Source organism: Streptomyces sp. NRRL F-5122 (assembly GCF_001507435.1).
GTDB classification, from domain to species: Bacteria; Actinomycetota; Actinomycetes; order Streptomycetales; family Streptomycetaceae; genus Streptomyces; species Streptomyces lannensis.
The window spans coordinates 1-57,531 of sequence record NZ_LMWH01000026.1; the positions used below are offsets into that span (position 1 = coordinate 1).

General features: G+C 69.8%; 47 protein-coding genes and 5 pseudogenes (1 of these 52 only partly in view). 25 read left to right on the forward strand and 27 right to left on the reverse strand.

The genetic code is table 11. From position 1 onward, the window contains the following. From ADL25_RS47920 to ADL25_RS05000, 5 genes and pseudogenes are all read right to left on the reverse strand, one after another. Positions 1–106: pseudogene (locus ADL25_RS47920) on the reverse strand (aldo/keto reductase); the annotation flags it as partial. 136 nt (positions 107–242) lie between these two features. Then, positions 243–2,171: a glycogen debranching N-terminal domain-containing protein gene (locus tag ADL25_RS04985; RefSeq protein ID WP_059126392.1), complete on the reverse strand. Its 1,929-nt coding sequence runs from the start codon at positions 2,169–2,171 to the stop codon at positions 243–245. Continuing rightward, entirely contained in the window at positions 2,168–3,523 is a 1,356-nt protein-coding gene (locus ADL25_RS04990) for an MGH1-like glycoside hydrolase domain-containing protein (RefSeq protein WP_059126393.1), read from the reverse strand. The genes ADL25_RS04985 and ADL25_RS04990 overlap by 4 nt, the downstream gene beginning before the upstream one ends. Beyond that, a complete protein-coding gene (locus tag ADL25_RS04995; RefSeq protein ID WP_059126394.1) occupies positions 3,520–4,320 on the reverse strand; it encodes a sugar phosphate isomerase/epimerase family protein in 801 nt (266 codons plus the stop codon). Before ADL25_RS04995 ends, ADL25_RS04990 begins: the two co-directional genes overlap by 4 nt. Positions 4,321–4,331: 11 nt before the next feature. Next, positions 4,332–5,378, reverse strand: a complete 1,047-nt coding sequence (locus ADL25_RS05000) for a zinc-dependent alcohol dehydrogenase (RefSeq protein ID WP_059126395.1) — start codon at positions 5,376–5,378, stop codon at positions 4,332–4,334. A gap of 126 nt (positions 5,379–5,504) precedes the next feature. Between ADL25_RS05000 and ADL25_RS05005 the strand changes: the two genes are divergently transcribed. The 6 genes from ADL25_RS05005 (at position 5,505) to ADL25_RS05030 (ending at position 12,480) form a co-directional block, all read left to right on the forward strand. Beyond that, on the forward strand, positions 5,505–6,908 hold the full coding sequence (locus ADL25_RS05005) for an ABC transporter substrate-binding protein (protein ID WP_059126396.1): 1,404 nt from the start codon (positions 5,505–5,507) through the stop codon (positions 6,906–6,908). Positions 6,909–6,940: 32 nt separating this feature from the next. Continuing rightward, positions 6,941–7,960, forward strand: coding sequence for a carbohydrate ABC transporter permease (locus ADL25_RS05010; RefSeq protein ID WP_059126397.1), 1,020 nt, complete (start codon positions 6,941–6,943; stop codon positions 7,958–7,960). Between the two features lie 14 nt (positions 7,961–7,974). After that, positions 7,975–8,841 (forward strand): carbohydrate ABC transporter permease, encoded by an 867-nt coding sequence (locus ADL25_RS05015; protein WP_382699745.1) that lies wholly within the window; start codon positions 7,975–7,977, stop codon positions 8,839–8,841. Between the two features lie 3 nt (positions 8,842–8,844). Next, a complete protein-coding gene (locus tag ADL25_RS05020; RefSeq protein ID WP_059126399.1) occupies positions 8,845–10,059 on the forward strand; it encodes an ROK family transcriptional regulator in 1,215 nt (404 codons plus the stop codon). 31 nt (positions 10,060–10,090) lie between these two features. Next, positions 10,091–10,984, forward strand: a complete 894-nt coding sequence (locus ADL25_RS05025) for a Gfo/Idh/MocA family protein (protein ID WP_059126400.1) — start codon at positions 10,091–10,093, stop codon at positions 10,982–10,984. A 146-nt stretch (positions 10,985–11,130) separates the two neighbouring features. Next, entirely contained in the window at positions 11,131–12,480 is a 1,350-nt protein-coding gene (locus ADL25_RS05030; protein ID WP_234380582.1) for an amidohydrolase family protein, read from the forward strand. 79 nt (positions 12,481–12,559) lie between these two features. On the opposite strand, the gene ADL25_RS05035 is transcribed toward ADL25_RS05030, so the two are convergent. Both ADL25_RS05035 and ADL25_RS05040 read right to left on the reverse strand, forming a co-directional pair. Continuing rightward, positions 12,560–13,528: an alpha/beta hydrolase gene (locus ADL25_RS05035; RefSeq protein ID WP_059126401.1), complete on the reverse strand. Its 969-nt coding sequence runs from the start codon at positions 13,526–13,528 to the stop codon at positions 12,560–12,562. A 97-nt stretch (positions 13,529–13,625) separates the two neighbouring features. After that, positions 13,626–13,943 (reverse strand): putative quinol monooxygenase, encoded by a 318-nt coding sequence (locus ADL25_RS05040; RefSeq protein ID WP_059126402.1) that lies wholly within the window; start codon positions 13,941–13,943, stop codon positions 13,626–13,628. A 143-nt stretch (positions 13,944–14,086) separates the two neighbouring features. Between ADL25_RS05040 and ADL25_RS05045 the strand changes: the two genes are divergently transcribed. After that, positions 14,087–14,992 (forward strand): AraC family transcriptional regulator, encoded by a 906-nt coding sequence (locus ADL25_RS05045; protein ID WP_059126403.1) that lies wholly within the window; start codon positions 14,087–14,089, stop codon positions 14,990–14,992. A 148-nt stretch (positions 14,993–15,140) separates the two neighbouring features. Beyond that, entirely contained in the window at positions 15,141–15,890 is a 750-nt protein-coding gene (locus ADL25_RS05050; protein ID WP_059126404.1) for an SDR family oxidoreductase, read from the forward strand. 318 nt (positions 15,891–16,208) lie between these two features. Here the strand turns inward: ADL25_RS05050 and ADL25_RS05055 are convergent, their stop codons facing one another. The 3 genes and pseudogenes from ADL25_RS05055 to ADL25_RS05065 form a co-directional block, all read right to left on the reverse strand. Beyond that, on the reverse strand, positions 16,209–16,403 hold the full coding sequence (locus ADL25_RS05055; protein WP_059126405.1) for a hypothetical protein: 195 nt from the start codon (positions 16,401–16,403) through the stop codon (positions 16,209–16,211). 47 nt (positions 16,404–16,450) lie between these two features. Next, positions 16,451–16,744, reverse strand: coding sequence for a hypothetical protein (locus tag ADL25_RS05060; protein WP_059126406.1), 294 nt, complete (start codon positions 16,742–16,744; stop codon positions 16,451–16,453). Positions 16,745–17,058: 314 nt separating this feature from the next. Then, positions 17,059–17,784: pseudogene (locus ADL25_RS05065) on the reverse strand (iron chelate uptake ABC transporter family permease subunit); the annotation flags it as partial. Positions 17,785–17,919: 135 nt separating this feature from the next. Between ADL25_RS05065 and ADL25_RS05070 the strand changes: the two are divergent. After that, positions 17,920–18,132, forward strand: a complete 213-nt coding sequence (locus tag ADL25_RS05070) for a hypothetical protein (protein ID WP_059126408.1) — start codon at positions 17,920–17,922, stop codon at positions 18,130–18,132. Then, the gene (locus tag ADL25_RS05075) at positions 18,129–18,974 is read left to right on the forward strand and encodes a DMT family transporter (RefSeq protein WP_059126409.1); all 846 of its coding nucleotides are present in this window, start codon (positions 18,129–18,131) and stop codon (positions 18,972–18,974) included. The genes ADL25_RS05070 and ADL25_RS05075 overlap by 4 nt, the downstream gene beginning before the upstream one ends. A gap of 111 nt (positions 18,975–19,085) precedes the next feature. Here the strand turns inward: ADL25_RS05075 and ADL25_RS50285 are convergent, their stop codons facing one another. Both ADL25_RS50285 and ADL25_RS05085 read right to left on the reverse strand, forming a co-directional pair. Then, positions 19,086–19,238, reverse strand: a complete 153-nt coding sequence (locus ADL25_RS50285) for a hypothetical protein (protein WP_234380584.1) — start codon at positions 19,236–19,238, stop codon at positions 19,086–19,088. Between the two features lie 506 nt (positions 19,239–19,744). Then, positions 19,745–20,449 (reverse strand): GntR family transcriptional regulator, encoded by a 705-nt coding sequence (locus ADL25_RS05085; protein ID WP_059126410.1) that lies wholly within the window; start codon positions 20,447–20,449, stop codon positions 19,745–19,747. A gap of 157 nt (positions 20,450–20,606) precedes the next feature. On the opposite strand from ADL25_RS05085, the pseudogene ADL25_RS05090 reads away from it, so the two are divergent. After that, a pseudogene (locus ADL25_RS05090) lies at positions 20,607–21,147 on the forward strand (YbhB/YbcL family Raf kinase inhibitor-like protein). A gap of 395 nt (positions 21,148–21,542) precedes the next feature. Here the strand turns inward: ADL25_RS05090 and ADL25_RS05095 are convergent. The 3 genes from ADL25_RS05095 to ADL25_RS05105 all read right to left on the reverse strand — a co-directional run bounded on the left by ADL25_RS05095 (position 21,543) and on the right by ADL25_RS05105 (position 24,308). Beyond that, on the reverse strand, positions 21,543–22,379 hold the full coding sequence (locus ADL25_RS05095) for a GCN5 family acetyltransferase (protein ID WP_059126411.1): 837 nt from the start codon (positions 22,377–22,379) through the stop codon (positions 21,543–21,545). After that, a complete protein-coding gene (locus tag ADL25_RS05100) occupies positions 22,376–23,299 on the reverse strand; it encodes an alpha/beta fold hydrolase (protein WP_079050181.1) in 924 nt (307 codons plus the stop codon). Before ADL25_RS05100 ends, ADL25_RS05095 begins: the two co-directional genes overlap by 4 nt. A 64-nt stretch (positions 23,300–23,363) precedes the next feature. Further along, entirely contained in the window at positions 23,364–24,308 is a 945-nt protein-coding gene (locus tag ADL25_RS05105; RefSeq protein ID WP_059126412.1) for an RNA polymerase sigma factor, read from the reverse strand. Positions 24,309–24,893: 585 nt separating this feature from the next. Between ADL25_RS05105 and ADL25_RS05110 the strand changes: the two genes are divergently transcribed. Next, complete coding sequence (locus ADL25_RS05110; RefSeq protein WP_267889228.1) at positions 24,894–25,997, forward strand: ferritin-like domain-containing protein; 1,104 nt, start codon at positions 24,894–24,896, stop codon at positions 25,995–25,997. Positions 25,998–26,094: 97 nt separating this feature from the next. Here ADL25_RS05110 and ADL25_RS05115 read toward each other — a convergent pair whose 3' ends face one another. Further along, positions 26,095–27,162 carry a dipeptidase gene (locus ADL25_RS05115; protein ID WP_059126414.1) on the reverse strand — a complete coding sequence of 356 codons (1,068 nt, stop codon included), beginning with the start codon at positions 27,160–27,162 and terminating at the stop codon, positions 26,095–26,097. Continuing rightward, complete coding sequence (locus tag ADL25_RS05120; protein ID WP_234380586.1) at positions 27,159–28,484, reverse strand: amidohydrolase family protein; 1,326 nt, start codon at positions 28,482–28,484, stop codon at positions 27,159–27,161. The genes ADL25_RS05115 and ADL25_RS05120 overlap by 4 nt, the downstream gene beginning before the upstream one ends. A 139-nt stretch (positions 28,485–28,623) precedes the next feature. Here ADL25_RS05120 and ADL25_RS05125 point away from each other — a divergent pair, with 139 nt between their 5' ends. The 5 genes from ADL25_RS05125 (at position 28,624) to ADL25_RS05145 (ending at position 33,355) form a co-directional block, all read left to right on the forward strand. Continuing rightward, entirely contained in the window at positions 28,624–29,388 is a 765-nt protein-coding gene (locus tag ADL25_RS05125) for an IclR family transcriptional regulator (RefSeq protein WP_059126416.1), read from the forward strand. Beyond that, positions 29,385–30,326, forward strand: coding sequence for an ornithine cyclodeaminase family protein (locus ADL25_RS05130; RefSeq protein ID WP_059126417.1), 942 nt, complete (start codon positions 29,385–29,387; stop codon positions 30,324–30,326). Before ADL25_RS05125 ends, ADL25_RS05130 begins: the two co-directional genes overlap by 4 nt. Before the next feature lie 270 nt (positions 30,327–30,596). Further along, complete coding sequence (locus ADL25_RS05135) at positions 30,597–31,001, forward strand: hypothetical protein (RefSeq protein WP_059126418.1); 405 nt, start codon at positions 30,597–30,599, stop codon at positions 30,999–31,001. Between the two features lie 449 nt (positions 31,002–31,450). After that, positions 31,451–32,044 (forward strand): ArsR/SmtB family transcription factor, encoded by a 594-nt coding sequence (locus ADL25_RS05140; RefSeq protein WP_059126419.1) that lies wholly within the window; start codon positions 31,451–31,453, stop codon positions 32,042–32,044. Between the two features lie 33 nt (positions 32,045–32,077). Next, complete coding sequence (locus ADL25_RS05145; protein WP_059126420.1) at positions 32,078–33,355, forward strand: MFS transporter; 1,278 nt, start codon at positions 32,078–32,080, stop codon at positions 33,353–33,355. A gap of 223 nt (positions 33,356–33,578) precedes the next feature. On the opposite strand, the gene ADL25_RS05150 is transcribed toward ADL25_RS05145, so the two are convergent. Next, positions 33,579–34,484, reverse strand: coding sequence for a helix-turn-helix transcriptional regulator (locus ADL25_RS05150; RefSeq protein WP_059126421.1), 906 nt, complete (start codon positions 34,482–34,484; stop codon positions 33,579–33,581). Positions 34,485–34,705: 221 nt separating this feature from the next. On the opposite strand from ADL25_RS05150, the gene ADL25_RS05155 reads away from it, so the two are divergent. Then, complete coding sequence (locus tag ADL25_RS05155) at positions 34,706–35,140, forward strand: nuclear transport factor 2 family protein (RefSeq protein ID WP_059126422.1); 435 nt, start codon at positions 34,706–34,708, stop codon at positions 35,138–35,140. 218 nt (positions 35,141–35,358) lie between these two features. On the opposite strand, the gene ADL25_RS05160 is transcribed toward ADL25_RS05155, so the two are convergent. Beyond that, a complete protein-coding gene (locus ADL25_RS05160) occupies positions 35,359–36,792 on the reverse strand; it encodes an aldehyde dehydrogenase family protein (protein WP_234380588.1) in 1,434 nt (477 codons plus the stop codon). Between the two features lie 240 nt (positions 36,793–37,032). Then, a complete protein-coding gene (locus tag ADL25_RS05165; protein WP_159044886.1) occupies positions 37,033–39,015 on the reverse strand; it encodes a hypothetical protein in 1,983 nt (660 codons plus the stop codon). Between the two features lie 1,207 nt (positions 39,016–40,222). On the opposite strand from ADL25_RS05165, the gene ADL25_RS05170 reads away from it, so the two are divergent. Beyond that, positions 40,223–41,389 (forward strand): alanine--tRNA ligase-related protein, encoded by a 1,167-nt coding sequence (locus ADL25_RS05170; protein ID WP_059126518.1) that lies wholly within the window; start codon positions 40,223–40,225, stop codon positions 41,387–41,389. Positions 41,390–41,646: 257 nt separating this feature from the next. Continuing rightward, positions 41,647–42,374, forward strand: a pseudogene (locus ADL25_RS05175) (MgtC/SapB family protein). A 207-nt stretch (positions 42,375–42,581) separates the two neighbouring features. On the opposite strand, the gene ADL25_RS05180 reads toward ADL25_RS05175, so the two are convergent. Continuing rightward, the gene (locus ADL25_RS05180; RefSeq protein ID WP_059126425.1) at positions 42,582–43,643 is read right to left on the reverse strand and encodes a sensor histidine kinase; all 1,062 of its coding nucleotides are present in this window, start codon (positions 43,641–43,643) and stop codon (positions 42,582–42,584) included. Next, on the reverse strand, positions 43,640–44,314 hold the full coding sequence (locus tag ADL25_RS05185) for a response regulator (protein ID WP_059126426.1): 675 nt from the start codon (positions 44,312–44,314) through the stop codon (positions 43,640–43,642). Before ADL25_RS05185 ends, ADL25_RS05180 begins: the two co-directional genes overlap by 4 nt. Positions 44,315–44,541: 227 nt before the next feature. On the opposite strand from ADL25_RS05185, the gene ADL25_RS05190 reads away from it, so the two are divergent. Continuing rightward, positions 44,542–46,164, forward strand: a complete 1,623-nt coding sequence (locus ADL25_RS05190; RefSeq protein ID WP_159044887.1) for an ATP-binding SpoIIE family protein phosphatase — start codon at positions 44,542–44,544, stop codon at positions 46,162–46,164. Between the two features lie 17 nt (positions 46,165–46,181). Here the strand turns inward: ADL25_RS05190 and ADL25_RS05195 are convergent, their stop codons facing one another. Both ADL25_RS05195 and ADL25_RS05200 read right to left on the reverse strand, forming a co-directional pair. Further along, positions 46,182–47,285 (reverse strand): hypothetical protein, encoded by a 1,104-nt coding sequence (locus ADL25_RS05195; RefSeq protein WP_059126428.1) that lies wholly within the window; start codon positions 47,283–47,285, stop codon positions 46,182–46,184. 163 nt (positions 47,286–47,448) lie between these two features. Next, positions 47,449–48,345 (reverse strand): helix-turn-helix transcriptional regulator, encoded by an 897-nt coding sequence (locus ADL25_RS05200; protein ID WP_079050182.1) that lies wholly within the window; start codon positions 48,343–48,345, stop codon positions 47,449–47,451. A gap of 342 nt (positions 48,346–48,687) precedes the next feature. Between ADL25_RS05200 and ADL25_RS05205 the strand changes: the two genes are divergently transcribed. Further along, on the forward strand, positions 48,688–49,425 hold the full coding sequence (locus ADL25_RS05205; protein ID WP_059126430.1) for an SDR family oxidoreductase: 738 nt from the start codon (positions 48,688–48,690) through the stop codon (positions 49,423–49,425). A gap of 325 nt (positions 49,426–49,750) precedes the next feature. On the opposite strand, the gene ADL25_RS05210 is transcribed toward ADL25_RS05205, so the two are convergent. Beyond that, on the reverse strand, positions 49,751–50,359 hold the full coding sequence (locus ADL25_RS05210; RefSeq protein ID WP_199839111.1) for a YdeI/OmpD-associated family protein: 609 nt from the start codon (positions 50,357–50,359) through the stop codon (positions 49,751–49,753). 291 nt (positions 50,360–50,650) lie between these two features. Between ADL25_RS05210 and ADL25_RS52100 the strand changes: the two are divergent. Next, positions 50,651–50,926 (forward strand): annotated as a pseudogene (locus tag ADL25_RS52100) (transposase); the annotation flags it as partial. Positions 50,927–51,079: 153 nt separating this feature from the next. Here the strand turns inward: ADL25_RS52100 and ADL25_RS05215 are convergent. Then, positions 51,080–52,057 carry a helix-turn-helix domain-containing protein gene (locus ADL25_RS05215; RefSeq protein WP_059126431.1) on the reverse strand — a complete coding sequence of 326 codons (978 nt, stop codon included), beginning with the start codon at positions 52,055–52,057 and terminating at the stop codon, positions 51,080–51,082. A 185-nt stretch (positions 52,058–52,242) separates the two neighbouring features. On the opposite strand from ADL25_RS05215, the gene ADL25_RS05220 reads away from it, so the two are divergent. Both ADL25_RS05220 and ADL25_RS05225 read left to right on the forward strand, forming a co-directional pair. After that, positions 52,243–56,259: a S8 family serine peptidase gene (locus tag ADL25_RS05220; RefSeq protein WP_059126432.1), complete on the forward strand. Its 4,017-nt coding sequence runs from the start codon at positions 52,243–52,245 to the stop codon at positions 56,257–56,259. Positions 56,260–56,404: 145 nt separating this feature from the next. Next, positions 56,405–56,905, forward strand: a complete 501-nt coding sequence (locus ADL25_RS05225) for a GNAT family N-acetyltransferase (protein WP_059126433.1) — start codon at positions 56,405–56,407, stop codon at positions 56,903–56,905. Between the two features lie 133 nt (positions 56,906–57,038). Here ADL25_RS05225 and ADL25_RS05230 read toward each other — a convergent pair whose 3' ends face one another. Continuing rightward, positions 57,039–57,531, reverse strand: the 3' portion of a protein-coding gene (locus ADL25_RS05230; protein ID WP_059126434.1) for a LacI family DNA-binding transcriptional regulator. It continues 539 nt past the right edge of the window; the window shows 493 of its 1,032 coding nt (coding positions 540–1,032); its start codon lies beyond the right edge, outside the window; its stop codon occupies positions 57,039–57,041.

Consider the following 57,531-nt stretch of genomic DNA (forward strand, 5'->3'; position numbering starts at 1 on the left):
ACGCGACAGCCGCCTCGGCCTCCACCTGCGAACCATGGGTGAGCCAGTTCCCGTAAGCGATCTCGCTGATGATCAGGCCACTGCGGCCGAGATGACGGTGGTGCATGGGGGCAGTCCTTTGGTCGATGACTTCGCTGGGCCGGGAGTTGCCGGTGTGGTCAGGGGTCCTGTCCCTGTATCCGGCCTCAGCGTCCGGCCCTTGTGTGTGGTGTCGGCAGCTTTACGGCTCCGGGCGCCGGAGTTCAGGCCCGGTGTTCGTTCCGTACCTGTCGCCGCGCTGTCTGCAGGGCCAGGGGTGTTGCCGCCGCCCAGGCCTGGGGTGAGCAGGAATGGGGGTAAGGAACAGGGCCCTTGGTGGAGGATCGGCCGTAGCCGGCGATGACCTCCGGCAGGCGGTGGCCGTGGTGGGCCGCTGCCGCGATGAGGCCTTCGGTGACGGTGTCGACCTCGTCGGTGAGCCCGTAGCGGGCGAGGCCCAGAGTGATGACGGCGTTGTCGTGGGGCCAGGCGCTGCCGCGGTGGTAGGAGAGGGGGTGGTACGGCTTCTGTCCTGCGGCCAGGGTGCGGATGGCCCAGCCGGAGAAGAAGTCCGGTGCCAGCAGGCGGCGGCCGACCCGGCGGGCGTGCTCGGCCTCGAGGATGCCGGACCACAGCAGGTGGCCCGCATCCGAGGCCAAGGCGTCGACTTGGTGTCCGTCGCCGTCCAGGGCGAGAGCCGGGAAGTCGGCTTCCGGCATCCAGAAGTCGGTGGTGAAGCGGCTGCGCAGTCGGGCGGCCGTGTCGCTCAGGCGGGTGGCGTATGCCTCGTCCTGCCAGATCTCATGGGCGAGTTCGGCGGTGCGCCGGAGTGCGTCGTAGGCGTAGCCCTGGGCTTCCGAGACGGCGATGGGGCCCTTTGCCTGGGTGCCGTCCGTGAAGCAGATGGCGCCTGCGGAGTCTTTCCAGTTCTGATTGACCAGTCCCCCGGGGTCGGGGGTGTAGACGAGGTAGCCGTGTTGTTCCAGGCCGCCGTCGGTGAGCATCCAGTCCACGGCCCGCCGTGCGTGGTCCTCCAGGCGCGTGGCAAGGCTGCTGTCGCCGGTCGTCTCGTAGTGGGCGTGGAGCAGGACGAGGAACAGCGGTGTGGCGTCGACGGCGCCGTAGTACCGGCCGTAGGGGATCTGGCGGAAGTGCGCGAGTTCGCCCTGGCGCGTCTCGTGGACGATGCGTCCGGGTTGTTCGCCGCTGAAGGCGTCGTAGCGCTGCCCCTGTGTGGCGGCGAGGGCGCTGAGTGTGGCGGCGGCCGTGTCCGGCCGGTAGGGAAGCAGGAAGTAGGAGGTGAGCAGGGAGTCGCGGCCGAACAGGGTGAGGAACCACGGGATTCCGGCGGCGGGTACGTGCACCGGGTCACCGTCCACGCCCGTCACCGGGATGGTCAGCAGGTCGATGTCGGCAAGGCCTCGCTCACAGGTACGACTCAGGTCGTCGGTCGCTGTCGGTGTCTGCCGAGGGGGGTGCGGAACGGCAGGCGGCTCGTACGGCAGTCCGTGCGGCTGGGCGCGGACGGTCAGTTGGAGTTCGCTCTCGCCGTGTTCGTCGAGCGGGAGATGCCAGGTGAGGGTCCGCGCGGCGGACGGTGAGGCGCCCTGCCGGGTGTCGACGGCGTCCGGGGCGGGACGGCAGGTGAGCGTGGTGCGGGAGTGCCAGTCGGCCCGGTGGTAGTCGAAGTGCACGCCGTCGGACGTCGTGCGGGTTGTGTACCGGGCGTCGGGCTTGGAGTAGTGGCGATCGTCGGCCCGTAGTTCGAACAGGTCGGCGAAGTCGGCGTCGACAGTGAGATCGATGCGGGCAGAGACCGGGTGGGGAAGGTTGCTGACCAGCCGCAGATGTTCGGTGAGTGTGCCAGCGGTGAGGGTCTGCCTGCGGAAGACGGTGTAGGCGGGGGGATTGTCCCGTGTGCCCTGCGGGGTGAGGACGCACTCGGCCGTGTCGTCCGTCGTCGCCTCGGCCGGCACCAGGGCGACGGGACTCCTGCCGTCGACGGTGAGCTGCCAGCGGCTGAGATGGCGTGCGTCCTTCAGGAACAGTCCGTCGGGTGTGGTCCCGCGGGTGCCGCTGATACCCGCGCCGGCATCGAGGCGGGCAAAGGTGGCCTCGCGCACCAGCTGCACGGCGTGGTCGCCCGCGGTCATGGCTGGGGCTCCTTCGGGTCGGCGCTCAGCAAATCCAGTGCGAGGGCGGCGGTCCAGGAAAAGTGCCGGGCGCCTCGGGCGGCGCCGGTGGTCGGGTCGACGTACTCGGCGAACTCCGAACGTCCGGCTTCGGCGAGGAAGCCCTGCTGGAGCCGTTCGGCGTCGGAGTGGAGGCCGTGGGTGCGCAGTCCGCGGTGGATCAGCCAGGCCGTGTTGAACCAGGCCGGGCCGCGCCAGTAGCGCTGGGCGTCGAAAGCATGACCGGTCAGGTCGTAGCTGGGGATCAGCCGGGTGGCGGGCGCGCTGAAGTGCGGTCCGTCGAGGGTGTCCTGCAGCCGCCGGACGATGTCGTGCGGCAGGCCGGGTACGACGAGGGGGACGAGGCCGGTGACACTGCGTTCGTCGACCAGGGTGTCGGTGGTCAGGTCGCGGGCACGGAACAGGCCGGCCTCGTCGTCCCACAGGCGCGCCACCAAGTGGCCGGTGAGTTCCTCGGCACGCGCGGTGTGGGAGGCGCCGTCGATGCCGAGTTCATGGGCCATGGCGGCGAGGGCGTGCTCGCTGACGATGAGCAGGGCGTTGAAGCAGGGGTCTTCCATGGCGAAGCCGTGCCGCAGCGCGCGGTCGTCGTAGCCGGCCTCGCGGTAGTCGGTCGCCAGCCGGACATAGCGGGCGTAGTCCAGGTCGGTGGGTCGGTCGGCGGGGTGGCCGTGGTTGAGGTCGGCGCGGCGGAAGGCCTCGGGCGCGGCGGGTTGCACGCGGTGCAGGGCCCGGTCCCAGCAGGGGCTGTTGTCCATGCCCGGCTCCCACGGGTGGACGACAGCTGCCAGCCCCGCGCCGCCGAGGTCGCGGCGGGTGAGGAGGTAGTCGTGCCAGGCGGCGAGCCGTGGATAGGCGCGGCTGAGGAACCTGCGACGGCGGGATTCCCGCGGGTCCGCCTGGTGCGTGAGCCAGGCGGCCAGCGCGTGCACGGGAGGCTGGACGATGCCCGAGGTCTCCGGCGTGGCCGGGGCGCCGGCGGTTCGGCCGGAGCGCGAGGACTGCCAGAAATCGGGGCTGGGGAAGTAGGCGTCGTGCGGCAGGGCGGGATTGAAGACGATGTGCGGGATGCGTCCGTCGGCCCACTGGCCGGCCAGCAGGGACTCGAGTTCCTGCTGGGCCCGGCGCGCGGAGAGGTGGCGCAGCCCGATGGCGATGAAGGCGGAGTCCCAGCTCCACTGATGGGGGTAGAGGGTGCGGGAGGGAACGGTGGAGGTACCGGTCCAGTTGTCGATGAGGACCCGTGCCGCACCGCGCCGCAGTGTCAGGGCCACGGACGCGGTGGACACGGGCCGGTCCAGGAGGGAGTTCACGCGCCGGACCTCTGCAGGAAGGCAGGGATGGAGCGGACGGCCTCGAGGGGGTCGCCGGCGAGACGGCATTCGGCGGCGAGGTACCCGTCGTAACCGATGGTGTGCAGGGCGGCGAGCCAGGCGGGCCAATCGAGGTGTCCGGCGCCGGGCTGGAGGCGGTTGGAGTCGGAGACCTGGGCATGGCCGATGAGGTCGGCGTGGGCGAGGATCGCGGCGGCGGGGTCGCTCTCCTCGATGTTCATGTGGTAGCTGTCGATCCCGATCTTGACGGAGTCGAGTCCGGTGCGGCGTATCAGGTCGGCCGCCTGTTCCAGCCGGTTGACCATGTGGTCCTCGTACCGGTTGAGCGGTTCGAGGAAGAGCGTGACGCCCTCCCTGCGCGCGTGCTCCCCCAGTTCGGTCAGGCCGGCAAGAAGGATCTCGCGGTCCTCCTCCTCGCTGCGCGGCGGCTCGAAGGGCGGCAGACGGCGAGAGAACATGCCGTAGGAGGCGGGGGTCTGGGCGCCCAAACCCCCGATCTCGGCGATCACGGTGAGCTGGGACTTCATCTGGGCGATGGCATCGGCGCGCAGAGAGGTGTCGAAGGCGCCGAAGAAGTGCAGCATGTCGACGCAGACGGTGGGCATGACCACCCCGTCCTTCGCCGCCTGCTTCAACTCGTCGAGGCGGGAGGCGAAGTGCAGATCCCCCTTGCCACGCAGTTCGATGGCGTCGTAGCCGGCCGCTTGGGCGAAGTCCCACTTGGCCTGCAGGGTGTCTCCGGGCAGGAGTTGCTCCTGAACGGCGGTCTTGAGCATGGTGGGGCCTTTCAGAATTCCAGGACGACCTGCAGCGCCTCGGCAGGGCGCTCGTCGAGCAGCACGTAGGCGTCGGCCGCGTCGGCGGCCGGGATGACGTGGCTGACCAGGGAGGCGACGTCGACCTGCCCCTCGGCCACCAGCCGGAGGAAGGTCTGCTGAAGACGCTCGACGCTCCAGCGGTGGGACAGCTGTGGCGGCACACCGCCGATCTGGGAGCAGATGAGCTGAACGCGGTTGTGGTGGAACTCGTCCCCCAGCCGCAGTCCGATGCCGTCGCCCTGGTAGAAGCCGGAGGCGACCACCCGGCCACCGACGGCGACCGAGCGAAGGGCGTCGTGCAGGGCCGGGTAGGCGCCGCTGATCTCGATGGCGAGGTCGGCGCCGAGTCCGGCGGTCGCCTCGCGGATGCGTTCGGCAACCGCGTCGGTACGTGCGTTGAGCGTGTGATGTGCGCCATACCGCTTTGCGGTTTCCAGGCGGCCGTCCAGTGCGTCGACGGCCGTCACACGGGCGCCGTTGAGCTGCGCGAGCCGGGTGGTGAGCAGGCCGATGACACCCTGCCCGAACACGGCCACGTCCTCGCCGAGGTGGATGTCGCCGGCCAGGACGGCGTTGTAGGCGATGGCGCCGACCCGGGCGAAGGCGCCCGCCAGGGGCTCGAGCCCGGCCGGCAGGGTGTGGCCGGTCATGCGCTCGGCGGGGACGATGCCCTCGCTGCGGTGTCCCCAGATGCCCCACACCAGGTCGCCGGGGTGCGGCAGCCCTGGGGTGTCGGCCAGGTCAGGGGCGACCTCGACGACCTCGCCGACCTCGGAGTAGCCCCAGCCGGCCACCGGGTACTCGATGCCGGCCGCGCCCTCCCGGAAGAGCCGGGCTTCGGGGTCCCAGGTGCGCGTCAGGTAGGGGTTGGTCCCCCGGTAGGCGGTGAGCTCGGTACCGGCGGAGATGCCCGAGTAGCGGGTGCGGACTCTGAGGTGGCCCGGCGGCAGCTCGGCTCGGACGTGCTCGGCGACCTCCACCTGGCGAGGACCGGTGAATTGAACGACGCGTTCCACGGATGGCTCCGGAAGTGGTGCGATGGTGAGTTGCGTCGACAATAGCTCCAACTTATGTCTTGTCAACACGCAAAACTGATGCTGAGATGCGTTCCCAGTAGACGTAAGCCGGAACAAGGACACGCAATGCGCACCATGACCCTGCGGTCGAGGATGACCGCGGTCGGCGTCACAGCAGCCCTGGGACTCGGGCTGCTCACGGGCTGTTCCAGCAGCACCGGACCCGGCAAACCGGACCGCGAGATAACGGTCTGGTCACAGGAGAACCTCCCCGATCGCATCGCGGCAACGCAGAAGGCGATCGACGGGTTCGAGAAAAAAACGGGGATCAAGGTCCATCTCGTCGGGGTCGACGAGGGCCAGATGCCCCAACTGATCATGTCGGCCGCGGCCGCCGGCAAGCTGCCCGACGTCATCGGCGCGGCCCCGATGGGCCAGGTCTGGCAGATGTACACCAACGGGCTGCTCAACACGGACATCCCGAAGAAAATCATCGGTGAGCTGGGGCGCGGCACCTTCAACGCCAACGCGCTCGACCTGACCTCCGACAAGGACACCAGCCTCGGTGTACCCTCCGACGCGTGGCTCCAGCTGCTGGTCTATCGCAAGGACCAGTTCGACCAGAAGCAGCTGGCGGCGCCCGACACCTACCAACGCGCCCTGACCGCCGCCAAAGCGCTCACCGCCAAGGGCAACGACGGCATATCGGCGGCCACCGACCCCGGTGACGCGTTCACCTCGCAGAGCTTCGAGAGCGTCGCCCTCGCAAACGACTGCCAGCTCGTCGACGACCACCACGAGGTCGCCCTCGAATCCCCGCAGTGCCAGACCGCCTTCCACACCTACGACCAGCTCGCCCGTACCTACGGCGCCCCGGGAACCCAGACCGTGGACTCCACCCGCGCGACCTACTTCGCCGGCCGGTCCTCCATGATCATCTGGTCGTCGTTCCTGCTGGACGAACTCGCGGGCCTGCGCAAGGACGCCCTGCCCAGCTGCCCCCAGTGCAAGAAGGACCCGCAGTACCTGTCCCGCAACAGCGGCATCGTCACGGCGCTGAAGGGCCCCGACGCCGCGCAGGCGGCCCAGTTCGGCGAGATCACCTCATGGGTGACCACCAAGACGGCCGAGACGGCCGCCTCCCGCCAGTTCATCGAGTACATGATGGGCCCGGGCTACGAGACCTGGATCGGCATGGCCCCCGAGGGCAAGATCCCCGTCCGCCACGGCACGGCCGCCCAGCCCGATCTCTACCTCGACGCCTGGCGGCACAGCGACATCGGCGTCGACACCCGAAAGCCCTTCGACCAGGTGTTTCCCGAGGAGCTGCTCAACCAACTCGCCGACGGCGTCAGCAACATGCGGCGCTGGGGCATCACCCAGGGTGAAGGGGCCCTCGTCGGCGCCACCAACGGCGAACTCCCCGTGCCAAAGGCCATCGGCGCGATGACCAGCGGACAGATCTCGCCCTCCGAGGCCGCACACGAGGCCGACGACGAAGTCGCCGCCCTCAAGAAGTCCCTGCAGTAGCCGCCCGCATGCACGCCCGCAAAGGTCCTTCCATGACAACAGCCCCCGTCGGCGCACCGAAGCGCCGGCACACCAGCCCCGGGTCGGCGGACCGGTCCGCCGATCGCCGGCGGCGCCCGATGACCGCCAGCCGACGCGCCAACCGCGCAGGCCTCGCCTTCGTCTCCCCCACCTTCGTCGTGGTCCTCGTGGTGGTCATCCTGCCCATCCTGTGGACCGTGCTCCTCGCCTTCCAGCACGCCAAGCTGGTCGACATCCAAGGTATGGGCCTCGTCGGCAACTGGTCCCTCGACAACTTCACCCAGGTCTTCGACTCCGCCGGATTCTGGTCGAGTCTGGGCACCACCCTGCTGTACACCGCGGGCGCCACCCTGGGATCGGTCGCCCTGGGACTCGTCGCCGCCCTCGCCCTGCGCAAGCCCTTCCGCGGCCGCGGACTGCTGCGCGCGGCCATGCTGCTGCCCTACGTCGCCCCCGTCGTCGCCGTGGCCTTCGTCTGGGAGGTCGCCCTGAGCCCGCAGTACGGCGTGGTCAACGACTGGGGCCACCGGCTGTTCGGCTGGGACAATCCCATCGCCTTCCTGTCCACCCGCGAGTACCAGGTCAACCTGCTCGGCGCGCACTTCGACATACCGCTGGCCCTGCTGACCGTCATCGCCTTCGAGTGCTGGCGCTACTTCCCCTTCGCCTTCCTGTTCATCCTCGCCCGGCTGCAAGCGGTCCCCGCGGGCCTGGAGGAGGCCGCCATGGTGGACGGCGCCACCCTGACCCAGCGCTTCCGCCACATCCTGCTGCCCCAACTCATGCCCGTCATCGCCCTGCTGTGCGTCCTGCGATTCATCATGACCTTCAACAAGTTCGACGACGTCTACCTGTTGACCGGGGGCGGAGCCGGAACGAACGTCGCCGCCGTCCGGGTCTACGACTTCCTCACCGCCCGCTACGACGTCGGGGCAGCAGCCGCCCAGGCCCTGGTCCTGGCCGCCTCCCTGATGATCCTGCTCGGCTTCTACTTCAAGTTCTTCGGCAACAAGGTCCAGGAGGAATCGTGACCCGCAAGGCCACTTTGACCAGGGCCCAGTTCGAGGACAGACTCTTCGGCGTCCTGCGCTGGTTCGTCATCGCCTTCCTCGCAGTGATCACCGTGGCGCCCTTCTACTACATGGTGCTGCTGTCGGTGAAGCCCATCGACGCTCTCCTGCTCGACCCGGGGTCGCTGTGGGTCTCGGCGAAGGACTTCACCCTCTCCACCTACCGCGACGTGCTGAAGTCCACCGACGACGGCGGCCAGGGTTTTGTGAAGTTCCTGCTCAACTCCGCACTGGTCTCACTCGGTACGGTGATCCTCACCCTGCTGGCCGCCGTGCCCGGCGCCTACGCCGTCAGCCGCCTGAAGTTCTTCGGCCACCGCCAGGTCAGCGCGCTCTTCCTCGCCGTCTACCTGTTCCCGGCGACCCTGCTGGCCGTTCCGCTGTTCGTCATCTTCGCCAAGCTGGGCCTGTCCTCCAGCCTGGTCGGCCTCGCCATCGTCTACGTGGCCCAGACCGTGCCCGTGGCGATCTACATGCTGAAGAACTACCTCGTCACCATCCCCGCGTCCATCGAGGAAGCGGCAGCGATCGACGGAGCCGGCCGACTGCAGACAGTCCGAAAGGTCATCCTGCCCCTCGCCCTGCCGTCCCTCATGGCGACCGGTCTGTATGTGTTCATGATCGCCTGGAACGAGTTCCTCTTCGCTCTCCTCTTCCTGGCCGCCGACCCCGAGAAGTGGACCGTCTCACTCGGCCTGGCACAACTCTCGAACGGCGTAGAAGTGCCCAAGACCATTCTCATGGCCGGCTCGGTGGTGCTGACGATTCCCGTGGTACTTCTGTTCTTCGCCGCCGAACGCATGCTCACCGAGGGCCTGACCAGCGGCGCCGACAAGAGCTGAGCCATGGGGGAAGTCATGATGACGCCGAGTCAGGTCAGCGCGGGAGAACTGCTGCAGCTGATCCGCAGCGGCCGCGCCAACACCCGCGCCGACCTGCAGCGCGCCACCGGCCTGTCCCGCTCCACCATCGGAGCGCGACTGGACCTCCTCAACCGCGCCGGATGGCTCCGGCACACCGCCGGCACCTCCACCGGCGGCCGCCCGTCCCACAAGATCGTCTTCGATCCGACGCATGCGTCGGTGATCGCCGTCGATCTCGAGACCCGTCATGCCCGGGCCGCCGTGCTGGATCTGGCGGGCACCATCCTCGCCGAGCACACGGGCCCCCTGCACATCACCGACGGCCCGGACGACGTCCTTGACCGACTCGCCGCGTGGTTCCCGGATCTGATCGGCGCCGCCGGCGTGGACGCCACCCGTGTCTGCGGCATCGGGCTGTCGGTGCCCGGCCCCGTCGACTGGGAGACGGGGCGGATCATCGAGCCGCCCATCATGCCCGGCTGGGACCGCTACCCCGTCCGCGAACGCCTGCAGAAGGCCTACGCCGACCACGTGGGCACCGGCCAGGACGAGGAGCCGATCCCCGTCTTCGTCGACAACGACGCCAACCTCATGGCGCTGGCCGAACACCAGGCGAACCACCGTGACAGCGCGGCCTTCGTCCTCGTCAAGGTGTCCACAGGTATAGGCGCCGGCGTCGTCGTCGGGGGTGACGTCTACCGCGGCATCGACGGCGGAGCCGGCGACATCGGCCACATCCGCCTGCACGACCGCCTCGACGCCCTGTGCATGTGCGGGTCCTACGGCTGCCTGGCCGCAGTGGCCAGCGGCCGGGCCCTCGCCCGCGAACTGTCCGCACTCGGTTTCGACACCGCCTCCGGTTCCGACGTCAAACGCGCTCTCGCCGAAGGCCACCCCGACGCCATCCGCCTCGCCCGGAAGGCGGGGCGCCGGGCGGGCGAAGTCCTGGTGACGGTCGTCACGCTGCTCAACCCGGGCGTGCTGATGCTGGCCGGAGACCTCTCGGGAGTACCGTTCATGACCGGAGTCCGCGAGCTGCTCTATCAACGCGCCATGCCTCGCACGACCGCCAACCTCCAGGTCGTCACCTCACGGCTCGGTGACCACGCCGGTGTCATCGGAGCCGCTTCCATGGTCGTGGAGTTCCTCTACTCCCCCGACCGTGCCGACGCCCGTCTCAACCGCCTCGCACTCTGACGTCGAGGCGCCGCACACCCACAGGAATACCGTGACAGCAGAACCCGCTCCCTGGACACACCGCCCGGTCGAGGTCGGCCTCGTAGGCGCCGGCCCCTGGGCCCGTGCCATGCACGCCCGCATACTCGCCGCAGGCCCGGAAACACGACTCGCCGCGGTCTGGGCCCGCCGTCCCGAAGCGGCCCAGCAGACCGCCGCCCCCTACGCGGCCCATGTCGCAGCCGACTTCGACGAACTCCTCGACCACTGCGAAGCCGTGGCCTTCGCCGTCCCACCCGCCGTCCAGGGCGAACTGGCACCACTGGCGGCCGAACGAGGAAAGGCCCTGCTGCTGGAGAAGCCCCTCGGCCCCGACCTCGCCACGGCCCGGCGCGTGGCGGACGCCATCGCCGAAGCCGGGGTGATCTCCCAACTCGTCCTCACCAAGCGCTATCACCCGACCACCCGCGCCTTTCTCGACGCCGCCCGCAGCCTCGACATCACCGGGGCACGTTCCGCCTATCTCCACGGCGCCTTCCTCGGCGGCGACTTCGCCACCGGCTGGCGCCTCGAACACGGCGCGCTGCTCGATCTGGGACCCCATCTGCTCGACCTCCTGGACGCGGCGATCGCCCCCATCACCGCCATACGCAGCACCGGGGACCCCAGGCGATGGATCGAGCTCACCTGCGAACACGCCAACGGAGCCGTGAGCCAGGCCTCCCTCTCCGGCTCCGTCAACCTGCCGCGCGCCATCACACGCATCGAACTCTTCGGCCCGAATCCACCGACGGCCTACGACACCGCGGAAATCGACCACGAGGAGTGCTGGCCCATCCTGCGCCGCGACTTCGCCACCGCCATACGCACCCACACGCCGACCGAACTCGACGCTCACCGCGGCCTGTACCTGCAAACCCTCATCGAGCAGGCAACACAGCAGTGAGCTGACCGGTCGGGGCGGCGGCGGCGTTCTACACCGAGCACGGCCCATGCACGCCGTCGCCTTCAAGGCGTCAGCCGGGGAGGATCCTCCTTGGCTGCCCTCCGACCCTCCGATGATGCCCCGCCGGGTCCTCCCGCCGGGTGTGCGTGGTGCACGCGGAACCCGGCCAAGGCTCAGTCGTTTCGAACGCCCCTAGGATCAAGGGATCGACAAACGGCGCACGTTCAGGTTCGGGGAGGCTGTCACCGGTGGTGCTGCAGGTGCGAGGCATCGTGTTGCCGGAACGGGAAGAGCGGTCCTTCTGGATCGATGGAGACCGGTTGCGGACGGAGCCGGTTCCGGACGCGGACGTCGTCGTCGAGGGCGGTTGGCTGCTGCCCGGCCTGGTGGACGTGCACACCCATCCGGGCACCGAGGTCCACGACGCCCCGTTCAGCGACGAGATGCTCCGCCTGCACCTGACCGATCACCGCGACGCCGGAGTGCTGCTGGTGCGAACGCCCGGGTCTGCCGCACGCATCCCGGATTGGGTCGACGAGGATCCGCAGCTGCCACGGGTCCGCTCGGCCGGACGCTGGCTGGCCACTCCCGGCCGTTTCTTTCCCGGCCTCGGGCGGGACGTGAGTGAAGAAGATCTGGTGCACGCCGCCGTCGAGGAAGCCAAGGCGTCCTCGGGCTGGTGCAAGGTCATCGCCGACTGGAGGCATGACGAACCGGCACTGCCACGGGACATCCTCAGCGCCGTCGTACAAGCCGTGCACGCGATCGGCGGCCGAGTGGCCGCCCACTGCCAGACCGCCGACGGCAGTCTCAACGCCGTTCGAGCAGGCGTCGACAGCCTGGAACACGGCATGCACCTGGACCCCGGCCTGATCGATCAGATGGCTTCCCAAGACACCGCCTTCGTCCCGACGCTCAGTGCCTTCGGCGCCGGAGCCGACCGACGACGCGCCGAGGAGCCGAGTGCCCGTCGCGACTGGTGGCTGGCCGGATGGGAAGCCATGCTGCCCAACGTCCGGGCCGCTCACGAAGCCGGGGTCACCGTCCTCGCGGGCACCGACAGGTTCCCCTGCGGCACCGTCACATCGGAGGTCGAGTGGCTGGTCCGTGCCGGTCTTTCGGCCGAAGCGGCGCTGGGCGCGGCATCGTGGTCGGCCAGGTCCTGGCTCGGCCTGCCGGGGCTGGTCGACGGAGGGCCCGCGACCTTGTCGCCTATGACACGGACCCGACGCTCGACAGCTCGGCTCTGGCCCACCCGAGCCGCATCATCCTGCGGGGCCGAGTCATCGCCTGATACTCGGCGACGCCTCTCTGCACTCCGTCGGTCCAGGATCGACGTCTGTCGATCCAGGACCGTTGTGAAGCGCGGACATCAGCCGGCGACCACTGCCGCCAGAACCGGGGTTCGGCTCCGGTCGGGCATCCCGGCGCAGGCCGGTCCGACGGCACAGGAACCGGCATCCCGCTGCCCGCGCACTGACCGGCGGCAATCGTGAGGAGGTCGGCGGGACGGCTGTGCTCCTCCTCTCCGTGCCGCCGTCACAGGGCGAGCCCGGCCGACCGCGGTCCGAGGCGTTATGCGCCCTGGCGCCGGTGCAGAAGGCGTGCGAGCCAGTCCGTGCGGGTTCGGCGGGCCGTCGCCGAGATGTGTGCCTGCGGGTACAGCGCGTCGAATCCGTGGAACCCCCCTGCCCAGACGTGGAGTTCGGCCTGGCCACCGGCCGCCCAGATACGGGTGGCGTAGTCGGTGTCCTCGTCACGGAAGACTTCCGCGGAGCCGGTGTCGATGTAGGTGGTCGGCAGACCCGAGAGGTCGTCGGCCAACGCGGGCGAGATGTACGGGGACACGTCCTCGTCGCCGCGGTCACCGAGGACGGCATGCCATCCGAACTCGTTCATCTCGCGGGTCCATACGCCGGGCCCGCCGGAGTACTGACGGCTGGACGTGCTGGTGTTGCGGTGGTCGAGCATGGGGCAGATGAGCATCTGCGCGGCGACCGCGGGGGTGCCGAGGTCGCGGGCGAGCAGAGTGACACCGGCGGCAAGACCGCCGCCCGCGCTGGCGCCGGAGACGATGATCCGAGCCGGATCGATGCCCAGTTCGTCGGCGTGTTCCGCGATCCAGACGAGCCCCTGGTAGCAGTCGTCGACGAGGGCGGTGCCGGTGGCCTCGGGTGCCAGCCGGTAGTCCACGGAGACCACGACCGCGCCGAATTCGTCGAGCCATTCCAGCGGGATGTCGATCTGTGCGAAGCGGTCGCCCATGACCATTCCACCGCCGTGCATCCAGTAGATGCAGGGGGCCGCGGTGGTGCGGTCGCCGGCCGCGGGGCTGATGACCGACATGGGGATCGGAACGCCGTCCGTGGCGGGCACGGTGATCTCACGCCGGTCGACCGGCCGGTGCGCGAGCAGGGACTCGACGGGCGTCGAGGGGTACTGGCGCAGTTGCGCGAGCACTTCGGCGCTGAGCCGGGTCATCTGCGGCATGTCGGCCAGGAGTTCACGCAGTTCGGGGTCCAGGGCGGGTCGTGCCACGGTCATGGTCGTAGGCCTTTCGCGAGTGGTGCCGGGTGGGTGGACGAGCAGCGGGCCGAACGCGGCGGGGATGGCGGCTGCGGCGGCCAGGAACGACGGGGTCCTAGAAGGTGGCCTTGCCGCGAAGGGGCACGTAGTCGGTGTACTCGGGCTCCTTGGCCAGCAGTGCGCCGATCTGCGCCACTATGGCCTGGGCGGCCTCACCGCCGAAGATCCGGTGGTGGTCCTCCTCGCTGGTCCAGCCCTCTGTGACGTGGACGACGTCGGGGTCCGACGCGGAGCGGGAGACCAGGTAGACGACGCAGAACCGGCTCGCGCCGGGGCTGCCTTCATTCAGGCCGGTCAGCAGCAAGTCGACCAGCGCGTCCCCCATGCCGGGCCTGGCGGTCAGGGTGGCGTTGAATCCATAGCTGGCAATCATCGATCCGGTCCTTTCGGTGAAGGAGTGAAGTGATTCCATTCAACCGGCCTGACCTGGGCAAACGTTAGATCGTTGCTCGCTGGTACCTGCACAATCCTCTCGACTGCGGGAACAGAAGGAGGCGGAGGTGCTGCAATGGACGCATGTACCTCGAAGAGTTCCGCACCCTGCTGACCCGGCACGCGCGCCCCGATTGGACCACGGCGATCGACGGCGTACTGATCTCGAAGGTCGACCGGCCGGATCCGCCGGCGCCCTCCATGTCGGGCACGGTGCTCGCCGTCATCGCCCAGGGCGCCAAACGGCTCGCGCTGGGCGAGAGGGTCTACGAGTACGGCGCCGGGCAGTATCTGGTCGCATCCGTCGACCTGCCGGTGACGGGGCAGTTCGTCCAGGCCGACCCCGGAGTGCCGGCACTGGGCGTCGGTCTGGTGCTGGAACCGTCCGCCGTCGCGGAACTTCTCCTGCAGGCCGGCCCCGGAGACATCCCCCACACCGGCGCAAGCGCGCCGTCGGGGATCGCCGTCAGTGACGCTCCGGCCGAACTGCTCGACGCGGTGGTCCGGTTGCTGCGTCTGCTCGACGAACCCCGCGACCGCGCCGTACTGGCACCACTGATCAAACGCGAGATCCTGTGGCGTGTGATCACCGGTGAGCAGGGCGCGACGGTGCGTCAGCTCGGCCTCGCCGACAGTGGCCTCAGCCATGTCTCCCGTGCCGTGCGGTGGATCCGCGAGCACTACGCCGAGGCCTTCCGCGTCGAGGACGTGGCGCGCCTGTCGGGCATGAGCGTCTCCGCCTTCTACCGCAACTTCCAGGCGGTGACCGCGATGAGCCCGATCCAGTTCCAGAAACAGATCCGGCTCCAGGAGGCCCGGCTGCTGCTCGCCACCCACCCGAGCGATGTCACCGGGGTCGGCCAGCGGGTGGGCTATGACAACCCCTCCCAGTTCAGCCGGGAGTACCGCCGCCAGTTCGGCGCACCTCCGAGCCGGGACGCGGCCCGTCTGCGGGACACCGTGCGCAGCCCCGCGGGCGCACTACCGTAGCCGGGGCCGTCAAGCAGGATCATGCAAGAGCCAGCGAGGAAAGTTCTATAACTCACCAGGTCAGAGCGATTCAATGGGATTACCGGTTCTCCTCCGCGGCAGGAAAATGACTACCGCGGGATTCCGTCCCATCACAAAGGATCACAGCATGAAGACCGTTCTGATCACCGGCGCCTCGTCCGGATACGGGCGACAGACCGCACTCCACTTCCACGAGCAGGGGTGGAACGTCATCGCGACGATGCGGACACCGCGCGAGGGCGTGCTGCCCGAGTCGGACCGGCTGCGCATCATCGAACTCGACGTCACCAAGCCCGATTCCATCACCGCCGCGTTCGATGCGGCGGGTGCCATCGACGTCCTGGTGAACAACGCGGGCGTCCCCTCGATCAGCGTCTTCGAGGGCACCTCCATGGACCAAGTGCGGGAGGTCTTCGAGACCAACACGTTCGGCGTGATGGCGACGACGCAGGCGGTGCTGCCCCGGTTCCGCGAACGCGGCTCCGGCGTGGTGGTCAACGTGACGTCCAGCGTGGTGCTGGGCCACATGCCGCTCTCGGCCGTCTACAAGGCGAGCAAGATGGCGATCGAGGGGTTCACCGCATCTCTGGCCCTGGAGCTCGCACCCTTCGGCGTGCGGGCGAAGACGGTCGAGCCGGGCGCCTGCCTGACGACGAACTTCGCCGCCAGGGCGACGAACGGTGCCTCGCTGGACGAGTTGGTCCCCGCGCCCTACGCACCGTGGGCGGAGAAGGCCATGGCCGACTTCGCGGGCCAGGAGCTGTTCACCAAGGAGAGCGACGTCGCGGAGACGGTGTGGCGAGCCGTGCACGACACCACCGGCCAGCTGCGGTTCCCGGCCGGCCCGGACGCGGTCCAGCTCGCACAGGCGAAGTAGTCAACGGCCCTTCCATGGCAGTCGGCCGGCCTGCCGCGCTCCCGCGGGCGGTCCCGATGCGGAACGGCGCCCGCAGGGCACGGTCGATCCGACGGTGTCCTGCTCGGCGCGCCTGAGGTGCGCGGCCGTCCCGACGAGGACGCCGCCACCGCCCTCTATCGACGGTGGCGCCGTCCTCCACCGGCATTCCCTCGGAGTCCATCGGGCAGGACTCGGCTGAGAGCTCCGGTCATCGCGCTTGCCGGCGCTCGGCCTTGCTCGCGGAGACCGGGGCCGGAGGCCCGTCTCCACCCGCGCCTGCACGGAATCGGCAAGCCGTCAGGTACGTGCTTCCGCACTCGTCCGGCGGTGATCGTCGGCAATCTGCACCGCCTGGGTGGCCGCCACGATGCCGCTGTCGAGGCCGCAGGTGCAGCGCACCACGGCACGCCCGGTCGCCTCGCGCTCGACCCACCCACCGGGCCGCGCTGCGGCCCGGCTGATGTCGTGCACGACGGTCTCGTGTTCCACCATGCGCTCATCCTCCTGTCACGGGCTCGGTCCGCCCACACCGGCCGCGGTTACGAGATGACCGCGCCGGGGGCGATCCGACTCGTCGTCTCACCGAGGTCGTGCACACCGTCGTGGACCATGCCGTACACCTCCACGTCTCCGCCCATGTTGTACAGGCCACCGGTCACCATTCCGTGGATCCGGGCCGTGGCGCCCTCCTCGACAGTGACGCGTCCGGCCACGCCGCGCAGATCCAAGTGCCCACCGCTCACGACCCTGATGCCCTTGGGAGCCATACCGCTCAGCTTGTGGTGCTCGCCCACCGTCACGAGCAGGTGGTGCACACCGTTCGTTTCGACCATGGCCAAAGACTACGGACGGTGTCCGCCGGACAGAGGTCGACGCGGCGGCGTTGGTCCGCTCTCTCTCACCTGTCCGGTCATACGCTGCCTCCGCCCCTGTCCGCAGTGCGAGGATCTCGCACTTCAAATGGACCAGGGCGAGGGACACCAGGGCGGCACCCAGCCGTTCGGCCCGTACAGCGGCGGATCATCACAATCGACGCCCGGACTGCTCCCCGTCGAGTGCCGGTCCGACGAGATCCAGGTTGACGGATCGAATACGGACCCGACCAGCACGGTCGCGCCGCCCACCGGCCCGAATCGGGCGACGAGTCGGGCCGGGCATCGGGCAGTTCCCGTCCGTAGGTGGAGCCGGACAGCCAGGTCAGTGTCTTCGTCGCGTTGAACAGATCGGTGAGCACGATGAACAGGATGATCAGCGCCGTGGTCGCGGCGGACACGCCGACACCCACCAGGACCAGTCGGTTGCTGCCGAACCCGCCGCGCGCGGCGAGTCCGAACACGACGACCGACGCGACAGCCGCGCCCGCGAAGGCGGCACCGGCGATACCCCACGTGGCGGCGGCCGGAACCGTCGTCACAAGAAGTACCGCGCCGAGCGCCGCACCGCCCGAGACTCCGAGGATGCCCGGTTCTGCGAGAGGGTTGCGCGTGACGGCCTGGACCAACGTGCCGGACAACGCCAGTGCGGCGCCGGCGAGGAGCGCCGTCAGCACCCGCGGCACACGGGCGTCGAGCACAAAGGAGACGGACTGCCCGGCCGTCCCCTTCGCCCTGTGAACGCGCGGTGGCCGAGTCGCGGACCCGCAGCGCCAGACCTATCAGGAACAGCGCACCGACAAGGCTGGTGACGGCGCCGGTGGGCACGGCGCCGGCCTGGTCGGAGGAGACCAGCGCACGCAGCGCGTCGTCCGAACCGAGCACCAGGCATGCGCCCGCGAGCGCCGAGACGGGCAGACTTGTCCGCATCCGGATGAACGACCGCAGCCTCGGGCGAGGGGCCGCACCAGGGCAGGCGCGCACAGACTGACGTAGCGGATGCAATTCCTCCCGGCTCTGAAGACCCGGGGTCCCTTGCAAGATCAGGCTGAAAATCGACGAAGATCACAATCCATCGCTGGGGTGCCGGCACCCCCACGCACCTGTGACCACGGCCTGCAATATCCTCTGAAGCCATGGCGAAGCAAACCCACAGGTACGCCGTCAGCGGCCTGCCGGCCTTCGGGCATGGCACAAAAGCACCATTGCTCGACGACCGTTCGCCGCTCGGCCATGGCAGGGCGTGCGCTGTGGCTGATGCCCCGCACAGCGTGTTCTCGAGGAGCCTCAGGCCGCTGATCGCAGATACGAGCAGCACGCTGGTGGACATGCGCGAGCAGTCCACGTGACGCCGGCCGTCACCCTGGCCGTACTGGTCGCCGCCGTCACCCATGCCAGCTGGAACGCGATCGCCCACCGCATCATCGACAAGCTGGTCGGCTTCACACTGATCGCGGGCGGCGGGATGCTCATCGGCCTCGCGATGGCCGTGTTCGCATCGTTCCCCGCGTCGGCCGCCTGGCCCTACCTCATCGCCTCCGCCATCATCCACATCGCGTACTACGCGCTGCTGATGCGGTCATTCCGGCTGGGCGACTTCGGTCAGGCCTACCCGATCGCGCGCGGGACCGCCCCCCTGGTGGTCACGGTGCTGGCGGCGGTGTTCGCGCACGAGGTGCCCGACGGCTGGGCGGCGGCGGGCATCGCCGTGTCGTGCGCCGGACTGACCGGGGTGGCCCTGTGGGGGTTGCGAGGCCGCCGGCCCAACTGGGCGGCCATCGGCGCCGCGCTCGCCACAGGGCTGACCATCGCGGCGTACACCGTGGTGGACGGCCTGGGCGTACGCGCCTCGGGCTCCTCACTCGGGTACATCGCATGGCTCATGGCGATACAGGGCGTCGTGATCCCCTTGTACGCGGCGTACCGATGGCGAGGCCAACTCCTGTCCACGCTACGGCCGTTCGCTGCGCTCGGGCTGCTCGGCTCGGCCCTGTCCGTCGCTGCGTACGCCCTGGTCCTATGGGCGCAGACCAGGGCGGAACTGGCTCCCATCGCCGCTCTGCGGGAGTCCTCGATCATCGTCGGTGCGGCGATCGGCGCGGTCTTCTTCAAGGAGCGGTTCGGAGCGCCGCGGATCGCGGCGGCCGGGCTGCTGGTGGTCGGCATCGGGCTGATGCTCCACGCCGGCTGACCGGTCTCGCCGAAGGGCGCGGTCTCGAGGCCCGAGGAAGGCTGGTGGTGGACGGCAGGGTCTGCGGCGATGGAGCGCCGGTGCCTATGGGTGTCGCCCAGGCAGTTGGTTTCAGGTGAAGGCGATCTCCGCGAACGAGATCCCTCCGCGCTCGCTGTTCGAGAGGACAAGCCGCTGCGCGTACTGGGGCACCTGGCGTAGGTACTGGTGGAATCCCGTGGCCTGGAACTTGAGGTCGACCTTCGAGGTGCCACTGCGGGCCACGGCGACTGTCCTCCGGTGTTGAGCGCCGAAGGTGGTCGATCTGGAGGCTCGATCCCATCCCCTTGAAGTCGAGGTCGCCCTCGAAATCCCAGACATCGTCGAACACGAGCGTGGACGGCGCCGTCCAGAAGCTGAAGTGCGTCTGCGGTGCGACCGGATGCACCCGGCGGACGATGTAGTCGATGTCCAGGAGCAGGCGCGGCGGCAGCGAGCCGTCGGGGGCACCTGGCTGCACGCAGAGTCCGTGGATGGTGCCGTCGTGCCTCTCGTCGAAGTCGGCGTCGCTCCAGAGGCTCTTCGTCGGACCGGACTCCGGGTGAGTGCCTGTGCTCATGGCTGCATCCAACCAGAACCGGCCTGCCGTGGTTCAACTCGTCGCGCCGGGTGGTCAGACACTCGTAGACCCGGCCCCGGAGGCGGGACGCTTCGCCCCGAGGGCGGCCGAAGGCCACAGCCGTGAGCCTCAAGCCGGTCGAAGCAGCACCGACGGTAGTCGAAGGAAAAGCTCAGGCTTCCGTCCCCGAGTCGCCATGGGTGTCGCCGGCCAGTCCCGCCGCGGTCAGGGTGAGGTGCCGGGCAAGCACCTCGGCCGCAGCGTCGGCGTCGCGGGCCAGCGCCGCCTCCTCGAGCCGGCGGTGTTCGCCGACACCGTCCCGCTCGGGGGTACGTTGCGCCGACCAGCGGCGTGCCAGCTCGCTCGCGGTCCACATCCGGTCGAACGTCTCCAACAGCACGGGGTTGCCGCATCCTTCCAGCAGGGTGCGGTGGAACACCCTGTGCGCCTCGGACCATGCGGCGCTGTAGTACTCGCCCTCCTCCGGCGCAAACGCCGGTGTGCGCGCCAGTCGGTGGTGCGCCGCTCGTACGCGGGCCTCCCAGTCGATGTCGCCGCGCTCGACGGACATACGCAGCACGACCGGTTCGATGGTGCGGCGGGCCTCCGCGATCTCCTGCCGGCGGCGGTCGGAGAAGGCGGGAACGGCGAACCCTCGGTTGGGCAGCCGGTCGGCAAGCCCGTCGCCGACCACCCGCACCAGCGCCTCGCGAACGACGGCCAGGCTCACGCCTCGTTCCTTGGCGAGGTCCTGCGGTTTGAGTGCGTCGCCGGGGCCGTAGTCCCCGCGCATGATCGCCTCTCGCAAGCGTGTGTAGACCTGCTCGGAGAGCATCTGCTTCCCCGGCAAGACCGAGTTGGGGACCGTCTGAGTCATGTCGCCATCATAGACGACCCCTCGAATAATCGATTATCAGTGTTATGGTCGATCCAAGGTCGACATAGAAACCTGCCGGCGATTCCTGGGCTCGACGCGGCCGGCCGTCGACCATGCCACCACCCACCCCACAGAACGGCATGAAAGGAATGACGCGATGAGCGCCAACGATGCGTTCGCCCGCCTCCCCGAGGCGGCGTCCTTCACCGTCACCAGCACCACCGTCGCCGACGGCGCCGCCTGGTCACCGGAGCAGTTCTCCGGCATCTTCGGCGTCCCGGGCGGGAAGGACCTCTCTCCGCAGTTGTCCTGGAGCGGCGCCCCCGCAGGGCACGAAGAGCTATGCCGTCACCGTCTACGACCCCGACGCCCCCACCGGATCCGGGTTCTGGCACTGGGCAGTCGCCGACATTCCCGCCACCGTCACCGAACTGCCCGAAGGCGCCGGCGACGACACCGGCTCGGGCCTGCCCGAGGGCGCCTTCCAGCTGCCCAACGACACCCGCGCCGCTCGGTTCATCGGTGCCGCGCCCCCGGCGGGGCACGGCCTCCACCGCTATGTCGTCGTGGTGCACGCCCTCGATGTCGAGTCCATCGGCATATCGGCCGACGCCACCCCTGCCGTCCTCGGCTTCACCATGGCAGGCCACATCCTCGGCCGCGCGGATCTGACCGCCACGGCCGAAACCGCTGCCTGACGACCAGCGTGTCCGCACTCATCGGTACTGCGTGGTTCGTTCCTCGACGAGAGCGCGGTCGGCCCCGGTGACGTACGGCTTCGGCACCGCGCCTCGCGGCGTCGACGCCCGCGGCCCTGGGCGCAGGACCGTCAACGTCGCGACGGCGCGAACGGCAGCGAAGTCGCGCAGGAGGCCGCCCCTGTCTCTCGCTCCTACGGGAGATCCTGCGCGGCTCAACGGCTTTATCCCGTCCTGAAAATCACGGGGTAAGGATTGAGACATCGGAACGCGCCAAGGCCGCACCCGGACGCCGGGTGCGGCCGCCTTCCTGTACGGGCGGCGATCTCCCGCGCCGATCGGTCCGCCTCGTCGGACATCGGCCCAACGGGGGCGACCGTCACCGGCAGGCCCGGCTATGCGCGCCAGAGCCAGGTGACCCTCTCGTACAGCGGCTGGAACCCGGCGCGCAGCATGTTGTGGAGCGAGGTGTTGTGCTCGCCGGGCGCTTCGGCACCGGTCTCGGCGACGAGCCATCGGCACCCTGCGTCCTGGGCCGCCCGGGCGCGGGCGGCGAGCAGCGCCGACTGGGCGCCGCGGCCGCGGCCCTGCGGGAGCGTCGCCCCGCCGAACATGTCTGCGCAGTCGCCATTCACGAAGATGCTCCCGATCGCGATGATCCGTTCGCCCTCCCACACGGCGTACTGACGCCAGTTCGGCCTGCCCACACAGGCCGCGGCCATCTCGATCATGAACGGAGCGGTGAACCCGAAGGTGGTCATCATGACTGTGGCCCACTCCAGCGCATGATGGCGCTCGACGGGACCTACACGCAGGTCGGGGTCCAATGCGGCGATGCCGTCGGCTGAGCCGACCAGGGCATCGACCTCGCACCCCAACTTCGCGAGACGGCCGCCCTCGATCAGGTTCCTCTTCGCGGCGATCGAGGCCCAATCCTGCGACAGCAGCGGCGGCGCGACCATGAACGCGCCCTGGGGCACCCCCTGCTCACGGTAGAACTCACACACCTGCGCGACGACGTCCTCGGTGATCGGCCCGTCGGCGCCGAATCCGCCGGCCTTGTTGAAGAAACGGCTCGGGTCTTCACGGATCGCCAGTGCCAGCGCCGTGCCGACGCGCAGCGAGCCGATGCCCAGCGCCTCCCACACGGGCGCGGGGGCGCCGGTCACGAAGTCGACGTACGCCCTGATCTCGGTCTGCTCAGCCAGCTCGATCGGCACAACGGTGCTCATGCCCGATTCCCCTTTCCGGTGGTGTGAACGAAGTCCATTACGGCAGCGTTGAACTCGTCGGCCTCCTCGACATGCCCGAAGTGGCCGCTCTCGCGGAGCTCGCGCAGTCTCGAGTCCGCCAGCCCCGCGTCCATCTCGTACGCAAAGCTGAGTGGGCAGATGAAGTCGTACGTGCCGACGATCACCAGCGCCGGCACGTCGATCGTGCCGAGCCGGTCCCGCACATCCCAACTGACCGGGTGCCGGTTCGCGTCATGGGTGACCCGAAGGGTGGGTTCACCCACCCGTTCGACCGTCCTGCGGTAGTCGGCGAAGTAGGCGGGCAGGATGCCATGAAGGTAGCGTCGGTGCGCCTCGTCGTCGGCGACCTCCATCGTCTGCGACACAACGGCCGCCTCCCACATCCGGCCCGCCTCGACGGCCTCCGGGCGATCGGGCCAGCGCTGGACGAAGGCCGCCATCTCCTTGGTCGCCGCCTCCATCAGCTCCCGCCCGTACACGGGTGCCGTGTCGTACAGAATCAGCCCGTCGAGGCGGTCGGGACGGTCGACAGCGAGCTGGAGGGCGACGAAGCCGCCGTGCGAGTGGCCGAGGAGATACCCGGTCCGGGCACCAAGCTCGTCGAGCACGGCCTCGGCGAAGCGCGCGTAGCGGGACATCGAGTAGTCCCCGTCCGGCAGCAGGTCGCTGTCGCCGGACCCGACGGGGTCCACGTAGACCATGGTCAGGTGCTCTTCCAGGGCGGGGATCCGCAGGTACTCCGGGTGAACACCGGGACCGCCGGAGTGCACAAGACACAAGGGTCCCTCACCCGCGACCCGGTACACCTGACGGACGCCGTCGACGACGACGGTACGCGCCTCAGCCTCCGCGGTTCCCGTGAGTCGCCCGGCGCGCGGACTGTGGTTCGTTTCGTTCATACCCGCACGATGCGGCGAGTCCTGGAAAAGTTCGATCGGTCGGCGAATTCGTCCGCAGAGCCGTTCAACGGCGGCGCGGATGGTACAGACGGACCCTGCCGACGCGGCCCCGGTCCAGAAAATGCACCCACACGACACCGGGCGGGCAGTGGAACGGGTCCTCCGGAGGGTTGAGCAGGGCGGCCTCCCAGATGACCACCTCACGGCCCGCCACCACGTTCCGCAGATCGTGGCGTACGCCGTCGGACAGGTCACGTCCGAAAGCGGGACCCAGATAGTCCATGTCTGTGATCTTGCCGGTCGGCCATGTCACGTCCGCGTGGGGCGACCACCCGTCGGACATTGCCGCGGTGATGTCGCCTCGATGGGCGGCCGCCATGATCTCCTCCGCAAGCCTGCGGTGCAGTGCCGTCCGGGCGGTGGCGTCGTCGTGCACCCGGTCGGCCGAGCTCAGCAGCGCATCCGTCAGCTTCGTGCGCGCCTGATTGAGCCTGCTGCGCACGGTACCGACCGGCGTCCCGGACAGCGCTGCTATGTCCTCGTAGGACGTCACGTCCGTGAAGTAGCGCAGCATCGTCACGAGCCGCAGCCCGGGTGACAGATCCTCCATCGCGCTCCAGACCCAGTCCCGCAGCGCATGCCGGTCGAGCACCTCAGCCGGATCGGGTGGACCGTACGTCCGGTCCATCACGACCGCCCCCACGGGATCGGCCACGGGAACGGCCGACATCCTGCGCAGCTGGGCGCGGCACGCGTTGCGCACCACCATGCGCAGCCAGGGACCCACCGCGTCCCGGTCCCGGACGTCGCCGATGCGGCGCAGCGCAATGAGCGCCGCCTCCTGTACGGCGTCCTCGGCGTCCGCACTGTGCCCCAGCAAGGCCAACGCGACCGCGTACATACCTGCCCGATGTCTGGCGAGCACCAGGCCGAGAGCACCGGCGTCGCCCGCCTGTGCCGCGCTCACCAGATCCGAGTCCGGCGGCGCGCCCACCAGAGGACCAACCACCCTCCGACGATATCAATGGGGTGCACCGGGACGGACGCGATCATGTCGCCGCCACCATCCCGCACTGAGCACTCGGTCCCGTTGTGCCGACCCACAGCGACCGTGGCCGAGTCCGGAACATTCACCAGCCGCGTACGTCACGCATGACTGGGCGCACACCCCTCATGCCACACCGACCCCGGGCCGTGCAGAGCACGCCTCGGCCTCTACGCCAGGGCACCCGTCCGTGCCGTCACCCGCGCACGTCACCCGATCAGCGGCCGCCCCGACGACGATCGTCCGAGGACCGGCAGCCGGCCCCGAGGGCTACCAGTACAACCGGTGTGCGTCCCTGCTCAGCACCAGGGACAACGGGTCGCCGATGCGTCCCGTCACGAAAGGTCCCCTCGTTCGCCGGAGGTCGACCGAGAGGATGGTAGATGCGCCACGCGTATCGGGCGCCGTCGAAACTGCGGAGATGGCTGATAGCTTCACCGGCTGTCGGAGGCTCCCGGAAGCGTGACTCCCAGGTAGAGCCGTCCCTTATCCGCGGAGGCTGTGATGACGGTAGGCAAGGATGATCCGGACAGGGAGACTTCTGCACCGTTGGGACGCAGGAGCTTCCTGGCTTCGGCCGCCGTGGCAGCCGCCGCACCCGTCTCGGTGCCCGAACCCGCCCTTGCCGCCGAACTGTCGGCAGGCGAGCGCGTCGCGACAACCGGCCACGGTGCCGTGGCACGCCTGCTCGCCGTTCCGGAGGCCGGGCGCGGGGTCGGCTGGCTCAGAAAGGCGCTTCAGGTCGCTGTGGCGCTCGAGCTTGCCACCATCCCCCCGTACCTGTGCGGCTGGTGGTCCGTCAAGGACCGCCGCAGCGAGGCCGCGCGCCTGATCCGGCGCATCATCGGTGACGAGATGTACCACCTGGGCGTGGTCTGCAACCTGCTCGTCGCCGTGGGCGGCCGGCCACGGATCAAAAGGGCGGCACCCACGTACCCCGGGCCCCTGCCCGGCGGTGTGCGTGCCGGGGTGAACGTGTACTTGTCCGGCCTCACCAAGCCCTTCGTCCACGACGTGATGATGGCGATCGAGGCCCCCGAAGCACCCCTCGCCCGCAGCGCGGACGGTTCCCCCACGATCGGCGCCTTCTACGACGACCTGCTGAAGGCCTTCCACAGCACGGCGCCGAAGCTCACCACGCAGGGGCAACTGTCCGCGCACGTCACCACCGATGTGCTCAAGCCGGTCAAGACCCTCGACGACGTCGAACACGCCATCGGGATCATCAGAGAGCAGGGCGAGGGCACCACGAGTTCCCCGGCCGTGGCCTTCGGCGACGACCACCCCGCGCACTACTACGCCTTCGCCGAGATCTACCACGGCAGGCGACTGCGCAAGGACCGCGGCAGCTGGCAGTTCACCGGCGCCCCCGTGCCCTTCCCCGCCACCCGCCCTATGGCGCGAGTCCCGGCGGGTGGCTGGCACCGTCCACCGACTCCCGTGCGTCGGCGCCTGATCGAGTTCAACACCGCCTACACCGCCGTGCTGGATACCCTCGACATGGCCTGGGACAGCGACGGCCCCGGCAGCCTGGATGTGGCCGTCCGCGCCATGCGCCGGATGGAGACCCCTGCGCTGGAACTGATGGAGATCCCGATCCCCGGCACGGACCAGACCTATGGCCCCTCGTTCCGGCCGCCCCTGAACTCGTGAGCCGTCCACTCCTGGGCACCGTGTTCGTCGACGGCGTGAGCGGAGATCCTAGTGGCACGGACAGCCAACCCAGCCCAGGCGGGGGCCGATCCGGCCGTCAAGCCGCCCAGACCCGCTCCGCGTAGTCGACGAAGTTGCGGCCCATGATCTTCTCGATACGGCCGGAGGAGTATCCGCGTTGTTCCAGCAGTCGGATCAGTTCGCGGAACTGGTCCACACCGCGGAGATCCACCACGAAGGGGAGGGTGTCCGCTCGTTCGCCCGCTGCCGAGACACCGGCTTCCTGGCGCTGCGCGACGTGTTCGGCCAGTCGGGCCCGGTAGGCGTCGAGGTCGTCGATGGCGGTGACGGGTCCGTCGGTGCCGATGCCCACATGGTCCTCGCCGCACACGTTCACCGCGTGCACGATGTGCTCGACGACGTCGGCTGCACGGGCGTGGCCGGTGGGGTTGAGAAAGGGCATGGAGTAGATGCCGACGAAGCCGCCTCGTGAAGCCACGAGCCGCAGCTCCTCATCCGATTTGTTGCGGGGCAGGTCGGTCAGTGCGCGGCAGCCCGTGTGGTTGATCGATACGGGCACACGGGAGTGCACGGCGGCGTCCAGGCAGGTCTGCTCACCGCTGTGGGAAAGGTCGACCATGAGGTGATGGTCGTTGAGGGCATCGATCACCTCCCGTCCGAACGAGGTCAGTCGTGTGGTGGCCGGAGCGGCCGAGCCTCCGCCGAGGCGGTTGGCCTGGTTGTAGGTCAACTGCACCACGCGGACGCCTCGCTGGGCGAAGGTGGCGATGCGGTCTGCGTCGTCGCCGACGGCCACCGCGTTCTGGAATCCGTAGACGACGCCGATCCGGCCGTCGCGCCGCGCCGTGCGGATGTCGGCGACGGTGGTGACCTTCAGCAGGTCGCGGGTGTGGCGGGCGACGATGCCGTCCCAGACGTCGATCTCGTGCAGAGTGTGTTCGTAAGGGGGAAGATCGCCCATCACATAGCCCAGGGTGATGTTGACGGCGGTCAGTCCTGAGGCCCGGGCGTCGGCCAGTGTGCGCGCGTCGATGCTGAACTGTTCGCTGGGGGGGTTCAGATCTGCGGCCGCCTCCATCGACTGCGGGGCGTTGGGGTTGTCGAGTTGGCCGAGCGCGTTGATGATCATCGGGGTGCCGGTCAACGGTTCTCCCGGGTGCGTTCGATGGTGTAGGCGCTCCGCGGGAAGCGGCGGCCCCGCTTGACGGTCAGGGTGATCGTGCGAAGGTGGTCGATGTCCGCCAGCGGGTCCTGGGCGAAGACCGCGAAGTCGGCCAGTTTTCCCGGCTCGACGGTGCCCGTGAGGTGGTCCACACCGGCGCTGCGGGTGCCGACGAGTGTCGCGGAGCGCAGTACGTCCCGGGTCGGAATGCCGCAGCGGCGGACCAGGAAGGCGAGTTCCTCGTACAGGGCGGGGAAGGGGTCGTCGGGGTCGGTCTCGTAGTCGGTGCCGGTGGCGAGTTCCACGCCCGCCCGGTGCGCCTGGGCGGTGAGGGCGATCGCCAACTCGGTGTTGCGGCGGGCTCGTTCGATCGCCGCGGGGTCGTCGTCCACAAGTGCGTCGGCGGCCCACATTCCTGCGGTCGCGTCAAGGACGGTGCCCTGCAACCGCATCCGGGCGAAGAGCGCGTCGAGTCGTGGGTCCTGGCCGGTGACGAGGGCCGCGTGTTCGACGGCGGGTTTGTTCTTGTAACTGGTCAGCGGGCCGGTGGACGCCTCGTGGGCCAGCAGGGTCACATGCGAGACGGTGTCCACGCCTGCCTCGACGACCTGGCCGGGGGTGGCGGGGAAGACGGTCGCATGGGCCCATACCGCTATGCCCTGTCGATGTGACTCTGCGGTCACGGCGGCGACGAGCGCGGCGTCGAGGTCCGCATAGATCTTGATGGCCGAGGCGTACGTGCCGCGGGCCAGGGCCACCGCCAGGGGCAGGTCGGTCGTGTCGGTGATGGCCTGCATCCAGGGCACCTGTCCCGCGGTGGCGCCCTGTGTCACCTGGTGGGTTCGCACGTCGTCGAAGAAGCTCGGGCCGGCCATCAGCGCCGCATAGTGGATGTCGGGGCCGGCGATCTCGCCCACGCGTGTGGCCCGCGCGAGGTCACCGACGTGCCGGAGGTCGTCGGCCATGTCCCGCACACCCGTGACGCCGCCGTACACAAGACGGCGCAGGACGGCCTCGGCGACCGGGCGATCGGGCGGGGTGGCGAGGTGCTGATGCGCGTCGATGAGGCCGGGCGTTGCGAAGTGACCGCTGAGGTCGACGACTTCGGCGCCGTCGGCGAGGGCGGCCGCGACATCCGCATCGTCGGCGACGGACCGGATCACCGGGCCGTCCACGACGATCGTCATATGGGGACGGGGGGCGCTGCCCGTCCCGTCGAACAGTGTGAGGCCGCGGTAGACCACCAGTTCTCCGGTCTCGGGCGGCGCGAACGACGTTGCCGCCCCGGCACTTTCGTATGTCACGGTCACCACACTCTCGAGCTGTTACGCTCTACGTAACAAACATCTCGCCATATGAAACGAGCTGTACCCTACCTCTGAACCACGGCTGAGGGCACGCCCCCGTCGGCACGGTTCACCGAAGACATCGGGAGGGGTTTTGATGCCGCAGGCACAGCGAACGGCCGTGGACAAGGCGCTGGACCTCATCGAGGCCGTGGCCGCAGCTCCCCTGCCTCCCCGGCTGACCGACCTCGCCGAGGAGGTCGGACTGCACAGGGCCACCGCCTACCGGATCCTGGTGGACCTGGTCCGTCGCGGCTGGCTCCTGCGAGCCGACGACCGCTATCTGCCGGGTACGGCCGTCCTGCGCCTTTCGGCCCGGGCGGCACACAATTCGCTGACCGTCCTGGCCCGTCCGGTGCTGGAGGACCTGTCGGCGCGTACCGGCATGATGGTCAATCTCCAGGTCCTCGACAGCGACGGTTCCCGGGTGGTGGACGTAGTCCGGCCGGATCGCCTGGCGATGATCAGCACCCTCCGCGACGAGACCCTGCCCGTGCACCGCTTCGCCGGACCACTCGCCCTGGTGGCGGCCCTCGCTCCCCAAGCACGCGGCCCCTACCTCGACGTGGCCCGGAAGGCGGGACACCCGCTGGACGGAGCGGCGGGGCTGCTCGCCGACATCGAGCACGCCGAATCCACCGGGTTCGCCGTCGAGCACGGCCGCAACGAACAGTTCGTGGCCTCCGTGAGCCGGGCCGTCGTCCCCCTTCCCGGCGCGCCCGTCTGCGCCGTCACCGTGGTCGGGCCGGACGCCGAGATCGACGCGGAGCGGATGAGACGGCTGCAGGAAGAACTCGCCGTCGCCGTGGACACCCTCGGCGAGCTGTTGAGCGGCCCGAGCGCACAGGCCGACGCACGATGAACGACATCCTCGTGCTGGACAGGGCCGCCACCGCGGCCGCGCTCGCACCCCACCGCCTCATGTCCGCCGTGGCCGACGCGCTCGTCGCCGTCGCCCGGGACCACGCCTCCGCGCCGCCGCGGATCGCGGCATTCGCACCCGGCGGGCTGCTCGGCGCCATGCCCGGTTACGTGCCCGGGCTGGGCCTCGCCGCGAAACTCGTGTCGGTGTTCACGGACCCCGACCACCCCGGCCGCAGCACCCATCGGGGCATCGTGGCCCTCTTCGACTCCGAGGACGGCCGCCCGCTGGCCGTCATGGACGCGGAACCCATCACGGCCTGGCGCACCGCGGCCGCCGCCACGCACAGTGCTCTGGCCCTGGCCCGGCCGGGCCCCGCCGTGGTCGTCGGCACAGGTGCCCAGGCCCGGGCCCAGGTCTCCCTCCTCGCCTCGCTCCGGCCGGCCGAGCCGGTGACCGTCGCAGGCCGTGACCATGCAGCAGCCCGCGCCACGGCAGCCCTCCATCCCGGGGGCCGTGCCGTCGACGGCATCGAGGCGGCCGTACGCGCGGCGACCACCGTGTACTGCTGCACCGGAGCGACCCGCCCGGTCCTCCCTCGCCACTGGCTCGCCCCGGGCACCCATGTGAGCTCGGTCGGCGGCTCCCACGGACCCGAACTGGACCCCGAGACCGTACGCGACGCCGCGCTCTTCACGGAGTGGCCGGGGGCCGCCACAACACCGCCACCCTCCGGCGCCCACGAGCTGCAAGGACTGCCGGCGGACCGCGCCGTCACCCTACTGGGATCCGTACTGAGCGGGGATGCCCCCGGGCGCCGCTCCCCCGACGAGCTCACCGTCTTCAAGTCCACCGGCCACGCCGCCCTGGACGTGGCGGCGGCGTACGTCGTGCACCGCACCGCGACCGGCGGCTTCACGAAGGACCCACTTCCGTAGCCGCGTCGGGCCGCTGGACGCTTCCGCGCGCGTGACGGTCTCAGCTTGGAGCTGCTGCTGGACTGACCGGAGCGCCGAAGCCGCCGATGGCCGACCGCCGCGAACTTCTGTCCGGTGTTCAAGAGTCGGACCGCCACACGACGAGCCGGGCGTGCAATCACTGAATCAGGCGCTCCGATGCGGGCCCGCAGGCTCCGCACAGGCGGTGCTGAAGCAGGCCACTGGACAAACCCCGGGAGCCGACAGTGAGCTTCTGGCAATCTGCTTGTCGTGTCCGCACGAAATGGAAGACTGCCCCGGCACCGCGCCTGGCCCCTGACCACCACCGACATAAACGAGTGCCTCGGGCCTTACACCGGCCGCGTCACGGACCTGCGGTTCCTCACGGGGCATGACAGCGGGACCATCGTCCTGGGCGCGGCATGGGTCGCTGCCAACCCCCGCAACCACGGCCGCGGCATCCACCCGGACATGGTCGGCTTCCGCATCGACGTCCACCCGGTCGATGCCACTGATCGTGCGGCAACCCGCGCCGTTCTACGGGCGCATGCCCTCCCGCAACTCCACGAATGGATCGCGCAGGCGGCCACTGCCCACGAGACCTGGCAGTCGACCGACCACCAACGCTACTGGCGGCTGACCGACGGCCACCTCATGCACGGCGACGAAGCATGAGACCGGGTCGGGACGACACGCACACCCCCGCATGAGCGAGGTCACGCGGTCGGGTTCACAACCAACCCGTGGGCCGCACCGGGAAAGCCCATAACCTGCGGCATCGTCGATCGCGGCCTGCGGCGACTCCTCCGGGTTGTGCGCGAAGTGATCCCGGTGGGTGCGACGGCGACGAGGGACGAAGCCTCCGCTCAACGGCCGCCGCCGGTGAGGCGTTGACCGTCCGCACGGCCGGAGGAGGACGCGTTTGTCGACTCGTCCGACCACACCAACACCTGCCGCTCGTAAGGCATTGGCGTCGGCAAGACCACACCAACGCCTCGTCAGCGACAGCCGACCGAGCTGGGCCGGCTGCCTCCCCTGCTCTGCGCATGAGGCCGAGCTCATTTCGGCCATGCAACTCTGAAGCGATTATTGCGAAGTTTCCGCTTCATACCTACGTTTGATGCATGCGACCGAAGCACGAGCCCGAGCAGATCACCGACCTGTCAAGGTTGAGGGCGTTCATGAACCCGCTGCGGATGCAGCTCTACCGGCTGCTGTACGCCGCGGGCGGCGCGACCGCCTCACAGCTCGCCGAGCATGTCGACGAGACGCCGTCGCTGGTCAGTTACCACCTGCGCAAGCTGTCCGAGCACGGCTTCGTGACCCAGGCGAGCGGCCGGAGCACCGACGGCCGCGAGCGGTGGTGGGAGGTGGCATCCGAGGAAGGCTGGGGATTTCGCGACTCGGACTTCACCGACACCCCGGAAGGCGCCTCCGCCGTAGGCGCGGTGACCCGAGGGATCTTCGACACCCGCGTCGCCCAGTACCGCACGTATCTCGACCAGAAGTCGGCCTGGGGGAAGGCATGGAATGACGCGGCCTTCAGCTCAGAGTGGCTCCTCGATCTCACTGCGGCCGAACTCGCCGAGATGAGCGACGAATTCGAGGCGCTGGCACGGCGCTGGCGGGAGCGCGGCAAGGCCGCCAGGACGGCCGGCGACACCGAGGACCGCGAGCACGTGTCCGTGCACCTCTACGGCTTTCCCTTCCGGCCCTGACCCGGCCGTATCCCCGACTCGCTGGAGCGTGCCATGCCCACCGCGGAGACAGTCCTGCCCGAGCGCAGTACCAAACCGGCTCACCGAGACGGCAACGTGCTGCGTTGGCTCACCGCGTACACCGCCTCCCTCGTCGGCGACAGCGTGTACTTCGTCGCCTTGGGCTGGTCCGCCCAGAAGGCCGCCGGCCCTGCCGAGGTCGGCTTCGTCATGGCCGCGGGGGCGCTGCCCCGCGCATTACTCATGCTCGGCGGAGGCGTGGTGGCCGACCGGTTCGACCCCCGTAGAGTGATCCTTGGCAGTGACGCGGCGCGCTGTCTCCTGATCCTGACGGTCGCCGGCGCCATCGCGCTGACAGCACCGACTCTGTGGATCCTGGTCTCGGTGGCCCTCGTATTCGGTGCCGTGGACGCACTCTTCGTACCCGCTGTCGGGGCCCTTCCACCACGCATCACCAGCCCCGACCAGCTGGCCCGGGTCACTGGCCTGCGCTCGCTGTCGATGCGCCTCGGCCAGATCGCGGGCCCGCCGATCGGTGGTCTGGCCATGGGACTCGGTGGACCTTCGGCCGCCTTCGCTGTCGCCGGGCTGCTCTTCGCCCTGACCCTGCCGCTCCTGCTTGCGACACGGATACGGCACCTCGGGGGGCAAGACGCGATGCAGCAGCCGGGGCCGCCCGGCACGGTGGGCAAGGACCTGCTCGACGGCCTGCGCTACATCCGCCGCCATCGCCTCATCGGCCCGCTCGTCGTCGTCGGCGCCATCTGCGAACTGGGCCTCACCGGCACCTTCAACGTCGGCATGGTGCTCCTCAACGCCGAACGCGGATGGGGCCCCTCCGGCTATGGCTGGATCATCAGCAGCTTCAGTGCAGGAGCGGCCGCCAGCGCCGCGCTCCTCACCATCGTCGGTTGGCTCCCTCGTGCCGGACTGATGCTGGCCGGGACGTTGCTCGTGGGCTGCGCGGGCGCGGCGACCATCGCGCTCGTACCTGCGCTATGGCTCGCCGCGGTACTCGCCGCGGTCATCGGGCTGAACGCAGGTGTCTTCGGCAGTCTGGACAACGCCCTCATCCAGACCACGGCGGACCCGGCCTACCTCGGCCGTGTCACCTCCGTCGTCATGCTCACCGTCGTCGGCCTCGCCCCCCTCAGCTACCCGCTGGTCGGCGCTGCCATCGGGGTCTGGGGCGCCGCCCCGGTGTTCATCGGCTGCGGCATCTTCGCCGGCCTGGGTGCGGTCATCGCCCTCTCCTCCGACGCGGTGCGCCACGCCGAACTGGCCCGGCAGCGGCCACGCGTGACCACCTGAGCATCCCAACCGCATCACGGAACCCGGCCCTCGGCGGAGGCGGCAACTGATCTTGAGCAACAGCGCGTCCGGTCAGCGAGCCCGCGCAGAGACGGGCCTCGAGAGTGAGGGCCTTGGGCGCTTGGGTTCGTTCATACAGGCAAGAACTGCATGAGCAAGTCGACGTGGAAGGAGTGGAGTTGGGGTTGCCGACTGGCTCTCGGTCGCCTCTCCGACGCTGCCGTCAGGGCTGTCGGGACGAGGGTGCGCTCGGCGGAGTGGAGTCCGCGTCCTGATCGGGTTCGGTCGAAGCGCTCCAGCTGGCAAGCAGCTTCAGGCTTTCCTCCGCGGCGGTCCCGGAGGGTGCGCTGTAGACGACCACGCTCAGGCCGCTTTCGTCCGGCAGACTCATGGTCTCCTGATCGAGTTCCAGGTCGCCGACGAGCGGATGGTTGAGGCGTTTTGTGCTCTCGCGGAAGACATGCACGTCCTGGGATCCCCACATCAGGCGGAAGGCGTCACTGCGGGTGGAGAGTTCACCGATCAGGTTCGTCAGTTCCCGGTCGTAGGGGCTTCTCCCGGCCTCGATGCGCAGCGCGCCCACAGCGAAGCGGGCCATGCGCTCCCAGTCGACGTAGAACCGCCTGGCCGCAGGGCTGAAGAATGCGAACCTGGCAACGTTCCCCCCACACGTGGAGTCGGCGTACATCTCCGAGTACAGGGCCCGGCCCAGCGAGTTGGCAGCCAGCGTGTCGAGTCGGTTGTTCATGACGTACGCCGGCAACTGCGGCATTCCCTCGACGATGCGCATCACGCTCGGCCGAACCGTCGGCCGCATCTGCTGCCGACTGGTTCGGCCCTGAGGCGCCGGTCCGGCAGCGCGGGCGAGGTCGTACAGGTACATGCGCTCGGTGTCGTCGAGTCGCAGGGCGTGGGCGAGAGCGTCCAGCACGCTGTCGGAGACACCCTTGAGGTTGCCGCGCTCCAGGCGTGTGTAGTACTCGACGCTGACCCCGGCGAGCGTGGCGACCTCGGCCCTGCGCAGACCGGGCACCCGTCGCTGACCGTACGTCGGCAGGCCGGCCTGCTCAGGGGTGATCCTGTCGCGTCGGGAGCGGAGGAATGCGCTGACTGCGTCCCGGTTGTCCATGAGGACCAGATTAGGCAGGCCGGGCGAGGGATGGGGGGTCCCTGCCATTACCTCTCACGGCAAGGACTCCCCCGTCCCGGCCGCCTGCCGTTGCATGGTGCGTACCCCGATCCTCGGGGCCCGACCGGTGGGAGGGGAGCGTGCTTCCCGGCCGGCCGACCTTTCCCGTACCGGGTCCGCGAGAGGGCCCGGGTACCGACAAGGCTGAAGGAGCGCACAAGATGAACGACCGGATCCGGACGACGGCGCAGAGTCCCGCAGATGTCGTGCGCGAGTTGTATGCGGCGCTGCGCAAGGGCGACGTGCCGGGTGTCCTGGCCAGGCTCGCGCCCGAGGTGATCGTCGACGAGCCGAACCGGCTCCCCTACGGCGGCGTGCACCAGGGCCGTGACGTGTTCGTGGAATCGGTCCTGGGCGCGATGATGGGCTACGCCGACGTCGCCATCACCGAGGCCGAGGTCTTCGAGGGCGCGGCGGGCGTCGTCGGAACGCTCACCGGTACCCTCACCGCCCGCTCCACCGGTGAGGAGTACCCGCTGACCATGGTCGAGATCCACCAGGTCGAGGGCGGCGCGGTGCACAAGATCGACGTCTACACGAAGAACCCCGACGAGCTCGCCGCGTTCTATGCACGGGCCGAGGCGGGCACCCGCTGAGGACAACACTTCGATTCCGGCCGGGTCGCCCCCTGTGTGGCGGGCAACCCGGCCGACTCGAGTCCAGAGCCGGGCCTTGCGCGCGAATGCTCGCCGCCCCCTGCCGGGCCTTGAGGACCGTGTCGACGGCACGGTCCCCCGAGTGGGGCTCGACGCCCTCCACGCCCATCGCCCGGAGGGCGTGCGCTACGCCTCTCCGAACTCGTGGTGGCGCGGCGTCAGCGGGTGATCGCCTTGGTCTCGAGGAACTCCTCGATTCCGGCGCGGCCCATCTCCCGGCCGTTTCCGGACTGCTTGTAACCACCGAACGGCGCTTGGAAGTTGTGCTGTCCACCGTTGACGTCGACCTGGCCGACGCGAAGGCGCCGCGCGATCGCCATGGCGTGTTCCTCGTCGCCGGTTATGGCCGCGTTGAGGCCGTAGACGGTGCCGTTGGCGATCTCGACCGCATGATCGTCGTCGGTGTAGGGGATCACGACCAGGACGGGACCGAAGATCTCCTCCTGGGCGATGACGGAGTCGGGGTCGACGTCGGAGAAGATCGTGGGCCTGACGTAGGCGCCGGTCTCAAAGCCGTCCGGGCGGCCGGGACCGCCGACCACCAGCGTGGCGCCGTCGGCGATACCGCGCTCGATGTAACCGTCCACGCGTCGGCGCTGGGTCTCCGATGCGACCGGACCGATACGCGTCGCCTCGTCCGCGGGGTCGCCCACGGTGTACTCCCCTGCGGCCGCGCGCAGCTTCTCGACCACCGTCTGCTGCAGGTCCTCGGGCACGAGCAAACGGACGTAGGCGCCGCAGGCCTGACCGCCGTTGGCCCAGGCGTAGGCGAGCCCGCGTGTGACCGCGAAGTCGAGGTCGGCGTCGGGCAGGACGATGTGGGCCGCCTTGCCGCCGAGTTCGAGCGCGACCCGTTTGACGGTGTCGGAGGCGGCGACCGAGACGGCCTTGCCGGCACGGGTGGAACCGGTGAAGGAGATCATGTCGATCTTCGGATGCCGGGCGATGGCCTCCCCGACGACAGGACCTGTGCCTTGCACGATGTTGAACACGCCGTTCGGCAGACCGGCCTCGGTGGCGATCTCCGCGAACATGCGGGCGCTCAGGGGGGAGAGCTCCGACGGCTTGAGGACCACGGTGTTGCCGGCCAGCATCGCGGGGACGACCTTGGTCACCAGTTGCTGGAGTGGGAAGTTCCACGGGGTGATGGCCCCCACCACGCCGATCGGCTCATGGATGACGAGCGAGTTCTCGATCACCTCCGTCCACTCGAACCCTTCGGCGGCTGTGATCGCTGCCAAGGTCGACGCGACCGGGAACCCGGCCTGCGCCTGTCGCGAGAAGGTGATGGGCGCGCCCATCTCCGCAGTGATCGTTTCGGCAAGTTCCTCGGAGTGCTTCTGCATCCCCTCGGCGAGGCGTCGTATGACGGCGATGCGGTCCTTCGGCGACGTGGACGACCATCCGGGGAGGGCGGCGAGTGCGGCGTCCACGGCCTGGTTCACGTCTTCGGCCGTGCCCTCGTGCACCGAGGCGATCACCGAGTCGTCGGCGGGGTTCACAACTTCGATCAGCGGCCCGGAGCCCTGGACGGCGCGGCCGTCGATCCAGTGGGACGGGGCGGGAAAGGGAACGTCACGGGTTTCGTTCATGGTGCCAAGAAAACCTCGGCTGCCCTGCCGCATCCATGTTCGGCCATGCCCATGATCTGCGTCACTGTGCCGCCCCGCCCCTCGGCGCCGACCGGCCGGGCCGGACCACGGGCGGCCCGGCCACCCGGCCACCCGCGGACGGTCGACATGCCCCGGTCGTCACGGGTCAGGCGCGGTGCTTGATCCACCGGACGGCCCGGCTCTTGGGGAGCCGGGCCGTCCCGTCCGCGCGCCGACGGATCAGACCAGCTTGACCCTGAAGATCTGCTGGGTCTGGTCGCGCTGCGTACGCGTCGCGCCACGGTCGCTGGTGAAGACCACGACGCCCCGGTGCAGGGCGGGCCAGGTGTTGTTGCCCTGGTGGCTCACCTGGGAGGCGCCGGACCAGCCCTTGTCGGAGTCGAGGGTGGCGGTGAAGACCTTCCACCGCCAGTCCGTCGAGCGGGAGTCGTACCAGACGGCCCGTATCGTGCCGTCGGGGTCCACCCCGAGCCTGGGCCGCTGGCTCATCGCGTCGGCGTTCAGGGCGACCTGCTCGAACGCCGTCCATGTCGATCCGCCGTCGGTGGAGCGGGCCGACCGGAGCTGGAGGTTGGAGCCGGAGCTCTGCAACGCACCGCTCTCCCAGATCGCGACGAACGTGCCGTGCTCGTCCACGGTGAGGCCGGGGTGCCGGTCCGAGCGGTCGCCGACCTTGCTGACCTGGACCGGGTTGCTCCAGCTGTGGCCCGGTGCCTTACGGACCGACGCCAGAATCTGCCAGTTGTCGGGGTCGGTACCGCCACTTGCCGGCTGTCCGGCGGGCGGGGTGTGGCCGGTCCACAGCGGGTCCGGGTCGTAACGGTCGTCCTGCCAGCTGACCACCGCTCGCTTGTCGTCGTGGACGGCGATGACCGGGAACAGCGAGGCGGGGTAGCGCGGGGAGCGGGCGTCGGTGGGCACACCGGGACTCGTCGCCTTGCCCGCCGCGGAGATGTTCACGGCGGCCTTGTCGACACCGAGGATCTGCGCGTACACATCGAAGGCGCCCTCGCCGTTGTCGGACCAGGCGACGAGCGGGTGCTTGCCGTCGATCAACGCCAGCGCCGGGTTGATCGCACGCCCCTTGCTCTTGCTGATCTTCTGCGGGGACGTGAAGGAACTGCCGCCGTCGGTGCTGTGCGCCAGCAGGATCACGGGGCGGTGCGGCTGCTCCTTGCCCTGCTCGTCCTGCCAGACCACCCACACGTCGGCCGAGGCGGCGACGACGCGCGGGAATCGCGCGGTGGCCGAACGGCCGGACAGGGTGATGGACTTGGTGATCCTGCCCTTGCTGTCGAGCCGACGGTAGACCACCTTGCTCGCGTGGTCCTCGTGCATCTCCGCCACGATGTGCGTGATGTCGCCGACGACCGCGACGTCGGAGAATCCGGTGAACGTGCCCTGGTCTCCCATGACGAGTCCGGCCCGGTCGCCGGTGGTGTCGGCGGCCGGAAGCGCGATCTCGGGCCGCGGCGCGGCCGGGGCGCCCACGGAGACGAAGATCGGCGAGGTGGCACCGCGCAACTGGTCGGGCAGGTTCGGGTCGGCTTCGGACCCGGCGGCGCTGCCGGGTGAACGGGCCTCGACGCGGAACCAGCCGTGGTCCGTGCCCTTGAGTACGAGCGGCAATTCGTAGGCCTCGTTGGCCCGCTGCGGACGGAACGTCGCGATCGGGCCCGCGGAACGGCCGGGCGCCCCGTAGACGTGGACAGTGGTGCCCTTGCCGCCCCTGACCTTCACCCGCAGCATGGCCTTCTTGGGCAACTTGCGGTCGGTCACGACGACTTCGTCGCCGCCGATCGACTCGAACACGCCGTCACCGTCGGCGTCCGCCTCGATCGTGAGGAACGGCCCTGCGGTGTTCTGCGCGACCGTGGTGCGGCCGCTGCGGAACCCGTCGAGAATGCCGAGGACCGACCGCTGTGCCGCGAAGACGTGGGTGGTCGGCATCCCAGGGGCGTCGATGTCCCAGAGTTCGCGGAAGTGGCAGTCGCTCGCCGCCGCCACACCGAAGCGGAAACCCGCGTTCCAGCGGTTCTCCGCGTAGTCGACCTCCGCGTCCGGGTCGCTGGCGACGTTGAGTACCTCGACCAGATCCGCGCCCTGAACGCTGGCGTTGTCGTTCGGACCCGCGGCCGGCGTGTACTCGCCGTCGTCGGGGTGGGCCTGCGACCACACCGCCCCTGCGCGTGGGCGTCCCACACCGACTGCTGCACATGGCGGAATGCCGCGGAGCCGGGTGGGTTGGAGCCGTCGACGATGACGTCCACGTTGCCCAGCACAATGGCGTGGGGCGAGCCGTTCGCCTCCTCACCCGGGAGCAGCAGCAGTTTGGAGGACTTCCACTGGGGATCCCAGACCTGGTCGTAGGTCCGGTGGTCGGTCAGCGGCATGAAGTCGAGGCCGGCCTTCTCGCCCTGCGCGATCTGGTCCCCGACGGGAAGGTTGCCCGGGAGGGTCTGGTGGGACGTCTGCCGTGGGCCGCTGCCGTCCGAGGAGTGGTCGTCGTGGACGTGGGTGTCGCCCGCGAGCCACTTGCCCTTGGGTGCTTTCGCCCGGTGGTTGCCGGGGCTCGAGGCGGGCGGCTTCGCCTTGTCGGCCGGCTCGGCGGTCGATCCGGTGGCCGCGCCCGCGGTGCCTGCGCCGGTGCCGACCGCCGCGACCGCCGCGACCGCGGCGCCCGCCACGGCCACGAACTTCCGGCGGGTCAGGTCTGCGGCCTCGGCCCTGCGGTTCGGGTCCTTGGGCTCCCTTGATGTTTCCATCTCGTTCTGCGCCTTTCGTTCACCGCTCCCGTGCGAAACGGTGTCAAGTCGCCGAGACGCTAGGAAGCCTCGTCTTCCACGACATGAACCGCCCACAAATCATTCGCGGTGATCACACGAAATGATGCGGAGCGTGAGCGGTGGTCCGCTATGCGGCTGGACCGGTAACGCCCCCGTTCACCTGCGGAGACGAGGCGCGAGCCCGTCCGGCGGCTCACCGCCGGTCCCCTGCGCCGGTGGTGGGCGGGTGTCATATGGCGGCGCTGCCGCACCGGGTGCGCGCACACCGGGTCCTCCTTCGCCCCGTTCCGGTGCGGGGCGCCGAGGAACCTGGTCTCGCGACGGCCGTCCACGACCGCAGCGCGGGTACGTTGCCGCCGGCACCGTATGCACGGGCGGGATATTCGTGTGCCCCGATCGGCACTGCGCATTACCCTTGGCGCCATGAACGTCACAGGCCGCGGCATCACCGTCACCGCGCGAGCGACCAGCTCGCCGGTTGCCGCCGTCTGACCTTCTCCCTTTCCCATCGGCGACCGGAAACGGCCCGTCGGTGGTTCCGTGGCGTTCCGATGACCCTGCCCCGGTGTGACGACCACGCGGTCCCGTTGTCCGGTGCCTCCGACGCCAAGGAGTCACCCCTGATGAACACCGAGCAGATCATCCACACCTTCGTCGAGTACTTCGAGGAGCGCGGCCACCGCCGCATCACCGGCTCGACGCTGCTGCCACCTCCCGAGGACTCGGTGCTGTTCACCACCTCCGGGATGCATCCGCTCACCCCCTTCCTTGAAGGCCGCCCCCACCCACTGGGCAGTCGGCTGGTCAATGTGCAGCGCTGTCTGCGGACGACGGACCTGGAGGAGGTGGGGGATCCCACCCATCTGACGGTCTTCGAGATGCTCGGCACCTGGTCCCTGGGCGATTACGGCGGCCCGCAGAGCCTCGACTGGGGGTACGGGCTGCTCACGGAAGGGCTCGGTGTCGACCCGAGCCTGCTGCACGCCACCGTCTTCGGCGGCGACGACCGGATCGGACCGGACACCGATTCCCTGCGGCTCTGGCAGGACCTCGGTGTGCCCGTGGAGCTCACCGTGGAGGACAACTGGTGGTCCAACGGACCCGTCGGCCCATGCGGGCCCGACTCGGAGATCTTCCTGTGGAGCGGCGACACCCCGCCCCGTTCGACGCCGACGCGTGACGACCGCTGGGTCGAGGTGTGGAACCACGTCATGATGCGCCACCGGCGACTCGAGGACGGCCTCCTTGTGCCGCTCCCCCGGCCCAACATCGACACCGGGCTCGGACTGGAGCGCCTCGCCTCACTGCTGCAGGGCAAGTCGTCCGTGTTCGAGTGTGACGTCTTCGACCTCTGGCGCCGGCTCGTGCCGGCCGTGTGGCCCCTGGACGAACGCTCGCTCCGTCTCGTTCAGGACCATCTGCGCTCGGCCGTCGTGGTGATCGGTGACGGGGTACGTCCGGCCAACACCGGACGAGGCTATGTGCTGCGCCGCCTGATGCGACGAGTACTCACCGCGCTGTGGCGGGACGATCCGTCGCGCCGACTGGGAGACCTGCCGGACGAGTTGGTCACGCACACCCTGGACCACTTCCGGCAGGACGTGGAACCAGGCGATGTGCGTCGTCAACTGCTCGAGGAGGAACGCAGGTTCAGCCGGCTCCTGGAGCGCGGGCGCAGAGTACTGGCCCGGTCCCGGTTCCAAGGCCCGCTGAAGGACGAGGACTTCGACTATCTCCACGACACCCATGGTCTGCCACGCGATCTGGTGATGAACCTGCGAGAGCAATGAACGCGGTGGTCCGGTCTCCGGCTCACCTGCCGGGCCGGGCCGGTGAGGCACCGCCTGATGCGACGGAAACCGACGAGGGGACGGGCGGCACCGCCGACCATGGCGGTGCCGCCGCCCGCCGGCTCCGCGTGGGCTCCACCTCCCAAGGAGGGTGCTTTGGCCCCGGCACCGGGGGCCGGTCGGAACCAGCGCAGGACGACTGCCTCATCGGCATGGTCGCCGCCAGGCGGGTAGGAGTGACCGGGCGGGAGGTGCGTATGACCGGGTGGTCGGCCCCTTTGTGGGACGTGGACAACGGGCAAGGGCTGCGGCAGGCTGCGGAGCTCGGGCTCGCGCTGCTGTTGTCGAGTCTGATCGGCTGGGAGCGAGCGGCGCAGCAGAAGAGTGCGGGCCTGCGCACCCACACCCTGGTCGGCATCGCAAGTGCACTGATGATGGAGGTCTCCCAGCACGGCTTCACGAATGTCCTGGGGCTGGACCATGTCGCCTTCGACCCCTCCCGGGTCGCGGCGCAGATCGTCTCCGGGATCGGCTTCATCGGGGGCGGCCTGATCTTCGTACGCAGGGACGCCGTCCGGGGGCTCACGACCGCCGCGACGATCTGGCTCACCTGCGCTGTCGGCATGGCCTGCGGTGGTGGGCTTCCCATCCTCGCCATCTCCGTCACCGCCGTGCACTTCCTCGTCGTGCGGGCTACCCGCGCCTCTTCGCCCGCATCATCCCCGCCACCACAGCCACCACGATCGAGGCCCGTCTCACCTACCGCACCGGCCGAGCGCTGCTGCCACAGCTGATGGAGACCTGCACCCGGCGAGGCTTGCGCATTCTGCAGGTCAGGGCCGAGCGGCTCCCCGGGCGCAGCGACTCCGCGGCCCGCGTCATGCTGGAGCTCGAAGGGACCACCGACACCAGTCGATTGGCGTCGGCGCTGTTCCAGCACGAAGGCGTCCTCGACGTCGAAATGGTCACCACCGACGAGGAGTGAACGGTTGACGTCACCGGCCACCCGCCGCTCCTTCCGTGCCGCGCGAACGGATCGGCCGGAGGTGCCGCCGACTCCCCCGGAGCTGGGGCGGACGGCTGAGGCAAGGGCCCCCGGATACAAGCGCGACGAATAACGGCGGGACGGCCAAGGGCAGGGCCTTCTCGGGCGCGTCCGGCAGAATGGCGGACCCCGTGAACCGGCGTCGCCTCATGGCTCGGTCCGACTGTTCCTCCTGCCGACCACCGGAACCTGCAAGGTGACCGTGGTACCCGCCCCCGAGACGCTGCGGAACTTGAGCTGAGCGTCGATGAGGTCGGCGCGCTCGTGCATGGCGGAGAGGCCTACACCCCGCAGTGCGGGGGCTGGTGAGGTCGCCGCGCGCAGAGCGGGGCGGCGTCCGGAGTTCGGAGACTGCGCCATGCCGCACCCGTTGTCGGCCACGGTGAGTGTCACCGAGCCGGTGCCGCTTCTCATGCCGACGGTGATCCGGGAGGGGTCGCCGTGCTTCACCGCGTTGGTCAACGCCTCCTGCACGATCCGGTAGGCGTGTGCCTGCGCCGTCGGGCGCAGCAGGTCGCCAACGCTGCCGTCCCCCCAGGGCATCTGGAAGTCGACGCGCACGCCGAAGGTCTCTGTGGTCCGCCGGCACAGTGCCTGCAGGGCCGGACCCAGTCCCAACTCGTCCAGCACGGCCGGTCGCAGATCCACGATCAGGTGCCGCAGTGAGGTGATCTGGTTGCCCACCAGACCACGGGCCTGCTCGATGGCGCTGCGCATGGCCTCCGAGTGGCCGTCGGTGGCAGCGGCGGACAGCACCACCTGGACGGCACCCAGTTCCTGGAGGGTCTCGTCGTGAAGCTCGCGGGCCCAGCGTCGGCGCTCCCGCTCTTCACCGTCATGACGCGCTCGGAGCCGTTCGCGTTGCAGCAGCCTCCTGCGCTGTGTCGTATTGCGCCTCGTGGAGGCGGCGTACACCACCAGCAGCAAGGGGAGCACATGCAGCCCGTTGAGCAGGGGTTGCATGGTGATGCGCACCAGGCACGCCACGGCCACGAGCAGTGCAAGGGCCGCCGCCACCGCCAGGAGGATGCGTCCTCCCGAGCTGTTCAGCGGAGCTGCCACGACGTAGGACGTCGCGCTCGCCAGCGACAGGACGAGTTCCGGAAGCAGGGGCCCGTCGCTGATCTCCAGGGCGATCGCGGATACGAGCAGACATGTACCCGCTGCCTCGAAGACGAGGCCCGGGCGGCTCGGCTGCTTTCCGGTCATGCCACCAGTCCACGCTCCCGGGCCGCAGCAATCAATTCGGCCCGGGTTTCCTTACCGAGCTTGTCCCGGATACGGGCGCGGAAGTTCTCCACGGTCCGTACGGACACATACAGGCGCTGAGCGATCTCCTGGTTGGTGTGTCCCAGCGCCACCAGGGACAGGACCTCCGCCTCGCGTTCGGTCAGCGGTTCGGGCTCGGCGGCCCGCTGCGGTCCGGCCCCTTCGACGGCCAGCCGGGCACCGAGAGCGGGCTGCACATATGTGGACCCGCCTGCGACCTGACGGGCGGCGGCCAGCAGTTCCTCCGCGGCCGCCTCCTTGAGCAGATATCCCGAGGCGCCGCCGCGCAGCGCCGCCCGGGCGAACGCGGGGTCCTCCTGCATGGTCAGCACCAGGATCCGCGTGCCGGGGGACGCCGTGAGCAACTCGGGGATCATCGGCAGGCTCGACCGACCGGCCAGTGTCAGGTCCAGGACGAGAACCCCGGGACGGTACTCACGCAGCATGTCGAAGGTCTCGGGGACGGAGGAGCTCTCGGCGACGACCTCCAGCGCCGGGTCCTGGGACAGCAGCAGCCGCATCCCCGCCCTGACCACCAGATGATCGTCCGCGAGCACAACGGTGGTCTTCGGGGAGACCGACCGCTCGACGTCGGGAGACTGCACGTCCATAGCTGCCACAGTAGATCGGGCGCTGCTCTGCGGCAGCCGCCGATGTCGTCGATGCGGCAAACCCACAGCCAGGTCTGCGGCAGCGGCGCAGTCCCCTGTGGACGCACCGCACGAGAGGTTCACCACATCGCGGATGGCGTGTGTGGCCCGGCACCGATGCATTCCTCGGCTCGGCGATGGATCCTCGAAGGCGGTAACGCCCCCGTTCGACGCTCGAGGCAAACATGATGACGTACTCCCCTCACGCGTCCGCTCGACGGCATGTCTCTCCCGCCCGGGACGCCTTCGACATCGCCCGGCAGCTGGTCGACTCAGCGGTGCCAGACCTGGCCGACATCGCCGCCGTCGAGGTATCGGACGCCCTCTTCGACGAACGCAGTGCCTTGTCGGAGGCGGGCGCCTGCCAAGGCTTCCGGCGAGCGGCCTTCCGCGCCGTGTGCGGTCATGGTTCACGGTGCGCCTACCGGATCGGCGAGGTCAGCCGCATTCCGTCCGGAACGCCCTACCGGCGTACTCTCTCGGATCGGCGACCGCGGGTCATCGCGTCCCTTCCGCCGCAGGCTCACTGGCTCGCCCGCGACCCGGCCAGGGCCCCGCTGATGCACCAGGACGGGGTGCACTCCCTCATGGTGGTTCCGCTGGTCGCCCATCGCGTCGTTCTCGGGCTTGTGGCCCTCTACCGGTGCAACGGCTCGTCTCCGTTCGGGAAGGCCGAACTTCGGGCGGCGGCACGGCTCGCGGGCCGGGTCGCCCGGATGCTCGACGATGTCCATCGCGACCTGCGCGAACAGGCGATGGGACGCATCCTGCAGCATGCCTTGCTGGCGAGGCCACCGCACCTGACGGCGGTCGAGGATGTCCGGGGCCATGTGCCGGCGGACGGCGCTCCCGGCGGTTGGTTCGATGTCATTCCGCTCCCGGGCACCCGTGTGGGACTGTCCGTGGGGTCGACCGGTGGCCGCGGAATCGCCGCGGCGGCCGTCATGAGTCAGCAGAAGGCGCGAGTCGCAGCACTGGCGGCACTGGACGTCGAGCCCGTCGAGGCCCTGACCCACAGCCTCCGCCCCTCCACGGTCACCGCCACCCCGCCCCCGGTGGAAGGGCCGGCTGCCGACCGGTCCTCGGCGCAGACCCACTGTCTGTACGCGGTCTACGATCCGGTGACCCGCCGCTGCACCGCGGCCCGTGCGGGCGCGGCCGGCCTCACCGTCGTCGCCCCCGACGGTGACGTCACATCCGTCGGTCCCACCGCTTCGGACGCCGCCGACGGGGACGGTTACGACGTCGCCGTGTTCGACGTTCCGCCGGGCAGCCTCCTCGTCCTGAGCTGTGCAGGCGCCCCGGAGCAACGTGGCGATGCATCGGACGACCAAGAGGCACGGAACGGCGCCTGCACCGGTGGGGACGCCCGTCTGCCGTTGACCGGAAGGGGCGCGCACGTACTGCTCACCGCCCGCACACGGGCTGTCGCCCCCATGGACATCGCCACCTGGGAGCTGCCCAACGACCCCACCGCCGTGGCCGACGCACGTGACCGGACCGCGACGCAGCTGACCGCCTGGGGACTTCCCGACCTGTCCTTCAACACCACCCTGGTCGTGAGCGAACTGGTCACCAACGCGATCCGCTACTCCACCGGTCCGATCGGTCTGCGCCTCATTCGCGATGCCGCCCTGATCTGCGAGGTGTCGGACAACAGCAGCGCGGCCCCGCGCACTCACATACCGGCGCCGAACGACCAGGGCGGCCGCGGTTTGATCATCGTCGCCCATCTCGCCCGGGCCCATGGCACGCGCTACACGGCACCGGGCAAGATCGTCTGGGCGGAGCAGGCCATCGACGTGGCGTGAACACTCGGCCCGCCGGGTCAGGGCGCCCCGAGCTCGAACTCGGCCCGGTCCGATGCCACGCCATTGACCTGTAGCGACACTGCGTGCGGGCCCGGGTGATAGCGGCGAGTCGTGATCGGCCGGAAGGAGTGCTCACGGCTCACCTCGACCTTCTCGCCCGGGGCCAGCGTCCGGGTCGTGAGTTTGAACGTCTTGGAGCTCTGTGAGCCGTTGGCCTTGTTGTGGTGGACCACGTAGTCGATCGACAGCCGGGCCTCCTGGTCCCCCGCGTTGCGGATCGTCGCGGTGAAGCGCACGCTCCCGCCGAACGGCACGGTGATCCGGTCGAGCACCGGTCCGCCGATCTCAAGGGTCGCCGGAGCGAAGCCGAGCAGTTCCAGGGCGCCGGGGTGACCGCGCTTGACGAGCGTGCGCAGTCCATGGCGTACGAGCCGTCCGGTGGTAGGGGCCGGGTCGGCGAGCCAGTCACGGGCCGTCGCCACGACGAGGTCGGCCTGGTCACGGCTGAGGTCGTTCAGATGGTTGGCGACCGACCGCCGGACGTACTCGCTCTCGTCGCGGTAGAGGGCGTCGAGGACGGGCACGGTCACGCCGGGGCGGGCGATCAGCACCGGCACGCGGATCGCCCAGGGAAGGTAGGGCCGCGTGCCCTCCGAGGCGAGACGGCGCACGTCGCTGTCGGGCGACGCCGTCCAGTCGGCGATGATCTGCAGCGCCCGGTCGACGTCGTGCCGCAGCAGGACACGGATCGCGAACTCCGAGGTCAGCCGTCCGGTCAGAGCGGCCAGAAGCGTCATCGCGTCGTCGAAGGCGTCATCGGTCCCCTCCGCGACGGCTTTCGTGGCGATGGCGCTCGTGACCGGCCAGATGAGCCATCCGGTGAACGCCGGCACGCCGGCGTGAGCTGCGCGCACGACCCGCGCCAGCTCGGCGTAGGCCCCCGGTACGTCCGCGACCAGGGCGTCCCGCAGCAGGTCGGAGCGCTCGCGCAACGAGAGGGAGTCGAGTTGTTGTGCGGCCGCCCGCAACCAAGCGGGGTCCGCGTCGGGGAGCACGGTGCGGACGGCCTGGGTCAGCGTGTGGGCGGTGTGACCGTTGATGAGTTCGTCGGCAAAAGGCATGGTTTGTCTCTTCGGTTGATTCGAGGTGTGGCCGCGGGCTGACCCGGGCCCGGGCGGTGTCCCCGGCCCGGAATGCGTAGCGACGGACGGTGAGGCAGCTGCTTCACGGTGTGTGCCGCGTCCGGGGGGAGGCACATATGGATTCGTACGAGGCCGTGGCAGCTCAGGGGGAGGGCGCTGCCGAGGCCAGAAACGCCATGGCCTCCTCACTGCGACTTCCGGGCTCGGGGGTGCCGACGAGCAGCTGCTGCCCCGGAGCGTCCACCACGTCGAAGGTCTGATAGGTCAGCTCGATGCGCCCCACGTCGGGGTGCACGAACACCTTGAATGCACGGGTCAGACCTGCGACGCCGTGGTCGTCCCACAGCACCCTGAACTCCTCTGAGGCCGTCTTGAGTTCGGCGACCAAGCCGCTGATGCCCGCGTCGTGCGGGAACTGCCCGGCGTTCAGGCGCAGTGCGTACACGGTGCTGCGCCGCAGCAGCTCCCGATCAGCGAACACCGTCTTCGCTCGAGGGTGGGTGAACAGGATGCGTGGCATGTTCCGCACGTCTCCGAACGGCGCCAGGAGCGCGTCGGCGATCGCATTGGTCGCCAGTACGTCGAAGGCCGGGCCGAGCACGTAGGACGCGGCACGGGGGAATGCTTCCAGCAGGTGCAGAAGCGCGGGATGCACCAGTTCCCGCCTGCTGTCCGGCCCGAGCCTGGGGTTGAGCCCCGCCAGCCGGTGCAGATGCTCGCGCGCATCGGGCGCGAGGCGGAATGCCCGCCCGAGGGCATCGATCACCTGTGCGGAGGGGTGGCGCTCGCGTCCTTGCTCGAGGCGGGCGTAGTAGTCCGCGCTGACCCCGGCCAGCACCGCGACCTCTTCGCGCCGCAGACCGTGGACACGCCGTTTGGAGACGCCACCGGCGAGTCCGGCGTCCGCGGGCTCCACGCGTGCGCGACTGGCACGGAGAAACGCGCCGAGTTCGTTGTCATCCGCCGCCGTGTCCCCAAGGGCAGCCGCGCTCGCCGGATCCCCCCTTCGATGATTCGGGACCGTCAAACGCGTGATCATGCTTCGTCTCCCGTTCGGCTCGCCGTTGCCCCGGACCGACGGATCGTACGACCGCCCACTGACATCGCCCCGACCGGCGGCTGCGGCGAGGACGGGTCCCGGTGAAGCCCGCGCCGACGATCCGCCGCGCTCGGGGCTGACGGCGGCCCCATGAGTGACGCCGTCCCTGCGGGCTCCTGCCGGTGTCGCCGAGACACCAGCGTCCACCGCCACCGAGAGACCAGGAAGGCTGCGTGTACCTGGGTGCCGCACACCCAGGTACACGCAGCCTTCCGGGATCCGGTCGAGCCCACTGAGGTGGGGGATGCGGCGGCCGCCGCCGGAACATCCCGAAGGAGCACCATGACCACGTCAGCGGAATCGAAGACCGTCCTCGTCACCGGGGCGAGTAGTGGAATCGGCGAGGCCACCGCCCGTCGGCTGGCCGGGCTCGGCCACCGGCTGCTGCTCGGTGCCCGCCGAACCGTACGCCTGGCGTCCCTCGCCGAGGAGCTGCGTGCCGGTGGGTCATCGGTCGTCCACCGCGAGCTGGACGTGACCAGCCTCGACTCCGTGCACGCTTTCGCGGCCGCCGGGATCGAGGAGTACGGGCGTGTCGACGTCTTGATCAACAACGCCGGCGTGATGCCGTTGTCGCCGATCGCGGACCTGCGCATCGCCGAGTGGGAGCAGATGATCGACGTCAATCTGCGTGGCGTGCTCTACGGCATCGCCGCGGTACTGCCTCACATGCAGCGCCAGGGCGGCGGGCACATCGTCAATGTCGCCTCGACGTCGGGGCACCGGGTGGACCCGACCGCAGCGGTCTACTGCGCCACCAAGTTCGGTGTGGTGGCACTGTCCGAAGGGCTACGGCAGGAGAGCCGGGATGTCCGGGTCACCGTCGTCAGTCCCGGGTTCACACAGAGCGAGCTGACCCACCGCGGTGGGTCGGCCGAGGCCCGGGCCGCGGCGCGTGCGGCGGCCGAGCGACTGGCGATCCCGGCCTCGGCCATCGCCGACGCCATCGCCTTCGCCGTCGATCAGCCGATGCAGGTGGACGTCAACGAGCTGATCGTGCGCCCCACCGCACAGGGCTGACGCCGGAGCGAAAGCCGGCGGAGCGCGGCGGTCGCGACTCAAGTGCGGCTAGTCTCCGCTCCTCCGGCACCTGGCACCTGGTTGTACGTGGTCACAGACCGTCGGATCGAACCGGGAGGCTTGCGCGGATGGCGAAGAACGGCTCCAAGATCCTGTAGCAGGACGGCACGGACACGGAGGAAACGGTGAAGCCCCGGAACTGGGTCGTCGCGGCGGGAATCTTGCTGTTCCTCGCGCGCTCAGCGAGGGCGCCTGGTGGCCGCTGCCGAGGCCGCAGGCGCGCCGGGGCCCCGGGCCACCACACGGCCACGGTCCTTCTCCGCGACTACGGATACAGCTTCTCGCCCTTCGCCAGCATCGCTACGTACTTCTCGATCCGGCGCGCCCGGGTCTCGGCCTTCTTGGCGTCTTGGACCCGGTACAGGATCGCGTAGCGGTTCTGCCGGTCCAGTGTCTCGAAGAACTCCGCCGCGGCCGGGTCGGCGTTCAGGGCCGCCGTGAGGTCGTCCGGCACCGTGGCGGTCTTCGCGCCGTCGTAAGCCGCCTCCCAGCGGCCGTCTGCCTTGGCGCGGTCGACCTCGGCCTGCCCCGGCGGATGCATCCGGCCCTGCTCGATCAAGGCGGCCACCTTGTCCCGGTTGACCTTGGACCACTTGCTGCGCGGCTTGCGCGGGGTGAACCGCTGGAGCCACCACTGGTCGTCGAACTTGGCCTTCTGGCCGTCGATCCAGCCGTAGCAGAGTGCCACGTCGAGCGCCTGAGCGTAGTCCAGCGCGACGATTCCGGGGCCCTTCTTACGGAGCTTGAGCCAGATGCCCGGCGAGTCGGCGTGGTTCTCACCGAGCCATGCCTCGAATACCTCGGCGGATTCGAATACGACGATCTCCAAGTCCTGAGTCACCCCAGCAGCGAACCACACCCGGCCGATCGTCATGACGCATTCGGGCACGGCCCCGGATGCAGGATGTCCGTGGATCTGCGTGATCATCTCTGTTCCCGACGCAGAACGATCATGCAGGAGCCACGGACTTGCTCAAACGATACGACGTTGCTGCTCGACCTCGACGGGGTGTCCGTCGCGCGGGTTGAGCGGCTGGCCTACGGAAGGCGCCGAATTCACCTGGTCACGGCCGACGAGAGGCCAGGGCCCGCCCGGCCTGCGGGGTTTTCGCCAGCCAGGTGAAAGGCTCGGCGGTGACCCGGCCGCGCGATCTCCTTGACGGCGATGACGGATTGGAGTTCCGCCGGCACAAGCGCCGCTGGTGGTGCCGCGAGACCGACCGCCCGCACCGGAGCCGACCGCCGCCAAGTCGGCAACGCCGCTGCGAGTTCCTCACCTGGTGCGCGGACTCCGACATCCCTGAAGTCCGCCGTCGACCGCGGGTGGGCCGAGATCGCCGCGTTCATCGACACCGGGCACGGCAGCGCCAAGAACGATGGGATCAACCGCGTGATCAAACTCGTCGCCCGTAACGCGTTCGGCTTCCGCAACGCCGACAACCAGCGGTTGCGGGCACGCTGCGTCACCACCCGCCGAGCCCCGCGGACACCGCTGCACCGCTCAACTTTGAAGACCCCGCATGCCGACCCGGGGCGAGTGCCGGGCAGGCGCGGAGCTGCCCCGTCGTGGAGAACCGCTCCGGATGGTGCCGATTCACTCGAGCCAGCCGCGGCGGGCCGCCTGGGCCGCCGCCTGGAAGCGGGTGTCGGCGCCCAGTTCGGCCATCAGGCGGTGAATACGGCGCTGGGTGGTGCGCTGACTCCAGCCCAGGGTGCGCGCGATAGCCGCGTCCGAACAACCGGAGGACAGCAGCCTCAGCAGGGCGAGGGTTTCGGCATCGGGGCTGCCCGGTCGTTCGACCGGGGACCTGGTGTCCCGAAGCGGCGTCGCCCGTTCCCACTCGACTTCGAACAGCGCCTCCAGAGCCACGAGCATCGGTGAAGGCTGGATGAGATAGGCCGCGGAATGGCCGCCGGGCGCGAGGCTGAAGGGGATGATCGCGGACCTGTCGTCCGAGATCACCAGTTTCAGCGGCAACTCCGCCAGCACCCGGGCCTGTTCACCGGCGCGTATGCTCGGCAGGATGTCCTCCTGGAGCCGACCCGGCCAGTCCACGGCGGCCCGATCGTAGATCACCCGGTGGACGACACCCGTGCGTTGCCGCCGGCGCTGGTTGTCCAGGTTGCTCCCCGGCCGGTCGACATAGGGAGGCCGGTCGAAGGCCCGCACCTGGCGCCGGGCACCCTGCGTGAGCCGGTGGACGGCCGCGCTGATGTCCTCGTGGCTGGTGAGCAGTTCCACGGCGATGTTCGGATCACTGATCCGGTGGGCCTCGCGGTGCTTCTCGGCGAGCTGCTGCACCAGGGAGCGGGCCGAGTCGAGCCGGCGCTCACGTTCCTGGATCAGCTCGCTGACCGCCACATCGGGAGCCGCCGCGGTGAAGTGCGGCGGACGGCCCGCGGATCTGGTGGCAAGGCCGTCCTTGACCAGAACGGACAGCAACCTGCCCACCGCGCGCACGCTCATCCCACACGCTCCGGCGACCTGCGAAGCGGTACTCCGGGGCAGCCCCACCAGGGCGGTGTAGACGAGTTGTGTTTCGTCGCTGAGTCCGACGACGTCAAATTCCATTTCCACTCCGGTCGTTCCTGGCAACCAGTCGCCACCTGGCGGAAGCTGGCCACAGCAGCGTCCTTGCGCCCGGTCCGCTTCCATTGACATCTTCCCTGGAGAAAAGGGGCGTTGTCCTGCGGTGTTGCGCGGGCCCACGTCCCTGTCGTGTGTCAGCACACCGGACAACAGCGGAAGGTGCCCCTATGCCCCAAGCCCGACCACCGGCCCCACGGCTGCTGCGCGCCTGCGCAGTCCTCGCCCTCACCGTCGCCGGGACCGCCGTGGCACTGCCCGCATCCGCCGCGCCTCCGACCACCCCCGCTCCCCCGGTCCGCACACCCGCCACGCAGGCGTCGCCGAGACCCGACGAGCAGCGGCACGGTGCCGTTCCCGGCCAGACCCTGGTGACGCTGGACCAGCAGACCTCGGTCACCGGAACGCCCCTGCCCGGCACTCGCCTCGCCGCCCGGACCCCGCAGACGAACAGCGCGGCCCTCAACGCCAAGTTCCGGGCCGTCGGCGCCACATCACTGCACCCGCTCGTGAACAAGGACGGCGCCGGGCAGTCCCGGACCTACGTCCTCACCACCGGCCGGCGCGACTCCGCCGCCGTCGCACGTTCCCTGCGCGGCACTCGAGGAATCGCCGACGCCGAGCCCAACCGCTACGTCAACACCATGAACACCGGAGCCCGGTCGCTGCCGTCCGCGGCAGTCCGGTCCTTCCCCGCCGCGCACACCAGCGGTTCCGCCAGGACCGGCAGGACACCATCGACGTCGCCCACGGACGCCGTCCCGGCCAACGACACCCTCAGCACCTCCGCGCAGGCGTTCCTCAACTCCGGCGGTGTGAACGCGATCGGCGCCTTCTCCCTGCTCCAGGGTCGGTACGGGCAGCAGCCCGGAACCGGCGAGACCATCACGAACGTGTCGATCGGCGACCTCACCGACCAGTCGATGGCCGACGACGGCGACTCGTACGTACGGTCCAACGGCCCGACCACCGTCCTGAAGAACGGACAGCGCTACCTCGACCTGCCGTCGATGCCGCTCATCCCGACCTATGTGGCCAAGGACTCCGGCGGTCTGGACGGCGCCGCGTCGACCGAACAGCAGGACCCCTCCCTCGACGAAGTCATGCTCGACTTCGGCGTCATGGCCCCGCTCGCCCATGACCGGCAGCGTCCCGAGGCGACCGGCAGCGGCTACACCGACCTTCTGGGCATCGCCCCCGGCGCGAACTACCGACTGGTCGTCCCACAGCAGCCGACCACCGACCGGATCGCGGGCGCCCTCCTGGCTGCCGCCCACCAGTCGCCCAAGCCCGACGTGATCACGGCCAGCCTCGGCTTCGGCACCGACGCCGAGGGCTTCCCCGGCCGCTATCTCGAGGACGACCCGGTCATCCGTTCCGTCGTCACGTCCATCGTCCATGACGACGGTGTCGTGGTGTCCATCTCCTCCAACGACGGCACGCGCCTCTACACGCCCGCCTCCGTCGGCCCCGACGGCGGCAGCACGCCCACCGACCTCGCCCCCGACACCCGCTCCGCCACCACCATCGCCGACGACGCGGAGTCCACGACGCCCTCGAGGGTCCCCGACAGCGGGGCGATAGCCGCGGGCGGCACCACTGTGGACGACACCCTGGCCGCAGGACCACGGGGCGACGCGACCACGGCCGAGACTCGGCTCAGCGGCTTCGGCACCTTCTCCTCGGGCTTCGGCAGCCGGGTCGACCTCTCGGCGCCCAGCGACAACATCCTGGCCTTCTCCCATCAGGCCCAGGGCGGGGCGCAGGACGTCGCCGTGTCCCTCAACGGCGGCACGTCCGCCTCTGCCCCCGAGATCGCCGCCGCAGCGGCGGTCGTACTCCAGGCCGGGCGGCTCGGCGGCCACCGTCTGACTCCCGCACAGGTAAGGGACATCCTCGAGAAGACCGGTCGCGCGGTCTCCACCCCGCCGCAGATCGATCGTGCGCTGCACGTAGGCCCGCAGATCGACGTGACGGCGGCGACCGAGAGGGCGCTGGGCCGCAGCTCCGGGTCCCCGTCACTGGTGCGCCTGTCCGTCGCGCACCGCGTCACCATCGGCGACCTCGGCGGCGCCTTCATGGAGACCAGCGACCCTGGCCGTATCGACCTCGGGGACCGATCCTCCGGCGGCAACGGTGAAGGCCTGGTCGGTCCGGTGACCTTCGCCGGCGACACCACCGGGGTGAGCGGCCGCGCCCAGTACACCCTCACGGTCGGCAAGACGGTCTTCCGCTCCTCCGACAGCCCCGCGATACGCGTGACACCGGCCCAGCTCCTGACCGCCGCCGGTCTGCCCCTGACCTCCACGACGGACCGGCAGATCACCGTGACCTACCGCGTACTGGTCGACGGGCGCACCCGCGTGAGCACCAGCCGTACTCTCGCCGTCGGCCCCAGCGACGGCACCTACGCGGAGGCCACCGCCCCCGACGCTCCGGCGACGGTCGGCGCCGGGCATCCGGTCACCGTCTCGTACGACCTCACCGGTGTCGCGTCGACCTCCGACCCGCAGCTCGTGGTGTCCACGGTCGGTCACTGGAACCCGAGCCTCGCTCCCCTGTTCACCGCCGGCTGGCACCAGGCGCTGACCGCGCCCAAGGGAACGGTGACGATTCCCGCTGAGGCGTTCGCGAACGGCGGTGGCCTCTACGGCATCGGTATCGCCCAGCGGGGCTTCGGCGGCAACCCGCTGTCCGTCGCCTACGGGGAGTTCGCCCCGATCCGGGTGGACGGCGGCACGGCGGCGAACCGCCCGGCCGCACCGGTCCTGACCGGAGCGAACGGCATCGCCGGCCACAGCGCTGAAGTATCCCGCGACGCCTCCATGTTCACGCTCCGCTACGACGTGCGGGACGTCCCGGGTGCGCGGGCCGCCGAGGTGGAGTTCTCCGCGCCGGCCCCCACCCAGCACGGCACGCTCAACACCTTCACCAACGCCAACGGCACCCGACTCGACCACGACGGCGTGAACAGCCCGTCGGTACTGCACCGCACGCTGCAGGCCGCCTCCGGTTCGGTGCGCCTGGACGCCGCGGCACTGGGCCTCGGCAGCTCGGACAGCTACAACGTCCGGGTGCTCGCCCTCGGCCGCAACGGCCAGGTAGTGGGTCAGGCGTCCCCGTTGTCGACGCTGGCCTTCGACGACGGGCAGGCGCCCGGCGGTGCGTCGGTGGAGAGCTTCGCCGCGGCCGGTCCCCACTCCGTCGCGGCGCTGGCCACCGCTTCGGGCGGCTCCGAGGTCCGCCACTACTCGACGGCGACCGGACGCTACGGCGACGTCATCACCTCCGACCCGGGCTCCGGCGCGTCCTACGAGGTCGTGGGAGCCACCGCGAACCGTGTTCTGCTGGCCCACAAGGCCGCGGCCGACGGCGATGTCCGGGTCGAGACCTGGAACACGACGACGGACTCCCTCGCCGGCGTCACCGTGCTGCCCACCGACAAGTACACCTACGTCACCGGCCGGATCGACGGCGTTCACAACAGGGGCGCCATGCTCCTGCACGGGACCGACAAGGCCGACCTGGTCCTGCCCGTGGACCTCGGCACGGGCACCACGGGCGATCCGATCCAGGCCGACCCGACCGACGTGCCGGCCGGAACGTACAGTCTGCTCACCCTCGACTCCTCGACCGGCGACGTCTTCCTGGCCAAGGCCGCCGGGGCCTTCAACTGCCTCGGCGGAGTGACGCCGGCCAAGGTCGACCTGGTCACCCGGACGGTGACCGGCCTCGGCAGCACCTCCGGATGCAGTCACGGCATCGCCTCCGACGGAGCCGGATCGCTGTTCAACCTCTCGGCGACCGTGCCCAGCGTCAACATCGTTCCCACGAGTGTGCTCGGACCGATCGACGAGACCAGCGGTGAGTCGGCCGATGCCATGAGCGTGCGCCTGGGCAAGGCCTCGGCCCTCGCGGTGGACGGCACCCACCGGATCGCCGTGGTGTCCTACGCGACGCCGGAGGGCAAGGCCTACTTCGGCGCCGGGATGTGGGTGCCGGACAACAACGCCACCAGTCAGCTGGTCGTCATGGATCTCACGACCGGAACGGTGATCCGCACACTGACCGGCTTCGCCATCGGCACCCACGGCGGGGCAGAGAACGCGCTCCAGCTGGATCCCGGCAGCAGGACCGGGTGGACGTACGGCCCGAACGATCAGCAGATCCAGCAGTTCAGTTACTGACGGACCGACCCGTCCTCCGTCCCGGGGGCCCGTACGTGCTACGGGCCCCCGGGGCACGCCCCCGCAGCCGGCCGCCCGGACAGGCCGGCTCGACCTCCACGGAAACCCGGGTGCTCCGAACGCACTGTCCGGGTAGGTTCGCAGAATGCCCGAGCTGAAGCTGCTGCACGCCGACCACGGCCCGGCGGTCCTCGCCTTCGAGCTGGCGAACCGCGCCTACTTCGCCGCCGCCGTCTCCGATCGGGGCGACGCGTTCTTCGATCGATTCTCGGAGCGGCTCAGCGCCATGCTGGCCCAGCAGGACGCCGGCATCAACGCGTTCTACGTACTGATCGCCGAGGACGGCTCGGTTCTGGGCCGGTTCAATCTGTACGACGTCGAAGACGGCACCGCCGAACTCGGCTACCGCGTCGCCCAGCACATCGCCGGCCGCGGCGTGGCCACCGCGACCGTCCGGGAGCTGTGCCGACTCGCGGTGGCGCGGCACGGACTGCGCACGCTGCGGGCGGCCGCCGCACACGACAATGACGCCTCCCGAAAAGTGTTGGCCAAGGCCGGGTTCGTCCCGGTCGGCCCGGCGGCCCCTGCCGACCTCGGTGGCAAGACGGGCACCTGGTACCGACTCGACCTCGTGCCGCAGCCGTAGCACGCGATCCTGCAGCTTGACGAAGGCTCTCCGCGAACCGGTGGCTTCGGCCTCAAGTGGCGCCCGGTCCGGGCCGATCACCGCCCGAGCGGCGCGCGGAACCCATGTCCTGCGGAATGCAGGTGCGCCTCGATCAGTGCGCGGTGCTCCCCGCGGTGCCGTAGTGCACGAGTGTGGTCGGCACGACGGTCCGACGGGTGGCGGAGCGCACGGAGCCGTCCCCGATACGGGTGGCGAGCAGTCGGCCCGCCTCACGGCCGAGTTCGTCGCTGTCGTAGGCGACGATGGTCAGCGGCAGCCCCAGCGCGTCGGCGAGTTCGAAGTCGTCGAAGCCGGCCAGCGCGGTGGTCGTGCCCGCACGGCGGATGGCGCGGAAGGCGCCGATGGTGTTGCGGTTGTTGGAGCAGAACAGCGCCGTGGGCGGCTCCGGGAGGTCGAGCAACTCGCCTGCGGCACGGGCGGCTTCGCCGGTCTGCTGCTGGCCCTGCCGGATGTAGGCGGGCTCGGCGGGGATACCCGCGTCGGCCAGTGCATCGGCGTAACCCCGCAGACGCTCGATGCTCGTGTAGACGGTCGGCGGCGAGCCGAGGAAGCCGATCCTGCGGTGCCCGGCGGCCAGCAGCCGC

Coding starts and splice junctions, on each gene's coding strand:
- ADL25_RS05185 (WP_059126426.1), bottom strand. CDS start 44,314: ATGGACGTGCAGTCTCCCGACGTCGAGCGGTCGGTCTCCCCGAAGACC.
- ADL25_RS05005 (WP_059126396.1), top strand. CDS start 5,505: ATGCGCACCATGACCCTGCGGTCGAGGATGACCGCGGTCGGCGTCACA.
- ADL25_RS05100 (WP_079050181.1), bottom strand. CDS start 23,299: ATGAACGAAACGAACCACAGTCCGCGCGCCGGGCGACTCACGGGAACC.
- ADL25_RS05180 (WP_059126425.1), bottom strand. CDS start 43,643: ATGACCGGAAAGCAGCCGAGCCGCCCGGGCCTCGTCTTCGAGGCAGCG.
- ADL25_RS05125 (WP_059126416.1), top strand. CDS start 28,624: ATGCCGCAGGCACAGCGAACGGCCGTGGACAAGGCGCTGGACCTCATC.
- ADL25_RS05020 (WP_059126399.1), top strand. CDS start 8,845: ATGGGGGAAGTCATGATGACGCCGAGTCAGGTCAGCGCGGGAGAACTG.
- ADL25_RS05130 (WP_059126417.1), top strand. CDS start 29,385: ATGAACGACATCCTCGTGCTGGACAGGGCCGCCACCGCGGCCGCGCTC.
- ADL25_RS05140 (WP_059126419.1), top strand. CDS start 31,451: ATGCGACCGAAGCACGAGCCCGAGCAGATCACCGACCTGTCAAGGTTG.
- ADL25_RS05225 (WP_059126433.1), top strand. CDS start 56,405: ATGCCCGAGCTGAAGCTGCTGCACGCCGACCACGGCCCGGCGGTCCTC.
- ADL25_RS05210 (WP_199839111.1), bottom strand. CDS start 50,359: ATGACGATCGGCCGGGTGTGGTTCGCTGCTGGGGTGACTCAGGACTTG.
- ADL25_RS05150 (WP_059126421.1), bottom strand. CDS start 34,484: ATGGACAACCGGGACGCAGTCAGCGCATTCCTCCGCTCCCGACGCGAC.
- ADL25_RS04995 (WP_059126394.1), bottom strand. CDS start 4,320: ATGCTCAAGACCGCCGTTCAGGAGCAACTCCTGCCCGGAGACACCCTG.
- ADL25_RS05055 (WP_059126405.1), bottom strand. CDS start 16,403: ATGGTGGAACACGAGACCGTCGTGCACGACATCAGCCGGGCCGCAGCG.
- ADL25_RS05170 (WP_059126518.1), top strand. CDS start 40,223: ATGAACACCGAGCAGATCATCCACACCTTCGTCGAGTACTTCGAGGAG.
- ADL25_RS05220 (WP_059126432.1), top strand. CDS start 52,243: ATGCCCCAAGCCCGACCACCGGCCCCACGGCTGCTGCGCGCCTGCGCA.
- ADL25_RS05045 (WP_059126403.1), top strand. CDS start 14,087: ATGTACCTCGAAGAGTTCCGCACCCTGCTGACCCGGCACGCGCGCCCC.
- ADL25_RS05195 (WP_059126428.1), bottom strand. CDS start 47,285: ATGCCTTTTGCCGACGAACTCATCAACGGTCACACCGCCCACACGCTG.
- ADL25_RS05160 (WP_234380588.1), bottom strand. CDS start 36,792: ATGAACGAAACCCGTGACGTTCCCTTTCCCGCCCCGTCCCACTGGATC.
- ADL25_RS05155 (WP_059126422.1), top strand. CDS start 34,706: ATGAACGACCGGATCCGGACGACGGCGCAGAGTCCCGCAGATGTCGTG.
- ADL25_RS05060 (WP_059126406.1), bottom strand. CDS start 16,744: ATGGTCGAAACGAACGGTGTGCACCACCTGCTCGTGACGGTGGGCGAG.
- ADL25_RS05035 (WP_059126401.1), bottom strand. CDS start 13,528: ATGACCGTGGCACGACCCGCCCTGGACCCCGAACTGCGTGAACTCCTG.
- ADL25_RS04985 (WP_059126392.1), bottom strand. CDS start 2,171: ATGACCGCGGGCGACCACGCCGTGCAGCTGGTGCGCGAGGCCACCTTT.
- ADL25_RS05190 (WP_159044887.1), top strand. CDS start 44,542: ATGACGTACTCCCCTCACGCGTCCGCTCGACGGCATGTCTCTCCCGCC.
- ADL25_RS05205 (WP_059126430.1), top strand. CDS start 48,688: ATGACCACGTCAGCGGAATCGAAGACCGTCCTCGTCACCGGGGCGAGT.
- ADL25_RS05200 (WP_079050182.1), bottom strand. CDS start 48,345: ATGATCACGCGTTTGACGGTCCCGAATCATCGAAGGGGGGATCCGGCG.
- ADL25_RS05145 (WP_059126420.1), top strand. CDS start 32,078: ATGCCCACCGCGGAGACAGTCCTGCCCGAGCGCAGTACCAAACCGGCT.
- ADL25_RS05215 (WP_059126431.1), bottom strand. CDS start 52,057: ATGGAATTTGACGTCGTCGGACTCAGCGACGAAACACAACTCGTCTAC.
- ADL25_RS05040 (WP_059126402.1), bottom strand. CDS start 13,943: ATGATTGCCAGCTATGGATTCAACGCCACCCTGACCGCCAGGCCCGGC.
- ADL25_RS05010 (WP_059126397.1), top strand. CDS start 6,941: ATGACAACAGCCCCCGTCGGCGCACCGAAGCGCCGGCACACCAGCCCC.
- ADL25_RS05050 (WP_059126404.1), top strand. CDS start 15,141: ATGAAGACCGTTCTGATCACCGGCGCCTCGTCCGGATACGGGCGACAG.
- ADL25_RS05095 (WP_059126411.1), bottom strand. CDS start 22,379: ATGAGCACCGTTGTGCCGATCGAGCTGGCTGAGCAGACCGAGATCAGG.
- ADL25_RS05085 (WP_059126410.1), bottom strand. CDS start 20,449: ATGACTCAGACGGTCCCCAACTCGGTCTTGCCGGGGAAGCAGATGCTC.
- ADL25_RS05070 (WP_059126408.1), top strand. CDS start 17,920: ATGGCGAAGCAAACCCACAGGTACGCCGTCAGCGGCCTGCCGGCCTTC.